Source organism: Mycobacterium sp. Soil_C_30 (genome assembly GCF_057656995.1).
The window spans coordinates 1-57,671 of sequence record NZ_JBDGJH010000016.1 but is presented as its reverse complement, the minus strand read 5'-3'; the positions used below and the strand labels follow the sequence as shown (position 1 = coordinate 57,671).

39 protein-coding genes (1 of these 39 running past the window's edge) are annotated in these 57,671 nt (G+C 67.7%); 25 read left to right on the top strand and 14 right to left on the bottom strand.

Features of this window, described 5'->3' with window-relative positions; all coding sequences use genetic code 11:
* The 7 genes from AC3A6P_RS25030 to AC3A6P_RS25000 form a co-directional block, all read right to left on the bottom strand.
* On the bottom strand, nt 1-687 hold the 5' portion of the coding sequence (locus AC3A6P_RS25030; protein ID WP_487694641.1) for a tetratricopeptide repeat protein. 399 nt of this gene lie to the left of the window's left edge; 687 of the gene's 1,086 nt are visible here — the first part of the coding sequence; the start codon lies at nt 685-687; its stop codon lies beyond the left edge, outside the window.
* 19 nt (nt 688-706) lie between these two features.
* A complete protein-coding gene (locus AC3A6P_RS25025; protein WP_487694640.1) occupies nt 707-859 on the bottom strand; it encodes a hypothetical protein in 153 nt (50 codons plus the stop codon).
* Between the two features lie 205 nt (nt 860-1,064).
* Entirely contained in the window at nt 1,065-2,138 is a 1,074-nt protein-coding gene (locus AC3A6P_RS25020) for an SAM-dependent methyltransferase (RefSeq protein WP_487694639.1), read from the bottom strand.
* 352 nt (nt 2,139-2,490) lie between these two features.
* Complete coding sequence (locus tag AC3A6P_RS25015; RefSeq protein ID WP_487694637.1) at nt 2,491-2,799, bottom strand: protealysin inhibitor emfourin; 309 nt, start codon at nt 2,797-2,799, stop codon at nt 2,491-2,493.
* A gap of 44 nt (nt 2,800-2,843) precedes the next feature.
* Nucleotides 2,844-4,025: a M4 family metallopeptidase gene (locus AC3A6P_RS25010; protein WP_487694636.1), complete on the bottom strand. Its 1,182-nt coding sequence runs from the start codon at nt 4,023-4,025 to the stop codon at nt 2,844-2,846.
* 60 nt (nt 4,026-4,085) lie between these two features.
* Nucleotides 4,086-5,663 (bottom strand): M20/M25/M40 family metallo-hydrolase, encoded by a 1,578-nt coding sequence (locus AC3A6P_RS25005; protein ID WP_487694635.1) that lies wholly within the window; start codon nt 5,661-5,663, stop codon nt 4,086-4,088.
* A gap of 16 nt (nt 5,664-5,679) precedes the next feature.
* On the bottom strand, nt 5,680-6,633 hold the full coding sequence (locus AC3A6P_RS25000; protein ID WP_487694634.1) for a zinc metalloprotease: 954 nt from the start codon (nt 6,631-6,633) through the stop codon (nt 5,680-5,682).
* Between the two features lie 399 nt (nt 6,634-7,032).
* Between AC3A6P_RS25000 and AC3A6P_RS24995 the strand changes: the two genes are divergently transcribed.
* From AC3A6P_RS24995 to AC3A6P_RS24985, 3 genes are read left to right on the top strand one after another with little or no spacing between them, the layout of a single operon-like run.
* A complete protein-coding gene (locus tag AC3A6P_RS24995; RefSeq protein WP_487694632.1) occupies nt 7,033-8,250 on the top strand; it encodes an MFS transporter in 1,218 nt (405 codons plus the stop codon).
* Nucleotides 8,251-8,275: 25 nt separating this feature from the next.
* Complete coding sequence (locus AC3A6P_RS24990) at nt 8,276-8,554, top strand: YiaA/YiaB family inner membrane protein (protein WP_487694631.1); 279 nt, start codon at nt 8,276-8,278, stop codon at nt 8,552-8,554.
* A 51-nt stretch (nt 8,555-8,605) separates the two neighbouring features.
* Nucleotides 8,606-9,310 carry a TIGR00266 family protein gene (locus tag AC3A6P_RS24985; RefSeq protein WP_487694630.1) on the top strand — a complete coding sequence of 235 codons (705 nt, stop codon included), beginning with the start codon at nt 8,606-8,608 and terminating at the stop codon, nt 9,308-9,310.
* On the opposite strand, the gene AC3A6P_RS24980 is transcribed toward AC3A6P_RS24985, so the two are convergent.
* Both AC3A6P_RS24980 and AC3A6P_RS24975 read right to left on the bottom strand, forming a co-directional pair.
* The gene (locus AC3A6P_RS24980) at nt 9,307-9,978 is read right to left on the bottom strand and encodes an SDR family oxidoreductase (protein WP_487694629.1); all 672 of its coding nucleotides are present in this window, start codon (nt 9,976-9,978) and stop codon (nt 9,307-9,309) included. The two genes, AC3A6P_RS24985 and AC3A6P_RS24980, sit on opposite strands and share 4 nt — an antisense overlap.
* A gap of 103 nt (nt 9,979-10,081) precedes the next feature.
* Nucleotides 10,082-10,525 (bottom strand): VOC family protein, encoded by a 444-nt coding sequence (locus AC3A6P_RS24975; protein WP_487694628.1) that lies wholly within the window; start codon nt 10,523-10,525, stop codon nt 10,082-10,084.
* Nucleotides 10,526-10,677: 152 nt separating this feature from the next.
* On the opposite strand from AC3A6P_RS24975, the gene AC3A6P_RS24970 reads away from it, so the two are divergent.
* The 7 genes from AC3A6P_RS24970 to AC3A6P_RS24940 all read left to right on the top strand — a co-directional run bounded on the left by AC3A6P_RS24970 (nt 10,678) and on the right by AC3A6P_RS24940 (nt 18,215).
* Nucleotides 10,678-11,511 (top strand): enoyl-CoA hydratase/isomerase family protein, encoded by an 834-nt coding sequence (locus tag AC3A6P_RS24970; RefSeq protein ID WP_487694626.1) that lies wholly within the window; start codon nt 10,678-10,680, stop codon nt 11,509-11,511.
* A complete protein-coding gene (locus tag AC3A6P_RS24965) occupies nt 11,508-12,326 on the top strand; it encodes an MBL fold metallo-hydrolase (protein WP_487694625.1) in 819 nt (272 codons plus the stop codon). The genes AC3A6P_RS24970 and AC3A6P_RS24965 overlap by 4 nt, the downstream gene beginning before the upstream one ends.
* Nucleotides 12,327-12,400: 74 nt before the next feature.
* On the top strand, nt 12,401-13,426 hold the full coding sequence (locus AC3A6P_RS24960; protein WP_487694624.1) for an NAD(P)H-dependent flavin oxidoreductase: 1,026 nt from the start codon (nt 12,401-12,403) through the stop codon (nt 13,424-13,426).
* Between the two features lie 9 nt (nt 13,427-13,435).
* Nucleotides 13,436-13,855 carry a hypothetical protein gene (locus AC3A6P_RS24955; protein WP_487694623.1) on the top strand — a complete coding sequence of 140 codons (420 nt, stop codon included), beginning with the start codon at nt 13,436-13,438 and terminating at the stop codon, nt 13,853-13,855.
* 78 nt (nt 13,856-13,933) lie between these two features.
* Complete coding sequence (glsA, locus tag AC3A6P_RS24950; RefSeq protein WP_487694622.1) at nt 13,934-14,953, top strand: glutaminase A; 1,020 nt, start codon at nt 13,934-13,936, stop codon at nt 14,951-14,953.
* Nucleotides 14,946-16,577 (top strand): MFS transporter, encoded by a 1,632-nt coding sequence (locus tag AC3A6P_RS24945; RefSeq protein WP_487694621.1) that lies wholly within the window; start codon nt 14,946-14,948, stop codon nt 16,575-16,577. Before glsA ends, AC3A6P_RS24945 begins: the two co-directional genes overlap by 8 nt.
* An 18-nt stretch (nt 16,578-16,595) precedes the next feature.
* Nucleotides 16,596-18,215, top strand: coding sequence for an alkaline phosphatase D family protein (locus AC3A6P_RS24940; protein ID WP_487694620.1), 1,620 nt, complete (start codon nt 16,596-16,598; stop codon nt 18,213-18,215).
* Between the two features lie 340 nt (nt 18,216-18,555).
* On the opposite strand, the gene AC3A6P_RS24935 is transcribed toward AC3A6P_RS24940, so the two are convergent.
* Entirely contained in the window at nt 18,556-19,503 is a 948-nt protein-coding gene (locus tag AC3A6P_RS24935) for a methionyl-tRNA formyltransferase (protein ID WP_487694619.1), read from the bottom strand.
* A 166-nt stretch (nt 19,504-19,669) separates the two neighbouring features.
* Between AC3A6P_RS24935 and AC3A6P_RS24930 the strand changes: the two genes are divergently transcribed.
* The 6 genes from AC3A6P_RS24930 to AC3A6P_RS24905 all read left to right on the top strand — a co-directional run bounded on the left by AC3A6P_RS24930 (nt 19,670) and on the right by AC3A6P_RS24905 (nt 47,985).
* Nucleotides 19,670-19,909, top strand: a complete 240-nt coding sequence (locus AC3A6P_RS24930; RefSeq protein ID WP_487694617.1) for an MbtH family protein — start codon at nt 19,670-19,672, stop codon at nt 19,907-19,909.
* The gene (locus tag AC3A6P_RS24925; protein ID WP_487694616.1) at nt 19,906-21,597 is read left to right on the top strand and encodes an ABC transporter transmembrane domain-containing protein; all 1,692 of its coding nucleotides are present in this window, start codon (nt 19,906-19,908) and stop codon (nt 21,595-21,597) included. Before AC3A6P_RS24930 ends, AC3A6P_RS24925 begins: the two co-directional genes overlap by 4 nt.
* Nucleotides 21,594-23,378 carry an ABC transporter ATP-binding protein gene (locus AC3A6P_RS24920; RefSeq protein ID WP_487694615.1) on the top strand — a complete coding sequence of 595 codons (1,785 nt, stop codon included), beginning with the start codon at nt 21,594-21,596 and terminating at the stop codon, nt 23,376-23,378. Before AC3A6P_RS24925 ends, AC3A6P_RS24920 begins: the two co-directional genes overlap by 4 nt.
* A 50-nt stretch (nt 23,379-23,428) precedes the next feature.
* Complete coding sequence (locus AC3A6P_RS24915) at nt 23,429-46,120, top strand: non-ribosomal peptide synthase/polyketide synthase (RefSeq protein WP_487694614.1); 22,692 nt, start codon at nt 23,429-23,431, stop codon at nt 46,118-46,120.
* A 147-nt stretch (nt 46,121-46,267) separates the two neighbouring features.
* Nucleotides 46,268-46,675, top strand: a complete 408-nt coding sequence (gene panD, locus AC3A6P_RS24910; protein WP_487694613.1) for an aspartate 1-decarboxylase — start codon at nt 46,268-46,270, stop codon at nt 46,673-46,675.
* Entirely contained in the window at nt 46,675-47,985 is a 1,311-nt protein-coding gene (locus AC3A6P_RS24905; RefSeq protein ID WP_487694612.1) for a lysine N(6)-hydroxylase/L-ornithine N(5)-oxygenase family protein, read from the top strand. The genes panD and AC3A6P_RS24905 overlap by 1 nt, the downstream gene beginning before the upstream one ends.
* Here AC3A6P_RS24905 and AC3A6P_RS24900 read toward each other — a convergent pair.
* Nucleotides 47,982-48,461 carry a hypothetical protein gene (locus AC3A6P_RS24900; RefSeq protein ID WP_487694611.1) on the bottom strand — a complete coding sequence of 160 codons (480 nt, stop codon included), beginning with the start codon at nt 48,459-48,461 and terminating at the stop codon, nt 47,982-47,984. The genes AC3A6P_RS24905 and AC3A6P_RS24900 overlap by 4 nt on opposite strands.
* A 266-nt stretch (nt 48,462-48,727) precedes the next feature.
* Between AC3A6P_RS24900 and AC3A6P_RS24895 the strand changes: the two genes are divergently transcribed.
* From AC3A6P_RS24895 to AC3A6P_RS24885, 3 genes are all read left to right on the top strand, one after another.
* On the top strand, nt 48,728-49,345 hold the full coding sequence (locus AC3A6P_RS24895; protein ID WP_487694610.1) for an MspA family porin: 618 nt from the start codon (nt 48,728-48,730) through the stop codon (nt 49,343-49,345).
* A gap of 7 nt (nt 49,346-49,352) precedes the next feature.
* Complete coding sequence (locus tag AC3A6P_RS24890) at nt 49,353-49,895, top strand: hypothetical protein (RefSeq protein ID WP_487694609.1); 543 nt, start codon at nt 49,353-49,355, stop codon at nt 49,893-49,895.
* Between the two features lie 64 nt (nt 49,896-49,959).
* Nucleotides 49,960-50,493, top strand: coding sequence for an HD family phosphohydrolase (locus tag AC3A6P_RS24885; RefSeq protein WP_487694770.1), 534 nt, complete (start codon nt 49,960-49,962; stop codon nt 50,491-50,493).
* Here AC3A6P_RS24885 and AC3A6P_RS24880 read toward each other — a convergent pair.
* Complete coding sequence (locus AC3A6P_RS24880; protein ID WP_487694607.1) at nt 50,487-51,569, bottom strand: aldo/keto reductase; 1,083 nt, start codon at nt 51,567-51,569, stop codon at nt 50,487-50,489. The genes AC3A6P_RS24885 and AC3A6P_RS24880 overlap by 7 nt on opposite strands.
* A gap of 152 nt (nt 51,570-51,721) precedes the next feature.
* Here AC3A6P_RS24880 and AC3A6P_RS24875 point away from each other — a divergent pair, with 152 nt between their 5' ends.
* Nucleotides 51,722-52,621, top strand: coding sequence for an AraC family transcriptional regulator (locus AC3A6P_RS24875; RefSeq protein WP_487694606.1), 900 nt, complete (start codon nt 51,722-51,724; stop codon nt 52,619-52,621).
* A 4-nt stretch (nt 52,622-52,625) separates the two neighbouring features.
* On the opposite strand, the gene AC3A6P_RS24870 is transcribed toward AC3A6P_RS24875, so the two are convergent.
* On the bottom strand, nt 52,626-53,144 hold the full coding sequence (locus tag AC3A6P_RS24870; RefSeq protein ID WP_487694605.1) for a hypothetical protein: 519 nt from the start codon (nt 53,142-53,144) through the stop codon (nt 52,626-52,628).
* 206 nt (nt 53,145-53,350) lie between these two features.
* Between AC3A6P_RS24870 and AC3A6P_RS24865 the strand changes: the two genes are divergently transcribed.
* The 5 genes from AC3A6P_RS24865 to AC3A6P_RS24845 all read left to right on the top strand — a co-directional run bounded on the left by AC3A6P_RS24865 (nt 53,351) and on the right by AC3A6P_RS24845 (nt 57,002).
* On the top strand, nt 53,351-53,617 hold the full coding sequence (locus tag AC3A6P_RS24865) for a LapA family protein (protein ID WP_487694603.1): 267 nt from the start codon (nt 53,351-53,353) through the stop codon (nt 53,615-53,617).
* 84 nt (nt 53,618-53,701) lie between these two features.
* The gene (locus AC3A6P_RS24860) at nt 53,702-54,970 is read left to right on the top strand and encodes a GTP cyclohydrolase II (protein ID WP_487694601.1); all 1,269 of its coding nucleotides are present in this window, start codon (nt 53,702-53,704) and stop codon (nt 54,968-54,970) included.
* Complete coding sequence (locus AC3A6P_RS24855) at nt 54,967-56,157, top strand: URC4/urg3 family protein (protein ID WP_487694600.1); 1,191 nt, start codon at nt 54,967-54,969, stop codon at nt 56,155-56,157. The genes AC3A6P_RS24860 and AC3A6P_RS24855 overlap by 4 nt, the downstream gene beginning before the upstream one ends.
* Before the next feature lie 4 nt (nt 56,158-56,161).
* A complete protein-coding gene (gene upp, locus AC3A6P_RS24850; protein ID WP_487694599.1) occupies nt 56,162-56,791 on the top strand; it encodes a uracil phosphoribosyltransferase in 630 nt (209 codons plus the stop codon).
* 22 nt (nt 56,792-56,813) lie between these two features.
* Entirely contained in the window at nt 56,814-57,002 is a 189-nt protein-coding gene (locus AC3A6P_RS24845) for a hypothetical protein (RefSeq protein WP_487694598.1), read from the top strand.
* Between the two features lie 25 nt (nt 57,003-57,027).
* Here the strand turns inward: AC3A6P_RS24845 and AC3A6P_RS24840 are convergent, their stop codons facing one another.
* Nucleotides 57,028-57,441, bottom strand: coding sequence for a VOC family protein (locus tag AC3A6P_RS24840; protein ID WP_487694596.1), 414 nt, complete (start codon nt 57,439-57,441; stop codon nt 57,028-57,030).
* Nucleotides 57,442-57,671: the final 230 nt, after the last annotated feature.

Genomic DNA, 57,671 nt, shown 5'->3' with positions numbered 1-57,671 from the left:
TGCGATGTCCTTCGCCACCTCCACGTGGTCGGCGCCGAGGGCGGTTTGACGGATCCACACCGCACGTCGCGCGTAGGTCTCACCGAGGTCGAAGCGCCGCCGGACGTGTTCGATGCCGGCCAGGTTGTGCCAGACTGTCGCGACGTCGACATGCTGACTTCGCTTCGCCGCAACGATGGGTAGCGCCCGCAAGTACAGGCGTTCGGCGTCATCCAGACGCGCGGCGTACTTGTACACCACCGCAAGATCATTGAGCAGCGTCGCGAGCTCGATGGTTTCAGACCCGTAGAATCGCTCAGCCAACTCGATCGTCTGAAGGTAGAGGCTTTCGGCGTCACCGAGGTTGCCCAACATCCGTTGCAGGCGCGCCACACTCGACATCACCGCAATGCGCGTCGGCGTCAGCGCTGCGTTGTTGTTGTGATGCTCCAGGATGGCCGCGGCGCATCCGTAGGCTCTACCGGCGTAGGCGAAATCGCTCATTTCTTCGCGAATCGTGCCGATGGTGTGCCAGATGACCGCCACTTCCGGCGAAGATTCTCCTCGCCGGCGTACGACCATCGTGCGGGCCTTGGTGGCCGCGGCCAGAGCTGGACCCAGCCGCCCGGCGTCACGGTTGGCGATCGCGTAGGCGTTGAGGCGCTCGGCCCCGTTCCTGCCGAACCAGGCCGGCCGCACCGCGAACACCGTGACAGCGCGCGACAATCTAGCGTGCCAGCATGACCTCATTGTGATTGCCGGCCAGTCTTGCGTTGGCTATCGCCGTGGCCGGCCCCATCAGGGCGACGGTAGCCGTGGTCGTGACAAGTCCGAACCGGGTCAGGAGCACCCGGATCTTCTTACCTCCTGTTGTGTTCATGTCTCCTCCATCTCCCCTCTTGATGTGTCGGCTGCAGAATCCGACATGGCCATCGTCCCTCCCATCCCGTGGCCAGAGGACGCGTAGTCCACTACTCGACATGGAGGTTCCGCACGATGCCGAGTCCGCAGGGGCGACGAACGGGGCATCTGATCAATCTGGCTCGTGGGGAAACAGAGTGTCCACCAGAGGCAGTCGCGGGCTGTTACGGGTCGAGCCGGTAGAACCGCAGGAAGTCATGCTCAACCGGCAGAACTGACACCGCAGAAAAGCCCGCTTCCGCTGCATAACGTTCCAGGGTCGCGCGCCTCATCACGGTGCCCGTCTCGGCTGATGGCTTCGAGGCCATTCCCGCTGGGAGACAATCCAAGACGCTGTACCCGTAGAAGAGCCGCTCGGCGGCATCCGAGGGTGCGGAGAACGCGTCCGCCACGCGCTCGTCCGCCACGATCAGCGTTCCACCCGGTGCCAGCAGTCGTCGCACCGTGCAGAGGACATCGACCGGCCGTGACATATCGTGCAGCGCCTCGACGATGACAGCGAGATCGTACTGTCCGGACAGTGTCGGGTCGGACCCGTCGCGCACGGAGAACGTCACCCTTTCGGCCACGCCCGCCTCCAAGGCATTGGTACGGGCCAAATCGATGCTGGGCTCGTCCAGATCGAAGCCGTCCACGGTCGTGGCCGGATAGGCGCGCGCGATGGCGACCGCAGCCCATCCCACGCCGCAGGCAACGTCGGCCACCCGCGCGCCCGCGAGCAGCTTCGCATGAACGTCCGGGACCAGCGGCAGGTATTCGTCGGCGAAGGAGCGGACCAGCCATGGCCGGTTGAAGTCGCCCTGCGCCTCTCTCGCGTCGGCCCCCTCGACCAGAAGACCGTCGCCTGTCCGGTACGCATCCACGAGCTTCGGCAGGACGCCGCCCAGGGCCGCGAGTGAGCGGCAGACGGCGGCCATAGCGTAAGGACTTTCCGGATCTATCAGGGTTTCGGCATGGCCGCCGGGAAGCGAGAAGCGGCGGTCCCACTCGGGTTTGGCGACGTTGTCCACCTCGAGGATCGCGCTCGCGGCCTGCTGTTCGAGCCACTCCCGTGCGTACCGGGCATTGATTCCGGCGCGCTGGGCGAGTTCACCGGCGGTCAGCGGTCCGTGGTCTGCCAACATGCGATACAGGCCCAGGCGGTCCCCCAGATACACGGTGAAGACGTCCATGGTGCCCAGCGCCGACGTGAAAAGGCGTTCAACGAACGCATCCCGTGTCTGGTCCGTGCTGGTCATTGCATCTCCTCACGGGGCGACTGGCCTGACGACGAGTTGCGCAGTGCTCGCGCTCAGAACGAGGTACGACTCCTGCCAACCGGGTAACGCGACGGACAGGACGTCGCCGCCGGCTTGGTGTTCGAGGGACCAGGTTCCGCTGTGGCTGACGCCGCGATCATCCGGGCCGGGAGTGCCGACGACCGCCCGGTGATCGGGTAACAGTGTGAAGACGGTGCGGCCACGTGCGGGAGGAAGCGGGTAGTCGGCGGGCCGGAACATCTGTCGTTGGTCACGGTCCTCTTCATGAGAGTGCTTCCAGGACCCCACAATTTGCGAATCCTCGATCACGGCGCCCACCACCCTCCTGTGATCACGGCTGTTGATGGGTGCGGACGAACCGGCGCAACTCGGCGAACTCGGTAGACACACTGCCGTCGGTGGCTTCGAGCACCTGCGAGGTGCCACCGTCTTCGACGGTGATCGCGTAGCTCATCGCGTCACGCGCCGAACCCGGATCTTCGCGCGCTGGCGCAGCCCGTTCGTACACCCGGGAAGCCGCGGCAACAAGTCGGCGCAGTTCCTCCTGACCTTCGACTCCGAGATCTGCGGAATCGAGGACGAGCGGCCGCCGATTCATGGTGGCGGCCTGCCCACCACAAGTGCTGACCGACACTTTCATGTTTCCTGCTTTCGGTGGCAGAAGGTGCATCACGCAGTATGCCCCTACTTGCGGGCCTTCACCTTGGCCTTCGCCGATCGCTTGGCGGTCGCTTCCGTACCGGCACCTCTGATGACCGCGTGGGTGAGAGCTTTCACGTCTGCCGAGAGTTTCTCGACTTGCTTCTGCAGCTCGTCGAGAGACCCATCGGTGGACGCCGCCACTGCCTCCGTTTGCACAGTGCGGATGCGGATACCCACCGCCTCCCAGGCCGCGCCAACCGCGGTGTGCTCGGCGCTTCCGGTTCCGTACAGCTGCGCGGCCTTGACCGATGTGGTCTCGGCGAACGCCTGGAAATCGGTGGTCGACGTGGATGCTCGGAGGGACTCGTACCAGATGTGGCCGGGGGCTTCCCAGGCCCGCCCACCGATGCCGGTGGCCACCAAGTAGAACGCCTTGTTCGGAATACCGGAATTGGTGTGCACTCCGCCCCAGTCACCGGGACGTGTGTCTGGCAGCGTGACGAAATCTTTCATGTGGTCGGGCTGCGGGTCCCCGTCGAAGGCGGTGCCCGGGGCCTTCATCGACCGCAGTGCGTCGCCCTGCAACGCCGGGGTGAAGATCTCCGCACCGATCAGCCAATCGGCCTCCTCAGCGGTCTCGTCGTTCGACCACTGTTTGATGAGGCATCCGAAGACGTCCGAAATCGATTCATTCAGGGCCCCCGGCTGTTTGTGATATTCCAGGTCAGCGGTGAATTGCGTGACACCGTGGGTCAGTTCGTGGCCGATGACGTCCAGAGATTTGGTGAAGTCGGTGAAGTTGACGCCGTCGCCGTCACCGAACAGCATGCGCTGCCCGTCCCACAACGCGTTTTCCATGGCGTCGCCGAAGTGGACGTAGGCATCGAGTCGCATGCCGAGCCCGTCGATCGAATCGCGTCCGAGTACGTCCTGAAAGAACGTCCGGGTGGCGCCGAGCCCATCGAAGGCCCGGTTGACCGAATCGTCGGGCGAGACGGCGGAGGTTTCGGTGCGCACCAACGTCGCGGTGTGCAAATTCTCCGAACTGTGCGCATCGAAAACTGATCGACGGCCGGCGGCGGGTGCCGCCAGAAAGCCTCGTGTCGCAGGACTCATCTCCCGCCGCCCCTTGAGTTGGGCGCTGGCGGCAATGGTGTTCAGCGCCGCTTTACGGACTTTGGGGTCGTCACTTTCCATCAGTTTGGCGAGGATGTACGGCGGCATGATGCAGTTCCGTGGACACCTGTTCGTCATCGGTCTACTCCAATCCTGTTGGCAGAAAGCTCATCCGAGAGCCGTCACCACGAAAGCGACGTTCATCCGCAGAATTTCGACGGCAAGGTCGATATCGATGAACTGCATGGTGTCGCCGGCGGTGTGAATGTTGTCGTTCGCGCCGTCGGCGCCTTCGATCGTCAGCACCGCCGGGATGCCCTCGTCGATGAACGGCACGTGATCGCTGTTGAATGGGTTGACGCTGGTCTGCACGGTCAACCCGGTGTAGGTGTGCGCGGCGTCGGCCAGCCCGTCGATCACCCGCTGCGAGAGCGCGGCCCCTTCCAGCAGGACCGTGGGGACGGGAGTGTTCACCGTTGCGATCATGTCCATGTTGACCACGGCACGTATGCGTGAACGTTCTGCCGAGCTCAGGTTGGCGACGTAGGCCAGGCTGCCGAACAAGCCCTCTTCCTCACCGCCGAAGAGAATGAATCGCACATCGAGTTCGGCTTGGTGGTGGGCGACGGCGCGAGCCATCGCCAGCAGTCCGGCGCTGCCCGAGCCGTTGTCGTCGGCGCCGGGCGCCGGTGCTGCAGGACCGCCGGCGAGGTTGATCGAATCCAGGTGCGCGGTCACCAGCACCACGTCGCGCGGTTCGGATGCGATCCCCGTTCGGTCGGCGATCACGTTTCGACTCGGCTTTCCCAGCACGGTGATGGCCTGCGTGTGGGTCTGATACCCAGCCGCATCAAGCTGGTCTTGCGCCCACCGGGCCGCCTCGTCGAATTGTGGGCTTGTCGAGTGTCTGGTGCCGAAGTCGACCAGCTTGCGCAGGTCGGCCTCGTACTGCTCTGCGGACACCATGTCGACGCATTTCTGCACCGTGGGCTCGGATTGGCGCGCGATCCGTGGGAGAGACTCGAAAATAGCGGAGCCCCAGGGTATCTCGCGAACGCTGTAGCACGGGAAGTCGTCGGCGCCGGCGGCCTCGGGGGCATCGGGGTCGATTTCGACGACGAGGTAGCGGCCTTTGTCCGCGAGCACCCGGACCTCGGGATGTGCCTGCTGGAAAGTACGCCCGTGCTGGATCACGAGGCGTAGCTGTGACTGCCGGGCACGCGCATCGGGCTCCACGGCATCCCGCCGCAACACAATGTCACCCATCCGGAACCAACCACCGTCGACGAACTGCTGCACGTGCGGCAAAAGCTCGGTCAGCGACGCGATATCCCCACCGCTCCCGCCCGGCGGACGGACCTGGACTGCTGTCAAGCCCATCTTGCGCGCGGCCGCCACATGCGACCTGTTCTCGGTCACAAAGAACACGTCGGCAAACGTCAGCCCTGGGTCGATTTTGCCGACGGCGGCCTCGAAGAACTCTCGGGCCGGTTTGTGGGCGCCGACTTCGCCGGACAGCGCGACGTGGGTGACGACCGGCTCGAAGAAATCGCGGATGCCGAGGTTATCGATGATGTCGTAATACTGCTGGGCGGGTTCATCGAAGTCCGATGCCAGCCCTAGTTGGACCGGCGTGCCATCGTCATCCCTCAAGGCCGCAATGTCCTGCAGAGTCGTCAACGCTCCCGGCAACAGGACATCCCCGTCCTCGAGCGTCTGCCCGAGGTCGAACAGGACAAGTTTCATGAGTCTTGCCGGCCCGTCACGCCTGCGCGACCAGGCTTGCCAGCTGGTCGACCAGCGAACGCAGCCGAGCTACCTCACGACGCAATTCACCCAGTTCGCCGTCCGCCGTCGACGACTTCGGGGTCTCCGCCTCGCCGTTGCCCGCAACGGCGCCGACAAGCAGCTGTGAGGGCGTGGCTTGAACGGCAGCCGCTGCACCGGCGAGGAAGGATGCTCGTGGGCCTTCCAACGCCGCCGACATCCGTACCGATTGGCCGGTGGTGAACATGAACATCCCGGCATCGTCGGTGTAGTCCATGTAGTTGACGAACATATCGCCGTCGGGTCCGTTGCTGCACGTGACGCTGGGGAATTGGGGCCGCCCGAAGTTCGGGTGCGCCTGATTGGGTGTGTCGTCGACGAGGTCGCTGCCGCTACAGCCGCTGCCGTCGTCGCCCCAGATGTGGCGCAGGCTCAACCAGTGGCCGATCTCGTGGGTTGCGGTGCGCCCCAGATCAAATGGACTGGATGCGGTACCGATGGTTCCGAAGAAGGAATGGCCGATGACCACCCCGTCGGTTTCGGGTGGTCCGCCGGGGAACTGCGCGTACCCGAGGATCTGGTCGAATCCGCTGCGCAGCTCGCCACAGACCCAGAGGTTGAGGTAGTCCCACGACGGCCACGCATCCACACCGCCGGTGGCGTTCGACTTCACGTCATCGTCGTCGGCACTGAAGAAGGTCTTGGTGGTCGCCGTGCGGGTGACGCCATCGGTGGGGTTGCCCTCGGGGTCGACGCTCGCCAGCGCGAACTCGATTTCGCAGTCGGCGATCAGGTCGGTCCACACGGTTGGGACGCCTACCCGGTCGGGGTTCGTGGCGCGGAAATCTTGATTGAGGACATCGATCTGGCTGTCGATCTGGGCCTTGCTGATGTTCTGCGACGGGGTCGCCGGATTGTGGACGACGTGGACGACGACCGGGATGGTCACGACACCCCGCCTCGCCGCGCGTAACCCTGACCCATACGCTCGTGCCCTGTTCTCGAACTGATCGCTTCTCTGGCGGTAGCTCTCGCTCGTGGACAGCAGTTTGTAGTGGACCGCCATTGTGCCGCAGAGTTGGCGCGACAGCTTCGCCGGTTGCTCGTCCATGACCGTTCCTTTCGAAGACGGGGCGTCGGTGCCCAATCGAGTATCCGCACGCGGAGCGCCCCGGGGGCGGGTAATCGACTACTCGATCCCCGGTACCGAGAAGTTCCGCGCTGCACCGTTATGCGATTGCGCCGGAGCCTCTTTGTCTTCGCGCGGTGGACACACTCGTCAACCTGGTCAGCATTACGCAAATGCTTTGATGTGTAATGTGAGCCGCATGTCGGCGAGGAAGCAGCCTTGAACTATGTTGGAGAGCTCCGGAGCAACTGGCGACCGCTGGCCGCCGCCACCGCCGGATTGAGTGCGGGCCTGAGCCTGAGCGCCTACACCAACGCCGCCATGGCGCCGCAGTTCCTGCAGGCGTTCGGCTGGAACCGCTCCGACTTCGCGCTTGCCGGCGTCATCACCTTGCTGACATTTGTGTTCCTGCCGGTGTACGGCCGCCTTGCCGACCTGTTCGGCGTCCGCCGCATCGCCTTGACCGGCGTGATCGGACTCCCGCTTTGCTGGCTCGCGTTCGCAGTCATGACCGGACCGATCTGGCAGTACTTCGTCATCAGCGTGGCGCTCATCGCACTGGGCGTCACCACCACCCCGGCGATTTACAGCCGCATCGTAGCCACCCGGTTCGTCACAGCCCGTGGCCTGGCGCTGGCGATCGCGATCTCCGGGCCGCCGCTGCTGGGCGCCGTGGGCGCACCGGCGCTGGAGGCGGTCAATCGCGCCCACGGCTGGCGGATCGGGTGTGTGGCGATCGCGGTGTGCCTCGCGGTGATCGGCACCGTCGCACTGGTTCTCATCCCGGCCGAGAACGACTCCGAACGGCAACGCGCACACCGCCGAAACACCAACGACTACCGCACCATTGCCCGCAGCGCGCTCTTCTGGATCCTGCTGGCGGGTGTGCTGCTGTGCAATCTCTACCACACGGTCACCACTACCCAACTCGGCGTCATGCTCGGCGACTCGGTGGGCATCGGCGACCGGGTGTCACTACTGATCTCGGTGTTCGCGATCGCCGTCATCGTCGGCCGATTCGTCTGCGGTGTCGCGCTGGACCGCTTCCCGCCTCATCTCGTCGCGGCCGCCGCCATGGCGCTACCAGGGCTGGGCTGTCTGCTGATCGCCACACCGTGGGACGGTGTCACTGTGCTGATGATCGCGGTCTGCTGTCTGGGCGCGGCGTGGGGCGCCGAAGGAGACGTGATCGCCTATCTGGTGGCGCGGCGGTTCGACCTCGGCGTGTACAGCACGGTGCTGAGCATTCTGTCGGCAGCCATCGGTGTCTCGTCGGCACTCGGGGCGCTCATCCTCAGCCGCACCCTGCGAATCAGTGACAGCTTCAACGGATTCCTGACCTTCGCCGGTGTGGCGGCCTTCCTGGGCGGCGCGCTGTTCCTTCTGGTGGGACGGGTCGCTTCACCGGAACTTGCGAAAATGAGTAGTCCTACGTAGGAAACCCGCTGGCAGGCTTTCCGGTATGGACAACACCAACACCACCGCGGCCTACTTCATCCAGGCGGCCATCGCATTCGGAGTCAGCTTCCTCGGAACCCTCGGCGGCATCTACTTCCTGCCCCTGGATGCCTGGCAGCGCCTGTTCCTCGGCATGTCGGTACTCTTCCTGGTCACCAGCGCCTTCACCCTGGCGAAAGTGATCCGCGATCAACAGGAGGCCGCCACCATCCGGGTCCGACTCGACGAGGCGCGCATCGAAAAGTTGATCGCCGAACACAATCCGTTCACCACAGGCGTCTGAGGCATCGCAGGTTCACTTGCGATCACGTCAGTTTTCAGTACTGTCACCGGCGTGCGGACAACGATCATCGGCACCACGATGCCGATCCTGGAACTGACTCTCGACGCCGGTGAGTCGATCATCACCGAAGGCGGAGACGTCTCCTGGTTCACCCCGGGTCTCGACATCCAGACCTCCACCAGTTTCGGTTCCGGCGGTCGCGGCGGCTTCATCAGTGGCCTCAAGCGTGCGCTCGGCGGCGGGAACCTGTTCCTCACGCAGTACACCGCACAGTCGAACGGCCGGATGGTGGCGCTGTCGACCAACCTGCCCGGTGTCATCCGCGAGATGCGCATCGATGCCGGCGACAACTACATGGTGCAGGCCGGCGCGTTCATGGCCGGCACCCCGAACGTCGAAGTGTCAGTGGCACTTCAGCAGAAGCTGGGCGCCGGCATCTTCGGCGGTGCCGGTGTGGTGTTCCAGAAGCTCAGCGGCAACGGGGTGGCGTGGGTGCAGATGGCCGGCGAGCTCGTGGAATACGAACTCGCACAGGGCCAATCGTTCCTGATCCACCCTGGCCACCTCGCGATGTTCCGCGCGGAGATGCAGCTGACGTTCGCCAGCGTGCGCGGTGTCAAGAACAAGGTCTTCGGCGACTCGCTGTTCATGGCCGAGCTGCACGGGCCGGGTCACTTCTGGCTGCAGTCGATGACGGTGGCCAAACTGGCCGCCGCCATCCAGCCCTACCTGCCCGAGCGGTCGAACGACAACTAAACCGACAACTGCGCCTTGACATCACGGGACAGCGCGTCGGCCAGAACCTCCCGGTCGCCGGCGAACAATCCGTCCAGCGCCGCCGTGGCCACGATGGCCGGATCGGTCTTCTGCTCGGCCGGGATGTAGCTCACCATATCGGTGTCCATGTACCCGACGTGCAGTGCGGTCACGCTGATTCCCTTCGGCGCCAGTTCATCTCGGACCGCATCGGTCATGGCCCAGGCTGCGGCCTTCGCCGAGGAGTAGGCACCGCTGGTGGACGGGTGCAGCCACGACAGCACCGACAGTACGTTGAGGATCGCCCCGCCGCCGTTGCGTTCGATCACCGGCGCGAACGCGCGGACCACCTGCAGGGTGCCGAAATAATGCGTTTCCATCTCCAGCCGGATGTCCTCGAGGGGGCTGTCGAGCAGCGTCGCCCGGGTCGAGACGCCGGCGTTGTTCACCAGGACGTTGACGTCGGTGGCGATCTCAGCGGCGCGGCGCACCGAGTCGGCATCGGTGATGTCGAGTTGGATGGGTACCACGCCCGGGATGTCGATGGTCTCCGGCCGGCGGGCGGCGGCGTAGACCTTGGCCCCACGGGCGACGAGTTCGAGGGCGAACCGGCGCCCGAGGCCCCGGTTGGCTCCGGTGACCAACGCGGTGATGTGTTCTGTGTTCATGATGTGCCTCCTGTTGATGGCGTGCCCGTCTGGGGCTGTGGGCTGGAACGCCCCAGGCGGGCCGATCAGTCCCGGCAGATTCCGAGATTGCAGCTAGCAGGTATCAGCGACCGGGCGCCCGCTCGGTGATCTCCTGCAGCACCCACCCGTTGCCGTCGGGATCGGTGAACGAGGCGAACGAGCTGTAGCTGCGGCGTTCGGGGTCGGGCCCGGGCACCCGGGCGTCCGATCCGGCATGGTTGAAAACGCCGGTGGCGTCGTGGAACACCTCGCTGACCTCTACTCCCCTGTCCACCAACTCGGCTCGGGCTGCCTCGACATCGCTGACCACCAGATAGAGCCCCTGGGTGCTGCCGGGCGTGGCAGAGCTGACGCCGGTGCCGAGAATGATCGAACTCGGCGAACCGGGCGGGGTCAGCTGCACCACCCGATAGTCCTCGCTCACAACAAAATCCGCGTCCAGTCGCCAACCCAGCGACTGGTAGAAGTCCCTTGCCCTGTCGACATCGGAGACGGGCACCACGACGACTTCGAGTTTCATGTCCATGACAGCTCCATCAATTGGGCGTTCGAGCCGTGGCGCGGATGTCGCGGTTCGGACGGCTGGTCGACCGGCAGATGCCGGAGTGCACCGAGGAACGGTTGCAGCGCTACCCGAATTCCCGACGCACTGGTCGCCGCCCTCGGTACTCTCACCGCATGGCAGACTCGAGCCAGATCTCGGTGACGGTACGCTCACCGGCCTATTGGCGCGTCACATTCGACAACCCGCCGCTGAACATCTTCGGACCGGAAACACTTCCAGAACTCGATGCCGTTGTGACGGCGCTGGAATCCGATGACGCCGTCAAAGTGGTGGTGTTCGACAGCGCGGTCGAGGGATTCTTCCTCACCCACTACAACTTCGTGTCAGAGCTGGAGGAGTCCACGCGTTATCCGGCGGGAGCGACGGGCTTACAAGCTCTGCCGGACATGCTGGCCCGGCTCAGCCGCGCCCCGGTGGTGTCGATCGCCTCCATCCGGGGCCGCGCGACGGGTGTCGGCAGTGAACTCGCACTCGCCAGCGATATGCGCTTCGCGAGCCGGGAGAAAGCCATCCTGTCGCAGTGGGAGGTCGGCGCGGGGTTGGTGCCCGGTGGTGGCCCGATGGCGCGGCTGCCGCGGCTGATCGGACGCGGACGGGCACTGGAGGTCCTGTTGGGCGCCGATGACATCGACGGCGACCTGGCGCAGCTGTACGGCTACGTGAACCGTTCGTTTCCGGATGCCGAGCTCGACGGTTTCGTCGACGCCCTGGCCACCCGCATCTCCACGTTCGACAAGCAGGCGATCGCCGAGACCAAGCGGCTGGTCAACGTCAACAGCCTGCCCACCGACGAGGAGATCGCACCGGAGTGGGACGCATTCCTGGCAGCGCTGGCACGGCCGGCGGCGCAGAGCCGCATCCAGAAGCTGTTCGAGCGCGGTTTCCACCAGCCCGGTGATGTCGAGACCCGGCTCGGCCATCACGTGGGCCGGCTGGGCGACGCGTGAGCCCCATCGACGCGACCCGTCACCCCTTCGCGATCGGGGTCGTCGGGGGTCCCACCGTCGTCATCGATTACGGCCGAACACGTTTCGTCACCGATCCCACCTTCGACGATCCGCGTGACTACGGCACCATGGCCAAGCTGACACCGCCGGCGGTGGCTGCCGCCGACCTCGGCGCCGTCGACGCCGTCCTGCTGAGCCACGATGACCACAACGACAATCTGGACATCGCGGGCCGGCAGTGGGCCACCACGGTGCCCCGGCTCTACACCGGGCCCGGAGCCGCCGGACGGCTGGGTTCCCCCGCCGTCGGATTGGCCACCTGGGAGCGCGCGGAACTCGGCCGCGCCGACGGCGCCGGGCACCTCACGGTCACCGCGGTGCCCGCCGTCCACGGCCCGCTGGACGGCACCCGCGACGACTCCGGGCACGTCAACGCAGAAGTCACCGGGTTCGTGATCGAGAGTGCCGGTCTGCCCACGGTGTATGTCAGCGGGGACAACGCCTCCCTGCAACCGATCGGCCAGATCGCGGCGCGGTTCCCCGCCATCGACATCGCGGTGCTGTTCTGCGGGGCTTCACGCCTGGCCACCAAGAACCAGGGCCGCCCGCTCACGCTGACCGGACCGCGGGCCGCGGATGTGGCGGTGATCCTGGGCGCGCCGCGGGTGGTGATCGCCCACATCTCGGGGTGGTCGATATACAGCGAGAACATCAACACCGTACGAACGGCGTTTGACGAGGCCGGGATCGCCGATCGACTGGTGCCCGCCGACGCCGGAGTCTGGGCGCTGGAAGGCGAAACCTCTCAGCACTGAGGAAACCGGTCCCACCCGGATGAATGCTCGTCGGCCCCGGTGCGTTTCACTGGGTACAAAACCTAGGAGGAGCGATGACCTCACCACTGACGAATCTGGGCGTGAACCTCCCGGTGATCGCCGCACCGATGGCCGGTGGCGCCACCACACCCGCCATGGTGATCGCGGCAGCCGGCGCGGGCAGTCTGGGACTGCTGGCCGCCGGCTACAAGACCCCGGAGAATCTCCAGGAGCAGATCGCCGCCGTACGTGCTGCGTCGGTCCCGTTCGGAGTCAACATCTTTGCGCCCAATCCGGTGCCGATTTCACCGGCCGACTACCGGCAGTACGCCGACGCGGTACAACGCGAAGCCGACCGCTTCGGGCTCACTCTGCCTGCGGACCCCATCGATGAAGACGACCACTTCAACGCCAAGATCGACCTGCTGCTGGCCGAGCCGGTGCCGCTGGTGAGCTTCACCTTCGGCCTACCCGAAACCGAGGTCATCGCGGCCCTGCAGAAGGCTGGTACCACGGTGGTGCAGACCGTGACCTCACCCGAGGAGGCAGCGCTGGCAGCGGCGGCCGGAGTGGACATGCTGGCGGTGCAGGCCAGCGCCGCGGGTGGTCACTCGGGCACCCTCACTCCCGACCGACTCCCCCAGCCGCTGCCCATCGGTGAGCTGATCGAGCGGGTGTCCGCGCGGGTGCGGTTGCCGCTCATCGCCGCCGGCGGGCTGTCTACCGCCGAAGAGATCTCGGCGGTCCTGAAGGCCGGCGCCACGGCGGTCGCTGTCGGTACGGTGCTGCTGCGCGCCGACGAGAGCGGTGCGTCAGCCACTCACCAAGCGGCACTGACGGATCCGGCCCGCACCGAAACCGTCATAACCCGCGCCTTCACCGGTCGTCCCGCCCGCGGATTGCGCAACCGCTTCATCGACGAGTTCGAAGCGTCAGCGCCGTTGGGGTATCCCGCAATTCATCATCTGACCAGTCCGCTCCGCAAGGCGGCGGCCGCGGCAGGCGAAGCCGATCTGGTTCACCTGTGGGCCGGCACCGGATTCCGAAACGCCCACAACGAGCCGACGGCAACGATCCTGACCGGGCTGGCGACACCGTAGCCTGAAAGTATGCGTCCTCACGTGACCCTGGCCGCGATCGCACTCTGGGCAGCCGGGCAACTCGTCGGCATGCCCACCGCCGCGGCCGAGCCGATCATCACCACCATCCCGGAACAGCCGGCCCCGCCGGGACAGACGACGTTCGTCGACAACCCGGCGATCGTCAACGGCCAACCGGCGACCATCCAATCCTGGAGCCGGCTACCTGATTCCGACACGCTGGCCGTGCATTTCAGCAGCGGCACTCCGGAATGCTTCGGTGTCCACGCCGAGGTGCAGGAGACTCCCGACATCGTCGCGGTGAAGCTGCGTTCCGGAACCCTGCCCGAGGCCGTGGACAAGGCGTGCATCGCCCTCGCGGTATTCGGCACGCTGACGGTCACACTCGAGGCTCCCGTGGGCAACCGGGCGGTCGTCAGCATCACCTGATCGTTGAATCGGCGATAATCCATCGCCGATCACCGATGTCCGCGATAATCCCTGCAGACGCGCCGGCAGGGGGAATCGGTGGATATCGACGTCGAGGGAATCACCCAGGAAGTCTTCACCGGTCCGCTGCCGGAGTGGAGTGAAGTCGAGTCCCTGGTCGAGGCGGCGCACCGGCGCTACCGTGCGGATGCCGACGGCACGGTCGCCGATTACATACCGGTTCTCGCGCAAGCCGACCCGAATCTGTTCGGGGTGTGCGTCGCCGAAACCGATGGCGGACTGCACCTGGCGGGCGATACCGACATCGAATTCTCCATCCAGTCGATCTCCAAGGCGTTCGTGTACGCGCTGGTGTGCGAGGAGTTCGGCCATGGTGTGGTCCGCGACCGCATCGGCGTCAACAACACCGGCCTTCCGTTCAACTCCGTCGTCGCCATCGAACTCAACAACGGCCACCCGATGAACCCGATGGTGAACGCCGGCGCCATCGCCGCCACCGCACTCATGCCGGGTGACACCCACGCCGACCAGTGGCACAACATTCAAGCCGGACTCTCTCGATTCGCCGGGCGCACACTGGAACTCGATGACACGGTGTACGAGTCCGAGTCGCGGACCAACCAGCGCAACCGCGCGATCGCCCGCCTGCTGGAGAGCTACGGTCGTATCGACCTCGATCCCCTTGCGGTGGTCGATGTCTACACCAAACAATGCGCGTTACGAGTGAGCGCCACCGATCTGGCCATCATGGGTGCCACCCTGGCCGACGGTGGTGTCAACCCCCGCACCGGTGAGCGCGTGGTCTCCGCCGGCGTCTGCCGGGACACGCTGGCCATCCTCGCGGCCAACGGGCTCTACGAGCGGTCAGGCGAATGGCTGTTCGAGATCGGATTGCCCGGCAAGTCCGGTGTGTCGGGAGGCATCGTCACCGTGGCGCCGGGCAAAGCCGGGATCGGCGTGTTCGCGCCACCGCTCGATTCCGCCGGAAACAGTGTCCGCGGACTGCGCGCGACGGCGTATCTCTCACGTGTCCTCGGACTCAACATCTTCGCGTCCAGCGCGCGTGCACCGACCTCGAGAGGCGCCCACCATGGCTGAACACCGCATTGTCGCCGAGCCGGAGGTCCGCAACTCCTGGGTGCCGATGATCGGGTTGTTCCTGGCCCAGGTGCTGATGTCGTTCAACGTCGCGGCGCTACCGGTGTCGATGGGCGGCATCGTCGCCGATTTCGGGGTCCCCCCGACCACCGTCGCGACCGCGGTGGTGATGTACGGCCTGGCGGTCGCGGCGCTGGTCATGACCGGAGCCAAACTCGGCCAGCGGGTGGGCTGGGTGGTGGTCTTCCGCGTCGTGGTGGTCACATTCGCCGGCTCGGCCTTGATGATGGTGTTCGCGCCCTCGGTCCTCTGGGTGATCGCCGCGCAGGCTCTGGCCGGCGCGTCGGCTGCCATCATCGTGCCGTCATTGGTGGCGCTGATCGCCGAAAATTACCGTGGCGCTCAGCAGGCCACCGCCATCGGCTCGCTCGGATCGGCACGCGCGATCTCCGGGGTGAGTGCCTTCCTGATCGGCGGCGCGCTCGGAACCCTGGTGGGCTGGCGGCCGGTGTTCGCGATCGTCCTCGTCATCGCGGTGGCTGTCTTCGCGCTGAGTTTCCGGCTGCGCGCCGACGCCGGCAACCCGGGCATCGAGATCGATGTCGTCGCGGCCGTGATCATCGGTACCGCCATCGCGGCACTGACCATCGGTTTCAACAACCTCAACGGGTGGGGTCTGCTGCTGGCGGGCCCGGGGGCACCGTTCGACGTACTCGGCGTCTCCCCGGCGCCACTGCTGGTCATCATCGGAATCATCGGCGGCCAAGGGTTTCTCGTGTGGACCCGGCGGCGTACCGCTGCAGGCAAGGTGCCGTTGGTCAGTCTGTCGGTACTGGGCTCGTCCCGGGAACGGGCGGCCGTCTTCGCCATGTTCATCGTCGTCTCGCTCGAAGCCGCCCTGAATTTCACTGTGCCGCTCTACATCCAGATCGTGCAGGGCCGCACACCGTTCGACACGTCACTGGCGATGATGCCGTTCAACTTGACGGTGTTCTTCACCGCGATGCTCGTGGTCCGGCTCTACGGACGTTTCAGCCCGCGCGCGATCGGCATGTTCTCCTTCACGCTCACCACCGTGGCGCTACTGTGGCTCGGATTCGTGGTGACCAACAACTGGGAGACGGTGCCCACGATCGCCGGCCTGATCGTGTTCGGCATCGGCCAGGGCGCACTGGTCACCTTGGTGTTCAACGTGCTCGTCACCGCGGCCCCGAAAGAACTCGCCGGCGACGTGGGCTCCATCCGCGGAACCACTCAGAACCTCGCCTCGGCCGTCGGCACCGCGGTGGCCGGCGCGATGCTGGTCGGCCTGCTGTCGCTCAACGTGAGCCAGGCGGTGATCAACAACGTGGAACTGTCTCCTGCGCTCGTCGAACAGGTCGATCTCGATGAGGTGAACTTCGTCAGCAACGATCAGTTGCGGGAAGTGCTCGCCGACACCGACGCCACCGACGCCGAGGTGGACGCCGCGGTGCAGATCAACACCGATGCGCGGCTGCGGGCGCTCAAGCTGGGGCTGCTGATCCTGGCCGGGGTCAGCGCGGTGGCGATCCTGCCGGCATCCCGGTTGCCGTCTTATACACCACATGAGATTCCGGACCCGCAGGAAGACGGAACCCGGTGATGACCCTAGGCTTGATCGGTGACTCTATTGCTCGGTCCGGTGCTGCGCCACGTCGGGGAAACCACCGCTATGGTCTGGGTGCAGACCGAGAAGTCTGCGGAGGTCGAGATCCTGGGGTGTTCGGCGCGCACATTCGAAGTGCAAGACCGCCACTTCGCCCTGGTAGCGGTCGAGGGACTGGAGCCTGACTCCACCACCGAATACGAAGTCCGCATCGACGGTGCGAAGGTGTGGCCCGAGGCTGACTCCGACTTCCCGCCGAGCGTGATCCGGACCCGCGGCCCGAAATCGGCGGACCGGTTGCGGATGATCTTCGGCTCATGCCGGTATCCCAAGACCGGTGACAAGAAGATCGACGACAAACTCGGCGACGACGCGCTCGATTGTTATGCCGAGCGGCTCACGACACTGCCGGTCGACGAGTGGCCCGACGTGTTGCTCCTGCTGGGTGACCAGGTGTACGCCGACGAACTGACACCCGAAACACGGCAGAAGCTCGCAGGAAAGCGCACCAACAAGAAGAGGCCGCCCGACGAGGTGGTCAGCTTCGCCGAATACGAAGGCCTCTACCGGCACACCTGGGGCGATCCCGAGATCCGCTGGGTGATGTCCACTCTGCCCACCGCGATGATCTTCGACGATCACGACATCCGCGACGACTGGAACACCTCCGCGGCATGGCGCACCGAGGTGAACAAGAAGCCGTGGTGGCGCGACCGGATCCGCGCGGGCCTGGCGTCCTACTGGGTCTACCAGCACATCGGCAATCTCAGCCCCACCCAGCTCGCCAAAGACGAGGATTACCAGAAGGTGCTCGCCACCGAGGGTGACTGCTGGCCGCAGCTCGTCGAACTGGCCGACCGCGCCGACAGGGAAGTCGACGGAGAGAAAGGCCTGCGCTTCAGCTTCCGCTGGGATCTGGGCCGCAGCAGGCTGATCATGGTCGACTCGCGTAACTCCCGGATTCTCGAGGACGGGAACCGGAAGATGCTGGGCGACAAAGAGTTCGGTTGGCTCGAAGCGCAGGTCGAGGAGGGGATCGGTGAGCTCGACCACCTGATCCTGGCGACCTCACTGCCCTGGCTGCTCCCCCCGGCCATCGGCGACCTCCAGACGATCAACGAAATCTCCGCCAACCGCCCCGGGTTGCGCGGCACCGTGGCCGAAAAGGTCCGTCAGGCAGCCGATCTGGAACATTGGCCGGCCTTCCTGCAGTCGTTCCTGCGACTCAGTGACCTCATCATCAGGGCGGCCACCCGCACCGACGGACCGGCGACGGTGACGGTGCTCTCCGGCGACGTGCACCACAGTTACGCCGCACGCGCCGATTTCCCCGGCGCGTCCGCGACGCGCGTGCACCAGCTGGTGTGTTCGCCCGTGCACAACTACGTGCCGATCGTCGTCCAACCGCTGTTCAAGTTCGGTTGGTCGCCGCGGGTGGGTCGGTTGACCCGGCGCTGGGCCCGCCATCACGGGTCGCCCCCGTTGCCCATGTCGTGGCGCAATCTCAGCGGCCCCCTGTTCGGCAACACGATCGCCACGCTGGAAGCCTCGCGACGCAAGGCCGAGGTGGTGTTCGAACAGCCCCGTGACAACTGCGAGTTGGGTGTGGCGGCCACCATCGCGCTGACCGACTGAGCCACCACGGCGGCCGGGCCGCGAACTGCTCTGCCCGGACGGCTGGATCCCTCCTGTGGGTGCCATGTGTTGTGACGCTAGGGCATACACCGGCGCGTGTGGGGGCTACGAATCGGCCGGCTGCCGTAACGCAAGCATTCAGCAAAATTGCCTCATTGGTCAATACGGCAACGCCTTTGGTCCGGGCCCCGACGGTGATCCTGGCCGCCCTCCGGTGGCAGAGCCGCTGTTGGGAGGAGTTCGGGTGCATGCTCGGATCCGTCGCCCGCGACGCGCAACGCACTCGGTGTTTGTGCCGCCGGGTCAGATGTCGCAAAGAGCGCAGGGCCGGGAAAGTTGCTTACGACGGGGCCGATTCGAGGTACCCACCGCCCTGTTTGAAGAACGCCATGGCGTTGTGGTCGACCCCGTCGTCGGTGCGCACCACGTCCAGCACGAGTCCGGGCGACTGACCCCGATAGGCATCCGCTCCGGCCACGATGACCATTCCCCCGTCCTCCTCGATGAACACCCGGCCCGGGGTCCCGCCGTAGGCACAGCGCGACACGTGCGCGGAGATCAGGCGCAACCGCTCACCACGAAAGTAGGTGTAAGCGTTCGGATACGGATCCGACAAGGCCCTGACGAGGCGTTCGATGTCTGCGGCGGGCCACGTCCAGTCGACCAGACTGTCCCGGTCGGACCGCTTGTGGAAGAAGGTGCGCCGGCTCAGATCCTGCGGAGTCGGCTTGGCGGTACCGAACTCCAGCTGGTCCAACGCCTCGTTGAGCACATCGGGCACCAGGTCCAAAGTGGCCAGCACCAAACTGGTTCCGGTGCTGGCCGGGGTGATCTCGACGGAATGCTGCACCAGGATGTCGCCGGTGTCGAGTTCGCCGTCCATCAGGTGCGCGGTCAGCCCGGTGTGGCTGGCGCCGCTGATCAGTGACCAGATGACCGGCGAGAAGCCGGTGAACTCGGGCAACAACGAATCATGCAGATTCAAAGTCCCGTGTGCCGGAATGTCGAAGAGTTCCTGCGGCAACCGGGTACGCCAGTTGTTGGCGACCATGACGTCGGGCGCAACGGCGTGCACCCGCTCGATGAGCTCAGGTGTCGGCCGCTTGGCCAGGAAGACTTCGATGTTCTCGCTGCGTGCGAGGTCCTCGACCGAGTCCGCCCAAATGGACTCATAGGCATGGTCACTCGCGGGATGGGTGACCACCAGAACTACTTCGTGGCGGGATTTCAACAGCGCCTGCAGAGTACGGTGCCCCCAGGTCTGATATCCGAACATCACTACACGCACAGCAACCTCCCAGCTTTTCCGCCCTGATTTATGGTTAGGCTTACCTTTGATAGCACGCCCCACCGGGGTGCACCATCACACGCCCGGAAGGGCCCTGACAGGCGAAGCGGCCGACCGTGTTTCGGCTGCCATCAGGCTGTGTCAGTCGAAGTTACGGAGGAAAGCGTTGTCTAGCAACCCTTTTGATGACCAAGACGGACGATTCTTCGTCCTCGTCAATGACGAGGAGCAGTATTCGCTGTGGCCGACGTTCGCAGACATCCCCGCCGGTTGGACGGTGGTCTTCGGGGGCGACGACGGTAGCGACCGGGAAAGCGCGCTGCGCTACGTCGACGAGAAGTGGACCGACATGCGTCCCCGCTCGCTACGTGAGAGCATGGCCGCCGACACCACCTCCCCGGCTTGAGCGCGACTGAACCGATCCGCTGGACCGGCGCAAAGGTCCTGCGCCGCACGGTGTCCCGTAATCTGCGCTGGCTTGCTCCTGGCTCAGGGCTGATCGCGGCACATCAGTTGTGCGAGGTGTCGGTGCCCGTGCTGATCGGCGTCATCGTCGACCGCGCGGTTGCCACCGGCAGTGTCGGCGCGATCACCGTCTGGATTGCCGTGCTGGCGGCCCTTTTTGTGCTGCTCACCGTCGTGTACCGGTTCGGAGCCCGATTGCTGATGTTCGCGATCGCACGCGAAGCGCACCTTCTCCGCATCGAACTGAGCCGAAAAATCCTGCATCCGCAGGGAATCCGTACGGATTTCCAGACCGGTGAGCTGCTGTCGATCTCCTCGACAGACGCCGACGAGACGTCGTATGTCCTGGACTACGTGCCCCGCGTGACCGGAGCGGTGGTCGCGACGATCGCCTGCGGTGTGGTGCTGCTGACCGTCGATCTCGAGCTCGGTCTCATGGTGCTGATCGGGGTGCCGATCGTGGTGGCCGGCCTGCAGTTGACCGCTCCGTTGATAGCCCGCAGAGTCGAGGATCAACAAGCGGCGGTCGGACGTGCGACCGCACTGGCAACAGATCTCATCAGTGGGCATCGCCCACTGGCGGGAATCGGCGCTCAGGGCAACGCCGCAGCACGCTACCGCGCAGCCAGCCGACGCTCGCTCGCGGCGGCGTTGCGGGCGGCACGCATTCAGAGTGTGCACGCCGGTGCCGCGGCGGCCGCCGGTGCACTGGCCGCCATGGCGGTGGCGGTCGCGGCCGCGTACTTCGCCATCCAGGGCAGCTTGTCGGTGGGGCAGCTGATCACCGTGATCGGGTTGGCGCAGTTCCTCATCGAACCCTTCTCGCTGCTGGCCATCGTGCCGAGTTGGGTGGCCGAGGCCCGTGCCTCGGCCAACCGGGTTGCCACCGTCTTGTCCTCGAGCACCCGGCACGGACCGCCGTCGGCCACCGCCGCGGCCACACCCGCGCCGCCGGGAACGCTCACCGTCGACGGCGCGCTGCCGATGTCGGTGCGGCCCGGTGAGTTCGTCGCGGTGCTGGCCTACGACCCGCGGGACGCGAACGCACTGATCGAGGTGCTGTCCGGACAGGTCCGGGATACCGGTACCGTCCGGGTCGGCGGGCAGGCCATCGACGCGCTGGCACCCGGTAAACGCCACCCGCATCTGCTGGTCGAACACCACCACAGCGACTTGTTCAGCGGCACACTGGAATCGAACCTGCACACCGGCGCGGTTCCCGATGCGCAGGTGGTCGCCGCCGCCCTCGAGGCGTCCTGCGCCGTCGACGTGGTGCACCTGCACCCCGACGGTCTGGCCCATCCGGTGGTGGAACGCGGCGCCAGCCTGTCCGGCGGCCAACGACAGCGATGGACGCTGGCGCGCGCCTTGGTTGCCGACCCCGACGTGCTGGTGCTCCACGACCCCACCACGGCGGTGGACGCCGTCACCGAACACGCCATCGCGGACGGGTTGCGCCGATTGCGCGGCCACACGGGCCGCACCACCGTGGTCTTCACCAGCAGCCCGGCCCTGCTCGCTGCCGCCGACCGGGTGGTGTTGATCGTCGACGGCCAGGTGCGTGCCGAAGGTGCCCACCACGAACTCGTGGACCGGCATGCCGATTACCGGGAGTTGGTGGTCCGGTGAGCGTGGGCGAATCCGTCACCGCGCCGGTGCTTCCGGTGGCCACTGCCGGTCGCACCGGCCGCTGGTTGGCCTCGGATCTGCGCGACCGCCGCGTCGGTGTCGCCACCGCGGCGCTGATCGGCCTGGGCGCGGCGGCCGCGTCGACCGTGCCGATCTACCTGCTGGGGTCGCTGGTCGACCGGGTGCGTGACGGAGACACGGCGGGCAGCCTCGTCGGCTTGGCGACGGTGATCGGTGTGACGGCCCTTCTCGGCGGGCTGGGTACCGGCCTGTCCACCTATCTCATCACCCGGCTCGGCGAGCAGACCGTGGCCGACCTGCGCGAGGACGTCCTGGACCGGGCCCTGCATCTGCCGGCGACGACGATCGAGGAGAGCGGTCGCGGTGACCTGCTGTCCCGGGTGGGCGCCGACGTGTCCACCGTGGCGAAGTCCGCCTCCGAGGTGTTACCGACGATTCTCAACGCGTTCTTCCTGGGCGTCGTGACACTCGTGGGTATGTCGAGCCTCGACTGGCGGCTGGGATTGGCCGGGGCACTGTGCATTCCGGCCTACGCCGCCGGCCTGTGGTGGTACCTGCCGCGGTCGGCACCGATGTACGCCGACGAACGGGTGGCCATCGCCGCTCGCGCACAGGTGACCGTCGAGTCCATCCAGGGCGCCAGGACCATCGACGCCTATGAGACCCACGAGCGGCACTACGGTGACATCGAACGGGCCTCGGGCCGGGCCCGCGATATCTCCATCGCGGTGTTCACCCTGTTCACCCGGCTCGTCGGGCGGGTCAACCGCGCCGAATTCATCGGTCTGGCAGCCACTCTGGTGGTGGGTTTCCTGTTGGTGAAATCCGGCAGTGTCACCGTCGGTCAGACCACGGCGGCCGCGCTGATGTTCCACCGGTTGTTCAATCCCATCGGCATGCTGATGTACACCTTCGACGAGGCGCAGGAGGCCGCCGCCAGCCTGGCCCGGCTGGTCGGTGTCCTCGACATGCACGCCGACGACCTGCGGATCACTGAGCCGCGCGCCGGCGGTACCGCGATCCCCACCGGTGCCGACGTGCGCGTCGACGGCGTGTCCTTCGCTTACGGCACCGGACCCGAGATCCTGCACGACGTTTCGCTGCACATCCCCGACGGCACCCGGTGTGCTCTGGTGGGTGCCACCGGCGCCGGAAAAACCACGTTGGCGGCGGTCATCGCCGGCCTGCTGACCCCGACCGCCGGACAGACCCGCATCGGTGGCGTCCCCATCGCCGAGATCGCCCCCGCCGAACTGCGCCGCTGGGTCGCCAGCATCACCCAGGAGGTCCACGTCTTCTCGGGGCCGCTGATCGACGACCTGCGACTGATCGCCCCCCAGGCCGACCGCGACGAGATCTGGTCGGCGCTGCATCGGGTCGGCGCCGGCGCATGGGTGCAAGCCCTCGACGACGGACTCGACACTCTGGTCGGCGAGCACGGCGTCACCCTGACCGCCGCACAGGCGCAGCACATCGCGATGGCCCGCCTGGTGCTGGCCGACCCCAGGGTCGTGGTGCTCGACGAGGCCACCGCCGAGGCGGGCAGCGCCCACGCCGGGGAGCTCGAAGCCGCCGCGGCCGCGGCCACCGAAGGCCGTACCACGTTGATCGTCGCGCACCGGCTCACTCAGGCCGCGACCGCCGATCAGATCGCCGTGATGGACGACGGACGGATCGTCGAGAACGGCACCCACACCGAACTGATCGCCCTCAACGGCCGCTACGCGCGGCTGTGGCGGGCCTGGAGCACGCCGACCTGAGGCGAGCTCCGCGCCCCCGAACCGAACATCGACCGAGAGGTTGCCCGAACGTGACCGCGAATTCGCTGGACATCGCCGAACTGCTCGAGGAATGGAACAACCACTCGACACCCGAGTGGACCTCGACGGTGCCCGAACTGTTCGCCGCCCAAGCCGCCGCCACCCCGGAAGCGGTGGCGGTGGCGCACGGGGCACGCAGTCTGACCTACCGCGAATTGAACCGGCGCGTAACACAACTGGCGCATGCGATCCGGACGGCCGACAGCAGGCAGGAAGCCGTGGTTGCCGTCGGCGTGCCGCGTTCGGCCGAGATGGTGGTGTGCGTGCTGGCCGCCATGGTGGCCGGCGCGGCGTTCGTGCCGCTGGATCCCGGCTGGCCCCAGCATCGCCGGGAACAGGTGCTGGCGGACTCAGGCGCAGTCGCAGCCCTGGTGGTCCCCGGCGACGACACCCACTGGGGGGTGCCGACGCTACCGGTGGACCTCGACGACTGGCGCCACGACGAGCACCCCGCCGAGGCGCCCGCGGTGATGGTGCAATCAGCACAACTCGCCTACGTCATCTTCACGTCGGGCTCCACCGGCAAGCCCAAGGGTGCGATGATCCGGCACGACGCCATCGCCGAACGTCTTGTCTGGCAACGTGATCAGATCCTGATGTTCGGCCGCGACGACGCGTCGCTGTTCAAGGCCCCGCTGTCGTTCGACATCTCGGTCAACGAGATCCTGCTGCCGCTGACCAGCGGCGGTCGCGTCGTCGTCGCCGACCCCGACGGTGAGAAGGACCCCGAGTACCTCCTCGAGCTGATCCGCGCCCAGCGGGTCACGTTCGTGTACCTGGTGTCATCGATGCTGGACACTCTGCTGGAACTCGACCGCCTGACCGTCAGCGGCGGCGCCCCCAGCGCGCTCGCGTCGCTGCGGCACGTCTGGTGCGGCGGTGAGGTGCTGACCCCCGGACTGTTCGGCCGGTTCCGCCGGCAGCTGACCACCACGCTGTATCACGGGTACGGACCGGCTGAGGCGACCATCGGTGTCTCACACGTGATCTACCGCGACAGCGCCGAGCGGATCGCGACGTCCATCGGCAGACCGAATCCGCACACCCAGCTCTACGTACTGGACGACGCACTGCGTCCCGTGCCACCCGGGGTGGGCGGTGAACTGTATGCCGCCGGGTTCCTGCTGGGTCGTGGCTACGTCAACGCACCCTCGTTGACCGCCTCCCGCTTCGTGGCCAACCCGTTCGATTCCCGCGGGTCACGTATGTATCGCACCGGTGACCTGGCCCGCTGGACCGAGGACGGCTCACTGGAGTTCCTGGGTCGCGCCGACAACCAGGTCAAGATCCGCGGCCGCCGGATCGAGCTGGAGGAAATCGAATCGCAGCTCGCCGACCACCCGTCGGTGCGCCAGGCCGTGGTGAACGTACACCGACACGGCGGCGCCGATCACCTGGTCGGCTACGTGGTGGCCGCCGACGGGGTGACCAACGATGCCGCGCTGCAACGGAACATCACCGACTGGGCCCGTTCCCGGCTGCCCGAGTACATGGTGCCCACCTGGCTGGTGGGCCTCGACCGGGTGCCGCTGACCGCCAACGGCAAGACCGACCGGCGGGCACTTCCCGCCCCCGAGGTGGCGCCGCGTTCGGCGGCGACCCCGCCGCGCACGCCGCGGGAGGCAGTACTGTGCCAGGCGTTCGCCGAGGCGCTGGACTCCGAAGCCGTCGGTGTCGACGACGACTTCTTCGCACTGGGCGGCGACAGCATCGTTGCCATCCGGGTGGTCAGCAAGCTGCGGGCGCACGGTTACACACTGCGGCCGCGGGACATGTTCACCCACCGCACCGCAGCAGCGCTGGCGCCGCTGCTCCACGACACCAGCGTCGCCTCCTCCGACACCCCCGCCGTCGAACCCACCGGGCCCGTCACCGCAACCCCGATCCTGCGATGGCTCGACGAGATCGCGGCCTCGGCATCCGGTTCCGTGCTCGACGGTTTCTATCAGGGCATGGCGCTTCTGACCCCGGCGGAGCTGGACGAGGAGGCACTGCGGACCGCGCTGGCCGCCGCACTGGCGCGCCACCCGCTGCTGTGGGCGTCAGCGCACGGGGACGCATCGGCACTGACCATCGCCTCCGCGCCGCCGGAGGTTGCGCTCACCGTCGTCGACGTGGCCACCGATCAGGACCTGGTGACCGCGCAGAGCGCGCTGCGCGACCGGGTGGTCGCGGCCCTGGATCCGGCAACAGGCGTCATGATCGGCTTCGGCTGGCTACGGCGCGGTTCGGCGCCGGGCCGGTTGGTGGTGATGGCACATCACATCGTCATGGACGGGGTGTCACTGCGCATCCTCGCCGACGACATCGCCCAGGCACATGACCGGGTGAGCGCGGGCCAGAGCGCAGCACTGCGGCCCGAGGAGACGTCGTGGCGGGCCTGGACACAGGGGCTCACCCAGGCGACGGCAGCGGGAGTGTTCGACGACGATCACGCCTACTGGCAGCAGACCTGCGCGGTGACCGAGACGCCTTGGGGCGACCGACCGCTCGATCCGGAGATCGACACCGTCGCCACCGAATCGAGGCTCACGGTCGAGGTGCCCCCGGCGGTCAGTGAGACCATCCTGACCGACATCCCGGACCGGATCCACGGGCACGTCAATGACGCCCTGGTGGCGGCGCTGTATCTCGCGCTGCGGCAGTGGCACGCCGACCGCGATCTCGAAGGTGCAGAGGTGCTGATCGAGATGGAGGGCCACGGCCGCGAGCCCCAGTACGCGGGAGACCCCGACCTGTCGTCGACCGTCGGCTGGTTCACCACGCTCTATCCGGTTGCCCTCCACGACGCCGATTTCGATTGGCGGGCTGCGCTTTCCGGAGACCACCAGCTCGGCGCTGCGGTCCGTTCGGTGAAAGACCAGCTGCGCCGGGTGCCTTCACACGGCCTGAGCTACGGTGCACTGCGCTATCTGCGGGGCCAGGACCTGACGGCCACCCCGCAGGTGCTGTTCAACTATCTCGGCCGTTTCGACACCACCGAGCGGCCGTGGGCGTTCGCCGGCGACGCCGTCCTCGAAGACCGCGACCCGAGCATGCCGTTGCCCCGCCTGCTCGAGGTGAACGCCGAAGCCGTCACCTCCACCGAGGGCGTCGTCCTGCGCGCAACGTTCAGCTGGCCCTGCGGTGTGCTCCCCGAGGCCGAGATCACCCGCCTGGCGAAGTTGTGGACCGAGGTGCTGACCGCGATCGCCCACAGCGATACCGTCGCCGGCCACAGCGTCACCGACTTCTCCCGGGTCTGCCTCACCACCGGCGACGTCACCGACTTGCAGCGGCGCTACCGCGGCCTACAGGACGTCACACCGCTCACCTCGACCCAGCAGGGCATCTACTTCCACTCCGGCTTCACCCGCAGCCACGATCCCTACGTGGTGCAGCAGATCGTCGACATCACCGGCCCGCTCGACCTCGCACGCTTCCAGCGCGCCACCGAGACCGTCGTGCACCGGCACCGCGCGCTGTCGGCGGCGTTCACCACACTGGGCGACGGCACCCCGGTGGCCGTGTACGCCGCGCCGGAACCCCCGGACTTCGACGTGGTGGATGCCCGCGGCCACACCGACCCGGATACCGTTGTGGCACAGCGTGCCTCGTATGAGCGTGACCGCCGGTTCGACCTGGCCCGTCCCCCGCTGACGCGGTACACCCTGGTCCGGCGCAGCGACGACGTCCACACCATGATCCAGACGGTGCATCACATCGTCGCGGACGGATGGTCGGTGCCGCTGGTGCTGGATGACCTGTTGACCGCCTACTCCGGCGCCGATTTCGCCGGCCCGGCCCCGCAGTTCATCCGCTTCACCGACTGGCAGAACGGCCGCAGCGAGGTCGACCGCGCCGCCGACCGGGCCGCTTGGACCCTGGCCTTGACCGGCTTCGACGGCCCCACCCGCCTGGCCGCCGCCGACGGGACTCGCGACAGCCGCTCCCCCGCACGAGGTTTCGGCCGCCGACGGGCCTCCGCCGGCGCCCGCCACACCGTGGCCGGAGCGGCGGCACGGGCTTCGGTGAGTGTCGGCACCTGGCTGCACACCGCATGGGGGCTCACCCTGGGGCGCCTGACGGGCAGCCACGACGTGGTGTTCGGCACCGTGGTCTCCGGCCGCGGCGCAGACCTACCCGGCATCGAATCGATGGTGGGCCTACTGGTCAACACCGTCCCCGTCCGCGTCCGGTGGTCCGCCGGCAACACCGCCGCAGAGGTCGCCGCGCGGCTGGCAGCCCTCGAGTCCGGCGTCGTGGAACACCACCACCTGCCGCTGGTGGAGGCACATCACATCGCCGGTGTCGACGAATTGTTCGATTCGCTGGTGGTCATCGAGAACCTCGGCGCCACAACGCACGTCGTCGCCGACCTCGCCCTCGGTGAGATCGACGTCATCGAAGCACCGCACTATCCGCTCACCATCATGATCGCCGTCCACGACACCGTCACCGTCACGGTGACCAACAACCGCGCGCAGATCAGCGACGACTTCGCGGATGCGGTGACGGCAGCATTCGTCCACCTGCTGACCACGGTGACCGAGGACCCGTCGGCCCGGTGCGCCGACCTGACGCTGACCAGTGCCGGCCGGGCAGCTCTGCCGCCGGTCGCCGCCGACGCCACGGTGACCGAACTGCTGGCCCGGGCCGCCGCCGCGCACTCCGAGGAGCCTGCCCTGGTGTGCGGGGACACCTCGATGACGTTCGCCGAATTGCGATCCCGCGCCGCCGCACTGGCCGCCCGGCTCATCGACGCCGGGGTGCAGCGCGGCGACATCGTCGCGCTGGCCCTGCCACGCACCGGCGACGCCGTGGCCGCCCTGTGGGCGACCATCATCACCGGCGCCGCCTACCTGCCCGTGGACCTTTCCTACCCGCGCGCCCGCATCGACTACATGCTTGCGCACGCGCGGCCCCGGGCCGTCGTCGTCGATGGGCAAGCTCTCGACCAAGGCCCCGTCGAACTGCCCGACCGGCTCCTCGGGCGGGCCGCGGTGGTCGACGTCCGTGACGTCGGCCGGGCCACGGACGCGATGCCCGAGGTCGAGCTCAGCCCCTGCGATGCGGTATCGGTGCTCTACACCTCCGGCTCCACCGGGGAGCCCAAAGCGGTGGTGGGAACCCATGGCGCCCTGGCCAACCGGTTGTCCTGGGCGGCGGCGCAGTGGCCGGCGGCCATCCGCCTGGCCAAGAGTTCGTTGGCCTTCATCGACGGCACCACAGAACTGCTGGGCGGTCTCATCGCCGGCGCGTGCACCGTACTTGCCGGGGACACCGAAGCCCGCGACGGCGGCTCGCTGGCTCAGCTGGTCCGCGACCATCAGGTGACCCAACTGCTGGCGGTGCCGTCACTGGCTGCGGTGTTGGCGCAGGAACGACCCGACGATGTGCGCAGCCTGGCCCGCTGGATCGTCAGCGGGGAGGCACTCGAGCCCGACCAACTGGCCCTGCTGCACCAGAGCTGCCCCCACGCCACGGTGGTGAATTCCTATGGCTCATCCGAGGTTACCGGGGACGTGCTCAGCGGTGAGCAGACCGGTGGTGTCACTCTGGGCACCGAGGTTCCCGGCGCAGGTGTGCACATCCTCGACCACACCCTGCGGGATCTTCCGGACGGGGTGATCGGCGAGATCTACGTGTCCGGGCACCAACTGGCGCGCGGTTATCTGGGCGCGCCCGGCCAGACCGCCGCCCGGTTCGTCGCGGCCCCCGGCGGCGGCCGGATGTACCGCACGGGCGATCTGGGTGCCCGGCTGCCCGACGGGCGGGTGGTCTTCGCCGGCCGCGCCGACAGCCAGGTGAAGGTGAACGGCCACCGCGTCGAGCCCGGTGAGATCGAGCGGGCGCTGACCCGCCGCGGTGACATCCGGGAAGCGGCGGTGGTGGGCACCGACACGGCGGTGGCCGCGTTCGTCGTCACCGACGCCGCCGAGCTCGACAGCGCACAGGTACGCAACGCACTGGCCGATGAGCTCCCCCGGCATCTGGTGCCCGCGGTGATCCACGTGGTCGAGTCGATTCCGCTGTTGCCCAACGGGAAACGCGATATCGCCGGGCTGCGAGCCCGGGCCGGTCAGGCGACGGTCACCACCGGCGAGGTGGTGGCGCCCGCCGACGACCTGCAACGGGTGATCGTCGAAGTGATGGCCGGTGTGCTGGACCGCGAGACCATCAGCGTCGACGCCGACTTCTTCGCCGCCGGCGGTGACAGCATCTCGGCTATCCGGGTGACCAGCAGGCTGGCCAGGGCGGGCGTGCGGGTCACCACCGAAGACGTGTTCCGGCGCCGCACCCCGGCCGGGCTGGCCGCCCTCATCGCCGCCACGCCGGCCGCCGGGGTGGCGGCCACAGACTCGGTGCCGCGGTTCGGAACAGCCCCGTTGTCGGCGAACACCCTGACGCGTCTGGCCGCCGACTCGGCAGTGGAAGACATCTGGGCCATGTCGCCCCTCCAACAGGGTGTCTACTACCAGAGCACACTGGCGGGTACCGCCGGCACCTATATCGCACAGAACACCTTCCACTTCGACCGGCGCATCGACATCGAGGCGATGCAGCGGGCCTTTGTGGCGCTGCTGCGACGCCACCCACAGCTGCGCGCCGGATTCCACACCGTCGACGACGGCGACTCCACCGCGTTGGTGCAGGTGATCCGCAGCCTCGACGACACCGACCCCGCCGTGCAGATCCGGGTGGTCGACGGCGACCACGGCACCGGTGCCGAAGACCGGGTGCGGCCTTTCGATCTGGAGCACCCGCCGCTGATGCGGGTGACGGTGATCCGGCTGCCCGACGGGCGGGACCGGATGCTGTTCACCTACCACTTCCTGCTCTTCGATGGCTGGTCACGGGAGCTGGTGCTGCGAGAACTGTTCGCGCTGTACAGCTCTGGGGGAACCGACGGTGCCGTGGCCCCACACGGAGATCTGGTGGTGGAGTACCTGGCCTGGCTGGGCGACGACCGGGGAGCCAAGGCCGTCGAAGCCACCGAGGCGTGGCGGGACCTGTTGTCCGGGCTGAGCGGCCCCTCGCTGGCCAGCGGAGTGGAACCGGGGCACCCCGACGCGGCTGCCGAGTCCGAGCCGGGCCGCGTCATCGTGCAGGTACCACGCGCGGTGACCGAGCGGCTGTACCGCTGCGCCAACGACCTCGGGGTGACCCTCAACGCCGTTGTCACCACCGCCGTCTCGCTCATCACCGGGTACCACGCCGGAACCACCGACGTCGTCATCGGCGCCACCGTCGCGGGCCGCCCCGGCGAACTGGCCGGGATCGACGAAACCATCGGGTTGTTCCTGAACACCGTGCCGGTGCGGCTGGCGCTCTCGCCCGCCGTCACCGCCGCGGAAGCCATGCGCGCCGTCAACGAACAACGCCTGACCATGATGCGCCACGACCATCTGGGCCTCGGCCAGATCCAGCGCGCCGCAGGCGAATCCGGGCGCGGCCTGTTCGACTCCCTGCTGGTGTTGCAGAACTTCCTCGACGACGACACGTTCACCGACCTGGAGGCCGAGCACGGCATCGTCGACGTCGACTACCACGACACCACACACTTCCCGCTGACGTGGGTGCTCACCCCCGGCGCCGAACTCACCGTCAAACTCGAATACCGGGTGATCGGTGCCGAACGCGCCCACGAGATGGTCGATCAGCTCCTGACCGTCCTGCAGACCATCGCCGAGGCACCGGCCACCGCGGCCGGGGCCGTCGATCTGCTCGGTGCTGCGCGCCGCGCCGAACTGGACACCCGTTGGGGCGCCACGACCCGGCCGGTCGAGCCGGTGACCATCGCCGAACTCCTCGCCAGGCAGGCGCAGCGCGAACCCGACGACATCGCCCTGGTGTTCGGCTCCCAGGAGCTGACCTACCGTGAGTTCGACCACCGGGTCACCCGATTCGCCAGGCATCTGCTGGCCAACGGCGCGGCACCGGAGACCTTTGTCGCCCTGGCACTGCCGCGCTCCCTGGACATGGTGGTGGCACTGTTCGCGGTCCTGCGCAGTGGCGCGGCGTACCTGCCGCTGGAACTCGACCTGCCGATGGACCGGCTACGCACCATCCTGGACGACGCGCGCCCCGTCCTGCTGGTCACCACCTCGGAGCAGACCGCACTGATCGACAGCGCGGGCCAATGCGGCGCCGCCGTGATCACCACCGACACCGCGGAGACCCGGACAACCGTCGCGGCGCTGCCGGACACCCCGCTCGCCGCCGGCGAACTCGGCACCTTTGCCACCAGCCGGCACCGGTCGCAACACCCCGCCTACCTGATCTACACCTCCGGGTCCACCGGCCGCCCCAAGGGAGTGCTCACCCCCTATGCGGGGCTGACGAACATGTACTTCAACCACCGGGAGGCGATCTTCGCCCCGGCCATCGCGAAGGCCGGTGGCCGCCGGTTGCGCATCGCGCACACGGTGTCGTTCTCCTTCGACATGTCCTGGGAGGAACTGTTCTGGCTCGTCGAAGGCCACCGCGTGCACATCTGCGACGAGGAACTGCGCCGCGACGCGCCCGCACTGGTCGAGTACTGCCACCGGCACCGGATCGACGTCATCAACGTGACGCCCAGCTACGCGCATCATCTGCTGGAGGCCGGCCTCCTGGATGAGACCGCCGACAGGCATCCGCCGGTTCTGGTGCTCCTGGGTGGTGAAGCCGTCAGCGAGCTGGTCTGGAGAACTCTGCGGGACCACCCGTCGTCGGCGGGCTACAACCTCTACGGCCCCACGGAGTACACCATCAACACCCTGGGCGGCGGCACCGCGGACAGTGCCACACCCACGGTGGGACAGCCGATCTGGAACACCCGGGGCTACATCCTCGACGCCGCCCTGCGACCTGTCCCCGACGGCGCCACCGGCGAGCTCTACATCGCCGGAACGGGTCTGGCCCGCGGTTATCACCACCGGCCTGGGCAGACCGCCACCGCGATGGTGGCCGACCCGTACGTGCCCGGCGGCCGGATGTACCGCACCGGCGACCTGGTGTGCTTGCGTGACGACGGGCAGCTGGACTTCCTGGGCCGCGCCGACGACCAGGTGAAGATCCGCGGTTACCGGATCGAACTCGGGGAGATCGAGTCGGTGCTGAGCACCGCACCGGGGGTGGCCCGGTGTGCGGTCGTGGTGCGAAGCACGGGCGCCACCCCACCGGTGAAAACGCTGGCCGCCTACGTCATTGCCTCCACCGAGCCCGCAGATCACCGCGAGTTCATTCTGGGACTGCGAGACCACCTGGCAGCGGCACTGCCGGGATACATGGTTCCGGCCCGGTTCGGTGTGGTCGACGCGTTGCCGCTGACCATCAACGGCAAGCTCGACGTCGCTGCGCTGCCCGAGCCTGTGGCGGCCAACCGCGGTGAAACCCGGGCCGCGCGTAACCCTCGGGAAGAGATCCTGCTCGAGGTGGTTGCCGGAGTCCTCGGTCTGAACCGTGCCGATATCGGCGTCGACGACGACTTCTTCGCACTCGGTGGTGACAGCATCTCGTCGATCTCGGTGTGCGGGCGCGCCCGCAAGGCGGGCCTGCACCTGACACCTCGCGAGGTGTTCCGCCGCCGGAGCATCGCGGCGCTGGCGTCGGTCGCCGGTGTGGCGGTAGAGGCCGGCACCCGGCAAGACACCGGCGTCGGGGCCATCACCACCACCCCGATGCTCGCCGAAACCGAGCAGGCCGGAACACCGCTGTCGAACTTCTACCAGGCGATGGTGCTCACGACGCCACGCGGAATCACCACCGATCAGCTGCAACTCGTGCTCCGGTCCGTCGTCGCCACGCACGGCATGCTGCGCGCCCGGCTGGATCGCAGCGCCGACCGCTGGACGCTGACCGTGCCTGAACCCGGCCAAACGTCCCCGCTGCTGACCCGTCACCACGGTGTGCCGGCAGCCGGCGACATCGACGCCGCGACCGCTGCCGCAGCCGCCGAACTGGTCCCGGAGCACGGCGTGATGGTGCGCGCGGTCTGGTACGACAGCCCGGGTTCGACCGGGCAGCTTCTGCTGGTGGTCCACCACCTGGTAGTCGACGGTGTGTCATGGCGGATTCTCGGTGAAGACCTGGCCCGCGCCTGGGCGGCCGTCGCCGCCGGCCGGCCCGTCCAGCTCGATGATGTCCCGACGTCGTTTCGCACCTGGTCACACGCGCTCGCCCAGCTCGATTTCAGCGAGGAAGCGGCGTACTGGAACTCGATCCTGTCCACTGAAGACCCCGACCTGGGCCGGCGCCCGCTCGATCCTGCGGTCGACCTCGCCGAAACCGTACGCACTCACCGCTTTTCGCTACCCGCCGATGTCAGCTCGGCGCTGCTGTCGGCGGTACCCGCCGCGCTGCACGGCGGTGTCAACGACGTGCTGCTGACCGCCTTCTCGCTGGCCCTGGCACAGTGGCGGGCCGATCGCGGGTACCCGCAGGCCCGGGCGGCGCTGCTCAACCTCGAAGGCCACGGCCGCGAAGCCGACCTGCTCCCCGGCGACCTGGATCTGTCCCGCACCATCGGCTGGTTCACCTCGATCTACCCGGTTCGCCTCGATCCGGGACAGCTGAGCTGGCCGCAGGTACTCGCAGGCGGCGAGCCGCTGGCTGCGGCGGCGAAGGCGGTCAAGGAACAGCTGCGGGCCACGCCGCGTCGCGGGCTTGGTTTCGGGGCGCTGCGTCACCTCGATGGGTCGGTGCACGGCACTGCACCGCAGATCCTCTTCAACTACCTGGGCCGGTTCGCCGGCGGCGGCGGTGCCGACTGGGAGCCGGTGGCGCACACCGGGGCGCTGCGTGAAGGGGTGGACCCGGCGAATCCCGCTGTGGCACTGGAGATCAACGCGCTGGCCGAGGACCGTCCCGAAGGCACCGTGCTGAGCGCCACCCTGGCCTGGCCCGGCGGGCTGCTCGAGGCCACCGACATCACCGCGCTGGCCCAGCTGTGGGCCGAAGCGCTGACCGCGTTGACCCGCTGCACGGCACTGCGCGGGCACACCCCATCGGATTTCCCGCTGATCGAGCTCACCCAGGCCGATCTGGACGACTGGGAACAGACCGACACCGTCGAGGAGATACTGCCGCTGCTGCCGCTGCAGGAGGGCATGTACTTCCACAATGTGCTGGGCGCCGGGGTCGAGGGCTACCAGGACACCTACCGGGTTCAGCAGATCGCCGAGCTCACCGGGACCGTCGACGCCCTCCGGCTGCGCGACAGTGTTCAAGCGGTGCTGCACCGGCACCAGGGGTTGCGCGCCGGGTTCCTCGAACGCCGTGACGGCCGGCTGGCGCAGGTGATCTGGGCACAGGTCCCCGTCGACGTCGACGTGATCGACATCAGCGCCCGTCCTCAGGATCTGAACGTGATTGCCCAGAGGGAACTCTCGCGTCCCTTCGAGCTGTCCCGGCCGCCGCTGCTGCGGTACACCCTGGTGACCCTGTCCCCCGGCCGGCACCGGCTGATCCAGACCATGCACCATATCGTCGCCGACGGCTGGTCCTACCCGGTGATTTTTGGCGACATCGTGGCGCACTACAACGCGGCGGTGACGGGCAGCAGCGGACCGGCACCGCTGACGGTCACCCTGCGCGACCACATCGAGTCGGTGACCTCCGCCGACCCCGACATCGCGCACCAGGTGTGGTCGAGCGCACTGGCCGGCGTCGAGCCCACCAAGCTCTTCCCCGCCGGGTCCGCGGCGGTGGGCGAACACCGCAGCTGCGTGAAGCGGTTGTCCCCCGAGCTGACGGGTGCCCTCACCGACACCGCACGCGAGCACGGGCTGACGGTGAGCAATGTCCTGCACGGGGCGTGGGGACTGTTGCTGGGGCGGATGACCGGGCGCCGCAAGGTGGTGTTCGGGTCGACGGTCTCCGGGCGCGGCGGTGACCTCGCCGGTACCGAGACGCTGGTGGGGCTGCTGATCAACACCATTCCGGTGCCGATGTCGTGGGACACGCACACGCCCCTCGTGACGGCGTTCACCGACCTGCAGGATCAGCAGTCCACCCTGCTCGATGCCCAGCACGTGGGCCTGGCCGAATTGGCGCGGCTCACCGGTGTGCGTGACCTCTTCGACACGATGGTGGTGGTGGAGAACTTCCCCACCCGGCCCGGCGAGACCCACGCCCACCCGGATCTGCTGAGCTATCACGGCTTCACCGGTACCGACTCTCCGCACTACCCGGTGTCTTTCGTGGCTTATCTCGATGACCGGCTGACCGTGGAGATCAAGTACAACGCCGCCGTGGTCACCGACGGCGAGGCGGAGTTGTTCACCCAGCGCATCGAGCAGGTGCTCCACGCGTTCGTCGAGCAGCCGGGACAGCCGGTGGGCGGTCTCGACATCCGCACCCCCGGAGAGCGGGCGCAGCAGGGGGCCGCGACATCGCGGCCGGGCCCCGAGCGCACCCTCGCCGAGGCCTTCACCGCGTCGGTGCGTCAGTGGCCCGATGCGGTGGCGGTGCGCTGCGGTGCCGACCAGCTGACCTACGTCGAACTCGAGGACCGGGCCACGGCCGTGGCCGCCGAACTGATCCGCCGCGGGGTCGGCCCGGAGACACGTGTCGCGGTGGCGATCCCACGCTCGGTCGACCTCATCGTCGGATTGCTCGCGGTGATCAAAGCCGGTGGTACCTATGTGCCCATCGACGTGGACTCACCGGCGGCCCGGCTGCAGCACATCCTCGCCGACTCGGCACCGGTGTGTGTGCTGGTGGACAAGCCGGGTTGGCGCGCCGGCCAGACATCGGAAGTGGTGCTGTCCGAGGTTCTTCCGGCCACCGGCCCGCTGCCCGAGACCGCGTTGACCGCCGACCACGGTGCCTACGTCATCTACACCTCCGGCTCCACCGGTGTGCCCAAGGGGGTGACGGTGACACACCGCGATGTGGCCGCCCTGTTCCGCGGGGTCACCGAGAGCCCGGACCCGTTGTTCTCCTTCGGGGCCGGTGATGTGTGGACGATGTTCCACTCGGCCGCGTTCGATTTCTCCGTGTGGGAACTGTGGGGTCCGCTGTTGCACGGTGGACGGCTGGTGGTGGTGGAACAGTCCGTCGCCCGCGACCCGGAACGCTTCCTGGACCTCCTGGCCCGCGAACACGTGACCGTGCTGAGCCAGACCCCGTCGGCGTTCTACCCACTGATCGAAGCCGACCGCAGCCGGCAACCGGATCTGGCGCTGCGCTACGTCGTGTTCGGCGGCGAAGCACTCGACACCACCCGACTGGCGCGCTGGTACGAGCGGCACACCGCGCAGGCGCCGGTGCTGGTGAACATGTACGGCATCACCGAGACCTGTGTGCACGTGTCCCACCGGCCGATCGCAGTCCAGGACACCGCCCGCACCGACAGCGTGATCGGCGCACCTATCCCCGGTCTGCGGATCCACCTGCTCGATGACACCCTGCACCCGGTGCCCGTCGGCGTGGTCGGCGAAATCTACGTCGCCGGAGGGCAGCTCGCCCGCGGGTATCTGCACAAACCCGCTCTGACGGCGACCCGGTTCGTGGCCAACCCGTTCGACGCCGCCGGCGAGCGGCTCTACCGCAGCGGTGACACGGCGATGTGGACCCACACCGGTGACCTCGTCTACGTCGGGCGTTCCGACGACCAGGTCAAAGTGCGCGGGTACCGCATCGAACTCGGTGAGGTGGAATCCGCGCTGGCCGCGGCGCCCGGTGTCACCAATGCGGCCGCCGCGGTCCGTCAGGACCCCACCGGCCGGGCCCGGTTGATCGGCTACCTGGTGGGAACCGTCGACATCGCCGCTGTGCGTGCCCATCTCGCGCAGCGCCTACCCGATTACATGGCACCCGCGGCATTCGTCGTGATGGACCAGTTGCCGTTGACACTCAATGGCAAGCTGGACCGCTCCGCGCTGCCCGAACCGGTGGAGACGCCGCAGGCCACCCCGGCGACGGACCAGGGTGCGGCAGCACAACTGGCCGCACTGTGCAGCGAGATCCTGCGCACCGATGTCGGGGTCGACGACGATTTCTTCGGCGCCGGCGGTGACAGCATCGTCGCCATCCAGCTCGTCAACCGGGCTCGACGCCTCGGCATACAGATCACACCGCAGGACGTCTTCACCCACCGGACACCGGCCGCGCTGGCTCTCCTGTCCGCGGCGGGTGCGACCGTGCCGGGGGAACCCTCCAACGACACCGGGCAGGACAACGGCGAGGTGATGCTCACCCCGATCGTGCACCGGCTGTCCGAACTCGGGGGGACCGTCACGCGGCTCAACCAGTCCGAACTGTTGCGCACCCCGGCGGGTGCCAGCCTGGAGCACCTCGAGGCGGCGCTGACCGCCGTGGTGCACCGCCACGACGGGTTACGGCTACAACTGCACCGCCCCGCGCCGATGTTGTGGTCACTGGAAATCACTGCCGCACAACCATTGTCGATGGTGCGGGTAGACGCCTTGGCGGCCGACGACAACCGACTGCGAGAACTCATCGGCGTGCATTCGGAGCAGGCCGTCGCACGGCTGGACCCCGACACCGGGGCCATGGTCCAGGCGGTCTGGTTCGACCGCGGTGCCCACCAACAGGGCCGGCTCCTGCTGGTGGTGCACCACCTCGCCGTGGACGCCGTCTCCTGGCAGATCCTGGCTGACGATCTGCACGAGGCCTACACCCAGGTCGCGGCCGGCCGCCCACCGGTATTGGCCGCGGTGCCGACCTCCCTGCGTGCCCATGCCAGGGCGGTCCACGAGAACGCCCAGCAGGCAACGCGTCTGGCGGAGTTCGAACACTGGACCTCGACGCTGGCACCGGGCGCAGAACTGATTCCGGAGGCGATGCCGGTCGGACTGACCGTCGGCGCCACCCGTGACCACGAGGTACGGCTGACCGTCGCCGAAACCCGGCCGCTGCTGACAGCGGTTCCGGCGATGGCGAACGCCGACGTGACCGAGGTGCTGGTGACCGCGGTGCAGCTGGCGGTGCGGCGCTGGCGGCTCGGTCGAGGCGCACCGGCCGAGGCGCTGGTGCTGGACCTCGAGCGGCACGGCCGCGATGGCTGGCCGGATCTGGAATTGTCCCGCACCGTTGGATGGTTCACCGCGATCGCGCCGGTGCGACTGTCTGCCAATCACACCGATGACCACCTCGGCGCGCTGAAATCCGTCAAGGAGACGCTGCGCGCCGTACCCGACGGGGGTCTCGGCTTCGGCCAGCTTCGGTACTGCAATCCCCGCACCGCCGCGGCCCTGGGCCGGATGCCCGCGCCCCAACTGCTGTTCAACTACCTGGGTCGGTCGCAGGTCGACTCCGGCCGGGACTGGGCCGCCGCTCCCGAGGTCACGGCGCTGCGGGTGGCACCCGACCCCGACCTGGGCACCCCCTACCTGCTGGAGATCAACGCCTACACCGCGGACACCGCAGCCGGGCCTCGGCTGCACGCCACGTTCACCTACGCCGACGGGGAGCTCTCCGGTGACGACATCGCGGCGTTGGCCGACACCTGGACCGAGGTGCTCCGAGAACTCGGCCGACACGCCGCTGACACCACCACATCGGCGGCCGCGCTGACGCCCTCGGACCTGCCGCTGGTGAACCTGACCCAGGATCAGATCGACACGGTGTGCGCGTCGACCGAACACGCCGTCTCGACCATCTGGCCGCTGTCACCGCTGCAGGAAGGGGTGTACTTCCAAGCGCGGTACTCCGACGCGGCGGTGTACATCGTGCAGAACGTCTTCGATTTCGCCGACCCGCTCGACGTGGCCGCGCTGCGCAGTGCCTACCGCACCGTGATGGCACGAAACCCGGTGTTGCGCGCCGGCTTCCACGCCGACGACCTGGCCGCACCGGTGGCCGTCATCGCCGCCGACCCGGTCTGCGAACCCGAGGTCGTCGACCTGACCGGTCTCGACGATGACGAGTTGGCCCGCCGGGTCGAGGAACTGACCGCCGAGGACCGGCTGCGCACTTTCGACCTCGACCGGCCTCCGCTGGCCCGTTTCACGGTGCTGCGCACTGCCGGCCATGACCGGCTGATCTTCAGCTACCACTTCCTGTTGCTCGACGGCTGGTCCCGAGAGCAGCTGCTGCGTGAATTGTTCACCGAGTACACCGCGGCTCGCACCGGCCGAAGCGCCGAATCAGTGCCTCCTGGTGCGGGTTTCGATGATTATCTGCGGTGGCTGGCGATCCGGGACCGGGAGGCGTCGGCACGTGTGTGGGCCCGGCACCTCGGCGATCTGGACGCCCCGACGCTGCTGGTTCCCGAGGCGGTGGGCACCGCGCCGACGCTGGCGCGGCGGCTGGAGTTCACCTTGACCGCCGAGCAGACCACGCAGCTGGGCCACCAGGCACGCACTGCCGGTGTGACGCTCAACGCGGTGATCAGCACCGCGCTGGCGCTGGTGCTGGGGTACGAGACCGGCCGCGACGACGTGGTGTTCGGTTCCACGGTTGCCGGGCGGCCCACCGAGATCGACGGGATCGACGCCGTGATCGGGCTGTTCCTCAACACCGTGCCCACCCGGGTTCGTCTGGCGGCGAACCGGTCACTGCCCGACACCATGCGCGGTGTGCAGGAGCAGCGGCTCGAGTTGATGGACCACGAGTATCTCGGGTTGGGCGACATTCAGCGGGCGCTGGCCGCCGACCACCGTGACAACGGCGCGCTTTCCGGGGGCGGGCCACTGTTCGACAGCCTGTACGTGCTGCAGAACTTCCTCGATGACGACACCTTCACCGATATGGAAGCCGAGCACGGCATCCTCGGCCACGATTCCATCGACGCGTCGCACTACCCGTTGACCTGGGTGGCGTCGCCCGGCCGACGGCTGTGGGTCAAGTTGGAGTACCGGCCCGATGTGGTGCAGCAAGCCCACGCCGCGCGGCTGCTGGACCGGCTGAAGCAGGTGCTGCTGTACATCGGCGGCACACACGAGTGCAGCGACCCGCTGGCGGCGGTGCCCCTTGCGCTCGTCGACGAGGAAGCCCAACTGGTGGTGCGCGGCGAATCGACCCGACACCACCTGCCCGACGCGACGGTCATGGACCTGCTCGCCGAGCGCGCCGCGGAATCGGCGGCCCAGACGGCACTGGTCTGCGGTGGCGACAGCGTGGACTACGCCGAGCTGGACCGCCGCACCAATCGGCTGGCCTGGCTGTTGCGCGAATGCGGTCGCACCGCGGAAACCACCGTGGCGCTGGCCGTTCCACGCTCTATCACCGCTGTGGTGGCGCTGTTCGCCACGCTGCGGGCCGGCGCGGCGTACCTACCCCTGGAGCTGGACTACCCCGACGAGCGGCTGGCGGTGATGCTGGCCGACGCCGGGCCGTCGTACCTGCTGACCACCGCGGCGGTGGCCGAGCGCATCGCAGGCCTGGTCCCCGAGGGGTGCACACTGCTGGTGCTCGACAGTCCCGAGGTGACCGTGCGGCTGCGGGCCGCGCGGTCGGACTGGGACGGGTTCTCGGCGCGGCTCGACGATCCGGCATACGTGATCTACACGTCGGGATCGACCGGCCGACCGAAGGGTGTGGTGACCGCCCACCGCGGGCTCACCAACATGCACCTCAACCACCGCGAGGCCATCTTCGGCCCGGCGATCGCGAAAGCCGGCGGACGCCGGCTGCGCATCGCACACACCGTGTCGTTCTCGTTCGACATGTCCTGGGAAGAACTGCTGTGGCTCATCGAGGGCCATGAGGTGCACATCTGTGACGAGAACCTGCGCCGCGACGGCACCGCGCTGGTCGCGTACTGCCACCGGCACCAGATCGACGTCATCAACGTCACCCCCACCTACGCCGCCCTGCTGTTCGAGCAGGGACTGCTCGCATCCGGAGACCACGCGCCGGTGCTGGTCCTGCTCGGCGGTGAAGCGGTGTCGAACACGGTGTGGGAACGGCTGCGCGACAGCCGGACCAGCTACGGCTACAACCTGTACGGCCCGACCGAGTACACCATCAACACCCTCGGCGGCGGCACCGACGACAGCAGCTCCCCCACTGTGGGACAACCGATCTGGAACACCGAGGCCCACATTCTCGACGGCTGGCTGCGGCCGGTGCCCGACGGTGTGCCCGGCGAGCTGTACATCGCCGGAGCCGGTCTGGCCCGCGGCTACCTGGGTCAGGCCGGCCTCACCGCCGGCCGTTTCGTGGCCAACCCGTTCAGCGCCGAGCACCGGATGTACCGCACCGGTGACCTGGTGCTGCGGCGGCCCGATGGCAACCTGGACTTCCTGGGCCGCACCGACGACCAGGTGAAGATCCGCGGCTACCGCGTCGAACCGGGTGATGTGGAAACAGTGCTCGCCGAGCACCCGGACGTGGCCCAGGCCGCGGTGATCGCGCGACCCGACCCCAGCACGCCGGGCTCGCACCGACTGGTCGGCTACGTCGTGGCCGCCACAGACGCCGCAGAAGCCGCCGACCTGCTCACCGACATCCGGGGCCATCTGACGGCGAACCTGCCCGCATACATGGTGCCCTCGGCCCTCGCGGTGCTCGACGCGCTGCCGTTGACCGACAACGGCAAACTCGACGTGCGAGCACTACCCGAGGTCGACGCGGCGCGGCGGCAACACAGCCGGGCACCACGCACGCCCGAGGAGGAGACGCTGTGTGAGCTGTTCACGGAAATTCTCGGCGTCCCCGCGGTCGGGGCCGAGGATGACTTCTTCGACCTGGGCGGGCACTCCCTGGCGACGATCCGGCTGATCAACCGTATCCGCGCGGTGCTGGGCGTCGAGCTGTCCCTGCGCGACGTCTTCGACGCCCGGACGGTGGCCGAACTCGCGACCCTGATGCAGTCGCACGCCGGGACCGGGCAGCCGCCCCGCCCGGAATTGGTGGCCATGCCACGGCCCGGGCTGATCCCGGCCGCACCGGCGCAGGCGCGGCTGCTGGTCCTGGACCGTCTCGGCCAAACCGGTGTGGCGTACAACTATCCGCTGGCGTTCCGCGTGACGGGCGGTCTGGATGTCGCGGCGCTGACGACCGCGCTGACGGATGTGGCGGACCGGCACGAGGTTCTGCGCACGGTGTTCACCGAATGTGACGGTGCGCTGTTCCAGCACATCCTGCCGCCCGGCACCCGGCCCGATGTGCAGTTCGCCGAGTGCGCGGCGCACCAGCTCGACGAACGGATCGCCGCGGCCGCGGCCCACCGGTTCGATCTCAGCGCCGAGATCCCGCTTCGGGCACACATATTCGAGACGGCCCCGCAGGATCACACGGTGCTGCTGGTGCTGCACCACATCGCCACCGACGAGTGGTCCGACGGCCCCTTCCTGGCCGACCTCGACCGCACATACCGTGCGCGCAGTGCGGGGGCCGACCCGGCGTTGGCCCCGCTGGACGTCCAGTACGCCGACTACACGCTGTGGCAGCAGGAGCTGCTCGGGGTGGTCGGTGACGCGCATCTGCAATTCTGGCGCGACACCCTGGCCGGTGCGCCTGACGAGGTGACGCTGCCCGCCGACCGGCCCCGGCCGGCCCGTCCCAGCGGTGCGGGCGGCGCGGTGCACATCGAGGTGCCCGCCGAGGTCGCCGACGGGGTGCGCAGGTTGGCGGCGCAGCGGCAGATCAGCTCGCTGATGGTGCTGCACGCCGCCGTCGCGGTGCTGCTGCACAGGCTGGGCGCCGGGGACGACATCGTGGTGGGCACACCGGTTGCCGGACGTGACGAAAGCGCGTTGAACGAGGTCGTCGGCTTCTTCGTCAACACGGTGGTGCTGCGAATCGACCTGTCCGGCAACCCATCTGTCGAGGAACTACTGGGCCGGGTCCGCGCCACGGATCTGGCGGCTTTCGCTCATCAGGATCTGCCGTTCGAGCATGTGGTCGAGGCGCTCAACCCACCTCGGGTCGCCGGACGCAACCCTCTGTTCAACGTCTTCGTCGGCTCGCACCGCCGCGACGGCACGCCAACCCAGATGTTCGGCCTGCCCACACAGTGGCTGGAACCACCCGTCGAGGCGGCGATGTTCGATCTGGGCTTCACGCTGATCGAGGGGCCTGCGGGCAGCACCGCCTCGGTGATGGCTGAGTTCAGCAGCGACCTGTTCGACGAATCCACGGTGGCGACACTGGCGCGACGGTTGGTGTCCACGCTGAGGCAGCTCGCCGCCGCGCCCGGCCAACACATCGCAGCCGTCGACCTCCTGCTCGACGACGAACCCGCCACGCCGGCAGACAAACCCACTGACCATGACGTCGAGCACACCGACTTGGCCTCGGGTGTCACGGGACAGGCCGGCCGGACGCCGGACGCCACCGCGGTGCTCTTCGAGGATCAACACCTCACCTATGCGGAATTGGATCGCTGGTCGGATCAGTTGGCGGCTCGGCTGGCCGCCCTGGGTGCGGCAGCCGGCGATGTGGTCGGGGTGTCCTTGCCGCGGTCGGTGGAACTCGTGGTCGCCTTGGTGGCGGTCGCCAAGACCGGGGCAGCGTTCCTGCCGCTGGATCCGGAGTATCCGCCGGAGCGGCTGTCCTACATGGTCGAGGACACCCGGCCCGTCATGGTGCTCGATGACATGGCTGCGGTGCGTGCGTTACGGGACGGCACCGCACCGCCGTTGGACCGGCCTGTCGACCCGGCGGGTTGGGCCTATGTGCTCTACACCTCCGGTTCCACCGGTCGTCCCAAAGGGGTGGCGGTACCGCACACCGGTATCACCAACCGGATCGCGTGGTTGCAGCACGCCTATCCGTTGACCGGCGAGGACCGGATGTTGGTCAAGACCCCGATCAGCTTCGACACCTCGGTGTGGGAGGTGTTCTGGCCGCTCGGGGTGGGCGCGACGCTGGTGGTGGCCCGGCCCGGCGGCCATCGCGATCCCCGTTATCTGGCGGATGTGATTGCGGCACACCGGGTCACCGCGGTGGATTTTGTGCCGTCGATGCTGGAGCTGTTCCTCGAGGAGGCAGCGACGGAGCAGTGCGCGTCGCTGACCCGGGTGACCGTTGGCGGCGAAGCGCTGTCCACCGAGTTGGCCACCCGCTTCGCCGCCGCCTTCGGTTCCGCGGTGCCGCTGCACAACCTGTACGGCCCCACCGAGGCGTCGGTGGACGTGCTCGGCTGGACGGCCGACGGTGGCCCGGTCGCACTCGGCGAGCCCGGCTGGAATGTCGCTGTCCATGTGCTCGATCAGTACCTGCGGCCGGTGCCGGTCGGTGCGCCCGGGGAGCTCTATCTCGGCGGTGTCCAGCTGGCGCACGGGTATCTCAACCGCGCCGGTCTGACCGCGGAGCGATTTGTCGCCAGCCCATTCGATGCCGGGGCGCGGCTGTACCGGACCGGCGATGTGGTGCGGTGGCGGACCGACGGGCAGCTGGAATACCGGGGTCGGTCCGATGATCAGATCAAGCTGCGCGGCGTGCGTATCGAACCCGCGGAGATCGAGGCGGTGCTGGCCGCACATCCCGCGGTGGCCTCGGCCCGGGTGGTGGCCCGCGCGGGCCGGTTGGTGGCGTACTACGTTGCGGCCGAGCGGTCGCAGCCTGACCCGGCTGCGGAGTTGCGCCGGCACGCCGGGGCGGCTCTGCCGAGCCACATGGTGCCGTCGGGGTATGTCCTGGTCTCGGAGTTTCCCCTGACCCCCAGCGGCAAGCTGGACCGCAACGCCCTTCCCGCACCCGAATCCGGCGGTGCCACCGGAACACCTCCCACGACGGAGCGGCAACGGCAGTTGTGTGCGCTGTTCTCCTCGGTGCTCGGGGTGGAGGTCACCGGCATCGATGCCGACTTCTTTACACTCGGCGGGCACTCGTTGCTGCTGGTGCGCCTGGCGGCAGCGCTGCGGCGGGAATTCGGTATCGACGTGGCGGTGGCGGATCTGATGGTGGCCTCGACGGTGCGCGATGTCGACCGCCGGATGGCCGCCGGTGGAGAGCACAGCGGCGCCAGCCTGGCACCGGTACTGCCGTTGCGCGACAGCGGCACCGAGGCGCCGCTGTTCTGTGTCCACCCGGCCAGTGGACTCAGCTGGCAGTTCGCCGGGCTCAAACGCTTTCTGCCGGCGAATGTTCCGCTGTACGGGCTGCAATCGCCGGTGTTCAGCGGAGCGGCGCTGCCGGACACCATCGGCGAGCTGGCGGCCGACTACGCCGACCGGGTGGGCGAGACGGCGCCGACGGGTCCGGTCCGGCTGCTCGGTTGGTCCTTCGGTGGGGCGCTGGCCGTACTGATCGCCCAGGAACTCACCAGGCGCGGCCGCGACGTCAGCTGGGTCGGCATGCTGGACGCCCGGACCGACGTCGCCGACGATCCCGGAGCCGCGTTCGATCCCGACGCGGTGCTGGCCGGCCTGCTGCGGGAGATGGGTTTCGCCGTCGACGTCGGGGACCGGATCTCGGTGGCCGAGGCGGTGGCGCTGGTGCGCGCCGACGATGACGCGATCGGCGTACTCGACGACCGGCAGATCGCTCAGGTGATCGAGAATTACGTTTCGGCGGAACGCTTCACGGCGTCGGCTCGATACGGACGCTACGGCGGCGACGTCTTCTTCGTCGACGCCACCGTGCTCGAGATGGACTTGCACGGCGTCGCGTCACAGTGCTGGCAGGACCACCTCACGGGCCGGGTGCGGGTGGTTCCGCTGGACTGCCGGCATTCCGAGTTGATGGATCAGACCACCCTCGAATCACTCGGACCGCTGATCGCCGAGGAACTGGCGGGCGGACACCAGAACCAAGGAGGATCGCCCGATCGGCTCACAGCAAGTTCGCAGGAAACTGACTGAGCCGCAACGTATTCGACAATCCGCGCAGGCGAGAACGGAACGTCTTGCGGGAAAGCGGAAATAGGTTAGCCTTCGCTTAAACAGGCTCAGCCGGTGCACTTTTCAACATCGAGGCGCTACCTTCGGGCGGCGCGAGAGGGGCGCGATATGCAACGAACACTATTGGCGGGCAAAATTCACCGGGCGACGGTCACCCAGGCCGATCTGCACTACGTCGGTTCCATCACCATCGACCGGGACCTGATGAGCTCAGCCGACATCGTCGAGGGTGAGCAGGTCCACGTCGTCGACGTCACCACCGGAGCGCGTCTGGTCACCTACGCCATCACGGGGCCGGCCGGCAGCGGCGTCATCGGGATCAACGGTGCCGCAGCCCACCTGATCTCCCCGGGAAACCTGGTGATCATCATGTCGTTCCTCCAGGTCGATGAAGTCGAACGGACCACACACACGGCGCGGGTAGTGCATGTCGACTCCGACAACCGCATCGTGGCGGTGGGATCAGATCCTTCCCAGCCCGTTCCCGGCGCACTCGACCAGATGGCAGGTGCGTGATGGTGCGGGAATCAAACGGCCACCGTCCGATCCTCGACTTCGTGGGTGTCGGATTCGGCCCCTCCAACCTGGCGCTGGCGATCGCGGTCATGGAGCACAACAGCGACCCGGCGGTCACCCGGCGGATCCACGCGCAGTTCGTCGAAGCCAAGGACGAATTCGGCTGGCACACCGGGATGCTGATCCCGGGTGCCACCATGCAGATCTCGTTCCTCAAGGACCTGGTGACACAACGGAACCCGAAGAGCGACTTCACCTTCTTGAACTACCTGACCGAGCGCGGCCGCCTCACCGAGTTCATCAACTACAAGACCTTCTTCCCGACGCGGCTGGAATTCCACGACTACCTGGCGTGGTCGGCAGCCAAGGTCGACGCAGAAGTCCATTACGGCTCCCGCGTAACCGCCGTCGATGAGGTCGACGGCGTATTCGAGGTCGAGGTCAGCGGAACTCACCCACGGCGACTCCGAGCACACCACGTGGTGATCGCCGGTGGCCTGAATCCGCAACTGCCGCCCGGCGTCACCGCCTCGGCACGCCAGGTTCACAATCACGGTTTCCTCCACGATCTCGAGAGGCTGCCGAGCCGCAAGCACAACCGGTACGTGGTGGTGGGTGCCGGGCAGAGCGCCGCCGAGGTGGCGGCATACCTACACGATCTGTCCCCGGAGAACGAAGTGCACGGGGTGTTCGCCAAATACGGTTACAGCCCCGCCGACGACAGTCCGTTCGCCAACCGGGTTTTCGACCCGGATGCGGTGGACGACTTCTACACCGCCGACCCCGGAGTCCGCCGCCAGCTGATCGACTACCACCGCAGCACCAATTACTCGGCTGTCGATCTGCCCTTGATCGAGGAGTTGTACGCCCGCGAATACGCCGAGCGCGTGGCCGGCCAGCGCCGCCTGTTCCTGCGTGGCGCCTCCAGTGTGAACAAGACCGAGGAGGGCGAAGACGGTGTGCGGGTGCACATCCTGCACCACCCCACAGGTTCGGTCGACGTGCTCGACTGTGACGCCGTGGTGTATGCCACCGGATTCTCACCGGCATCACTGCGCGGAATCCTCGGCGATCTGTACCAAAACGTCGTGCTGGTCGACGGCCAGCCCGCGGTATCGCGCGACTACCGTTTGGCCACCGAGCCACCGACCCTGGGCAACCTCTACATCCAAGGCAACACCGAACACACCCACGGACTCACGTCGTCGTTGCTGTCCAACATCGCGGTGCGCAGCGGGGAGATCCTTCAGTCGATCCTGCAGTCCGTACCCGCGGGTGAACTGGCCGCGGTGACCGGCGCCGCGCGTTAGAGCTCCCGGGGACTTGACGCCCCGCGTTCCCGGCGGGGCGCACGATCCAGCCACCGGGCGATGCGGGGCTCCGCAACCGCGAGCAGAAACGCGACGAAGGGCCACAGCACCGCGATCACCAGGGTGGTGTTGTAGGCGCCGTCGATGTGAAACCCCTCCTCGTCGAAGGTGGGGTAATACGGCTCGATGATGCCGAATTGGATTGCCGGGGCGATCGCGATGCAGAACGCCAACCCGGTGGTGGCGCCGAACGCCGCACGCAGGAAGTAGGAACGCGGCGTGTGCACCGCCGGCGCCGCCCGGTGGTGAGCCATCAGGATGACGAGCAGCATCGACCCGATGACGCACGCCAGAGCGTCCCAGTCACCGCCGCCGAAGATGAACGCGACGGCGCCGGCCACCGTTGCCAGCGCCAGCGCGCCCGGGTCGACACGCTGTTCGTAATCTCCGGGTGACGCTTCGCGCTCGGTCCCCATGGCGCCACAGTAAGGCGCACCGCGGGCCCTGCGGCGGTGACTCGCCGGAAAACCGAGGTTGCTCAGCAACCGGACGAACCGCCTATTTCCGTCGGTTTCCGGTTAAATTCAATCTCGGCGTCAATTTCCCTCCGTGCTCTACACTGCGGTGGCCGTGCGCCGGGATCGCCGACAACGCTGTCGACTCGAGGACCGTCGAGCAATTCAGGAGTTGGGGGTACGCGTTGACCAGCGTTGCCGGAAGCATCAGGGCGGTAGGGACCGCCATGTCGATCGCAGCGGTGCTCGGCGGGGTCTGCGGGATCACTGCGGCCTCGGCCGCGCCGGTCGACATGGCACCGAAGGTCTACTCCAAGGTTTCCCGCGACGGGTGGACGCTCAACATCCAGCTGGACCGGGAAGTGGTCAACTCGGTGCCCAACCTGGCCAACGCCGCCGACTCACGTGAGGGCTTCGTCACCTTGTCGGGCACCGCCACGGCCAGCGGCGGCGCCGGCCACATCACCGACAGCCTGTTCATCGTCGGCTACCAGCTGGGCTGCCAGCGCGATGTGTCGACGGGCCTGCAGTACGGCGGCACAGCCGGTGTCGCGCCCCAGGGCTCGGTCGGGCTCCCGTTCAGCGATGGCGCCAACATCGGGATCAGCGGCGGCGGAGCAGGATTCGTGCAGACCGTGGTGCAGCCGGGTGTCATCGTCGACCTCCCGTTGTCCAACATGGCCCTCAGCGAAGGTGGCCAGGCGATGATCGACATCGACAACATCCATGTCAAAGCAGACGCGTGCGGAGGCGATGTGACCATCCGGTCGTATGGTTATCTGCGTGTTTCGACCTCAGCGGCACACACCCAGTTCGCCGTCTACGGCGACCCCATCAAGATCTGAGTCGGACATGGCCACGCACTGGATGATCCCCGCGGCAGCATTCGCCGGACTGTTGGCTGCGATCGGCGCGCCCACCGCTGCGGCGGAGCCGCCGGACCTGCCGCCGGCTCCCCCGTACATTCCCGGCGACGTGTCGCCGCAACCGGGGAGTTTCTCCTACCCCTACAACATCATCGTGGTGGGCCCACCGGCCACCACTGACGCCCGAGGTGTGCGCATCACCACCAACGCCGCTGCGGGACAACAGCTCAGCGGTCTGCCGGGAAGCCAGCTCGGCAACACCGGACAGGCGCCGGGCAGCCTGACGAACTCCAGTGCCCTCAACGGCATCTCGGTCGGCAACTCTCATCCCGTGCCGCCCAACCCGGGAATCAACATCACCGCCGGGCCACAGACCAGTGTGCAGCTCGAGAACGCCGACGGGCAGTCGCCGCAATCGGTGCTGGGTATCGAGTCGGCGCTGCCCACCACGGACCCCACCATGCCGCAGATGGCTCTGGAGGACCCGCACGGTGCCCGTCCCGCGCTGCAAGCCCCCGCCGGTAACTGACCGCGGCGCCATCTGTTAGCGGGATGTTCACATGAGCGTGTATCCCCGGCCTCCCGGCACTGACATGGTCTACGGCGTGGACAGCGTCGGGGATGTCGAGGCGCTGCTGCTGTCGTTGCGCGGCGTCTGGGACGAGGAAGCCGTCGACGAACTGGACCATGCCCTGCAGTCGGCCGCCCGCGCGTTGGACGATGACGCCGACGATCAGCTGGTTCTCGCCGCCGCCCTGCACGACGTGGCGCACAGCCCGCTGTTCGGTGAGGTCACCGACGCCCGCCACGACCGCGTGGCCCAGGAGTGGCTGACGCCGCGCTTCGGGCACCGTGTCGGCTGGCTCGCCGGTGCGCACGTGGCGGCCAAACGCTATCTGGCCGCCACCGACACCCGCTACGCCGCCGGCCTGTCCGGGGTGTCCCTCGCATCCCTGCGTGCGCAAGGCGGCGCAGGCGTCGACCCCGAGTTCGTCGACCATCCGTGGTGGGGCGACGCAGTTCGGTTGCGCCGCTACGACGACGCCGCCAAGATCCCCGGCGCCGCGCGGATCGAGATCGCCGATGTGCTCGCCGTGGCGGAACGCGTTGCCGCGCAGCGTCAGTAACGTTCCCGGCTCTGCGCCAGCGGTGGATACACCGTCGACGTCTCCCCATCGACCGTGGCGCCGGCGAACTGCAACATCGCCCGTACGTGGCCGTTTTGCGGTGCCGGTTCGCTCAGCTGAGGTTCGGAGACCTCGTCCAGCCGCCGCAGGTGTTCCGGTTCGAGGCTCAGGTCAAGCCCTGCGACGTTGTCCTCGAGGTGACCCAGCCGGCGGGCCCCGAGGATCGGGACGACACTTCCCGGCCTGGCCCGCAGCCAGGCCAGGGACACCGCGGCGGGGCTGGCGCCGATCTCGGCGGCCACCGCGGTCACGACATCGATCACCCGGAACTGGGCCTCGTCGGGCACACCCACGTGGTGGGCGCGCGCGGAATCCATGACATCGCCTGTGCGCCGGTACTTTCCGGAGAGGAAGCCGTTCTTCAGCGGACTCCACGGCACCAGCGTCATACCTTGATCGCGCGCCAGCGGCGCGATCTCCCCTTCGATGGTCCGGGCCAGCAGCGAGTACTCCACCTGGAGGGCGATCAGCGGTGTCCACCCCTGGAGTACCGCCAACGTCTGCGCCTGTGCCGCCACCCACGCTGGATTGTTGGAGAAACCGATGTAGCGGATCTTGCCGGCGCGCACCAGATCGTCGAGTGCGCGCATGGTTTCTTCGATCGGGGTGTTGCGGTCCCAGTTGTGCAGCCAGTACACGTCCAGATAGTCGGTGCGCATCCGGCGCAAGGTCTCGTCGAGTTGAGCGATGATCGACGACCGGCCGGCGCCGCCGGCATTGGGGTCACCGGGAAACAGATTGGTGAAGAACTTCGATGCCAGCACGACACGTTCCCGGCGGCCCGGGCGGTTGGCGAAGTAGTCACCGAGGATCGCCTCGGAGTGGCCGTTGGTGTAGAAGTTGGCGGTGTCGATGAAATTGCCGCCCAGGTCGAGGTAGGTCGACAGGATGCGTTCGGATTCCTCCACCGTACTGCCGGCACCGCCGACATCGGTTCCGAATGTCATGGCACCCAAGGCGAACGGACTCACCCGCAATCCTGACCGGCCGAGGGTGACGTAGTGATCGAGTGGCATGAGATGTGCTCCTTGGAGGCAAATGAATGATGTACCCATCCAATGCCGCCGGCGCGTGCGGCGGTAGCTCGATCCGAGCCCGCTCTTGCACGATACTGCTCGATGTGCGCGGAACAGATCTGCGCCGACAAGAACGATGATGGAGTGAAGGCATGGGCTCCTCGGATGATGTGCTGAGGTCGATCCGCCACCGGATTGCCGCACACGCGCGCCCTGACCTCCACACCCCCATCGACGGCCTGCTGCTGTCGGCGGTGACGAAACCCGATCAGGTGCCGGAGTATTCACTCACCGAGCCACTCCTGGTGGTGATGGCCCAGGCAGGAAAGCGGCTGCTGCTCGGCGAGCGGGTGTACGAGTACCGCGCCGGCGACTGCTTGGTGGTGACCGCGGAGCTACCCGTCACCGGCCACTACCTCGACATCTCCCCCGGCGTCCCGTCCTTGTCGATGGGTATGGTGCTGCGGCCGGCCGTCGTGGCCGCCCTGTCGTTGCGCCTGCCGACCACCCGCCGTCACGCGGAGGCCGATCCCGCCGCCATCGCAACCGGACGCGCGGATCCCGACCTGCTCGACGCCGTCGACCGGATGCTGCGGCTACTCGACCGACCCGGCGACGCCCCGGTGCTGTTCCCGCTGATCGAGCAGGAGATCCTGTGGCGGGCATTGACCGGACCGCTGGGCGGGGTGGTTCGTCAGATCGGGTTGCCGGACAGCGACGTGACACACATCAACCGCGTCATCGCCTGGCTTCGTGACCACTACGCGGAACCGATGACCATCGACCACCTCGCCGATCTGGCGGGCATGAGCAGTTCGACGCTGCACCGGCGGTTCCGCGCGGTCACCGCGCTGAGCCCGTTGCAGTTCCAGAAGCGGATTCGGCTGCAGCACGCGCAGAGCCTTCTGCTGGCGCACCCCGGAGACGTCGCGGCCGTAGGTCATGCGGTGGGATACGACAGCGCTTCGCAGTTCACCCGCGAATACCGACGGATGTTCGGCGCGCCGCCCGGGCAGCACACCGCCGCCCTGCGGGTGCGCTCCGGCGGCTGAGTCCTCAGGTCAGAGAGTCCATCGGCATGCCGTGCTGGCCGATGACGGCACGGTCGGCGATCGCGGTCGCGGTGGCCGTGCCCGAGGTGACGGTCGCCGCAATGGCGACCTGATCGTTGACGGCGAAAGGTGTTGCGGCGGTGAATGATTGACCGCCGGCGCTGGTGACCGCCGTGGTGTTCGGGGTGACCAGATACGTCTGGGTGAATCCGTTGTCACTGCGGGCGGTGATGGAATCGGCCGATACAGCCACCACCGTGCCCTGCTGGCTGGTGGTCTGGGGCTGCGCGGTCTGAGGCTGCGCGGCCTCGGGCTGGGCCACGGTGTACGCGCTGGCGGTGGGCTGCTCACGGACGGTCTCCGGCTCAGAATGCGCGACCACCACGGCAGCGGAGAACCCAGCAAACGCGACGGCAATCGACGCCGGAAACCAGATGGCTCCAGCGGACCGCTTCACCACGCCGGCACGGGCCGCTTTAGGCGACCGGTCGGTTTCCGGTGCCGTTCGGTGCTTACCCGACATCTCGAAATCGCCTCCTAACGTGCCGCGGCGATGTCTTCTGACCTCGGCACTGCGATTGGCTGACGTGTGAATCTCTACCCCAGTACCCAAGTGGATAAACCGAGTCAGCTATTCCCGAGCTGCCGTTTTGGCCCCGGCGGTACTCGGGTACCACCTAATTGCGGAACGAAGTCGGGGCACGAGGACCACGTGGAGGGGAGACACACGTGACTGACCGAACCCCGGAACCGGCAAATGACGTCGTACGGGTGGGCAAACCAGGAATCGCCTTGATCATGATCGGTGTGCTCGCCTTTGTGGTCTGTGTGGTGGCGTTCGCCCTCGCCTGGGTGTCCGTGGGCACGTGGGCGGGCATCATCGCCCTGCTGTCCTCGGCCGCCGGTCTTGCCTGGCTCACCGACGAAGGCCGCCGCCAGCGCGGCAACCGTCCACTGGTGCCGGTGCGGAGGGCTCGTCCCGCCGGTACCGACTAGCTGCGACGACGGGCAGCGAATCCGGCGAGGAGTTATCCTGGCCCATTCCGGCTGCTACGCCGGGCCGCGCTGACAAGGATGGTCATGTCTGCTGGAACCGGCGCACCGCCACCCCGCATCGCCAGCCACATTCGGCTGACCTCACACAGCGGCGGGCCCGACGCACCCCTGCTCCGGTGGGGCGCACCGACCCCTGCAGAGCGGGGCCCGGTCATCGGCACCACCGGCTCGCGCGCCCACCGCAATGTCATCGGCACCCATTCCGGGTCCTACAGCGTCTACCGGGCCCTGGCCGTCGCCTCGGGGGCGCTGTCGCGCGAACACCGCGCCGACCTGACCAACACCGCACCCACCGACGTGGTGGGCCCGTACCGGCAGTGGAGTGATCCCGCCACGATCGTCAGCCTGGATCCCTGGGGTGCCGCGGTGGCGGACGTGTTCGCCGCCGACATCGCACGCGGAATGGACATCCGGCCCACCATCGCGGTCACCAAGGCACACGTTCAGCTTCCGGAGATCGCCGAGGCGATCAGCAGGGGCCGGCTGCACCCAGATGGGCGCCTACTGCTGCCCAGCGGGGCGGCCGTGGTCACGAAGGCCGCCATCGAACCGGTCTGGTGGCTGCCGGGAGTCGCCGCCCGTTTCGGCTGCACCGAGGCCGACCTGCGCCGGGTGCTGTTCGAAGAGACCGGGGGGATGTATCCGGAACTGGTGACTCGCGGAGACCTGGAAGTGTTCCTGCCGCCGATCGGTGGGCAGACGGTGTACATCTTCGGCGATCCGCGCGACCTGGCCGACCCGGCCGTCGAGCTGACTGCCCGCGTGCACGATGAGTGCAACGGCTCGGATGTGTTCGGCTCCGACATCTGCACCTGCCGGCCCTATTTGACCCACGCCATCGAGGAATGCATCGCCGGCACCCAACGCGGCGGCGTCGGACTGGTGGCGTACTCCCGCAAGGAGGGCCGGGCACTGGGTGAGGTGACCAAGTTCCTGGTGTACAACGCCCGTAAACGTCAGGTCGGCGGGGACACCGCCGATCAATACTTCGCCCGCACCGAATGTGTTGCGGGAGTGCAGGATATGCGGTTCCAGGAACTCATGCCCGACGTGCTGCACTGGCTCGGCATCACCAAGATCCACCGCCTGGTGTCGATGAGCAACATGAAGTACGACGCCATCACCGGATCCGGTATCGAGGTCGGTGAGCGGGTCAACATCCCCGACGAGCTGGTCCCCGCCGATGCCCGCGTGGAGATCGACGCGAAGATGGCCGCGGGATACTTCACCCCCGGCCGCGCACCGGACGCCGAAGACCTGAAGAACACCGTCGGCCGGAGCCTGCACGGGTGAGCGCGCCGGCGGCGGTGGCCGAACTTCGCACCACCGCGGCGATCCGCACCCGCGCGCAACTCCTGCTCGAGCGCGCGCGAGCGGGCGAATCGCCCTGGTTCCGCGTTCACGACGACGCGCTGCCCACCGCGGCTGCCGTGGTCGCCGATCTGACGGTGCAACGCTTCCCTGACCTCCATATCCCTTTTCACAGTCGCTGGCGGCATTTCGAAGCCGGAGGCCTGGACCGGACCGCTGCGCTCCGGGAAGCCACGGGGTCAGGTGCCGACCTGGCCCGCACGACGATCGACCTGGCGGTGGTCAGCGTGCTGCTCGACGCCGGCTCGGGTCCCGACTGGCAGTACCGGGAAGCCGACACCGGGCAGACCCTGACACGTTCCGAAGGCCTCGGCGTCGCCAGCTGGCATGCCTTCGCGGCGGGACTGTTCTCCAGCGACCAGGCTCAGCCGCTGCGGGCCGACGCCGACGGGTTGCTGGGGCTCGACGCCGAGAAGCTGAGCAACGCGTTCCAGGTCTGCGCCACCAACCCCCTCATCGGATTCGACGGGCGGGTCGCGCTGCTTCGCCGCCTTGGTACGGCTCTGCAACAGGCGCCCCAGGTTTTCGGCCCCGCCGGGCGACCAGGCGGCCTCTACGACGCTCTGGTGTCCGACGCCGGTGTCGTCGCCGCCCACGACATCCTGTCGCTGCTGTTGGACTCTCTGTCGGGAATCTGGTTGGCGGACAACATGATCGATGGTCAGCCCGTCGGGGACTGCTGGCCGCACCCGGCGGTGGGCTGGATGCCGTTCCACAAGTTGTCCCAGTGGCTGACGTATTCGCTGCTGGAACCGTTCGGTTGGGCGGGCATACAAGTGCAGGGCCTCGACGCGCTCACCGGCCTTCCGGAGTACCGCAACGGCGGATTGTTCCTGGACACCGGGGTGCTCGCCCTGCGCGACACCGACTGGGCCACCCACAGGTGGTCTGTCTCCGATGAATTGGTCGTCGAGTGGCGGGCGCTGACTGTGGCGCTGATCGATGAACTGGCGCCACTGGTACGGGACCGGCTCGACGTCGATGCCACCCAGATGCCGTTGGCCTGCATCCTCGAGGGTGGCACCTGGGCGGCCGGGCGCGCGCTGGCACGCCGCCACCGAGATGGCCTGCCCCCTCTGACCATCACCAGCGACGGGACGGTTTTCTGACAACATGAGCAACGTCGAGCTGATCGACCATCCTCTGGTGCAGCACAAGCTGACCCTGCTGCGGCAGAAAGAGGTGTCCACCAACAACTTTCGACGCCTGGTCAACGAGCTGTCGGCGTTGCTGACCTACGAGGTGCTGCGTGACATCCCGCTGCATGACGTCGAGATAGAGACGCCGCTGGAGACGATGACGGGCAAGGTGATCGACGGCAAGAAGCTGGTTTTCGTCTCGATCCTGCGCGCGGGAACCGGCATCCTGGACGGCATGTTGTCGGTGGTTCCCGGAGCCAGGGTGGGCCACATCGGTCTTTACCGGGACCCCAAGACCCTGATTGCCGTGGAGTACTACTTCAAGATGCCTCACGACATGCAGGAACGCGATGTCGTGGTGGTCGACCCGCTGTTGGCCACCGGGCACTCGGCCGTGGCCGCGGTGGACCGGCTCAAGGAATGCCACCCCAAGTCCATCAAGTTCGTCTGCCTGCTCACCTGCCCCGAGGGGCTTGCCACGCTGCACGATGCGCACCCTGACGTCCCGGTGTACACCGCCTCCGTCGACCGCGGACTCGACGAGCACGGTTACATCGTGCCCGGCCTCGGCGACGCGGGTGACCGGATGTTCGGTACCAAATAGCCGCTGGCCGTACAGTCGAATGATGCGAAGCGCCTTCCTGGTCCTGTTCGGCGTCATCATCGCGTTGTTCGGGCTGCTGTTCACGTTGCAGGGCTTCGGCGTGGTGCAGGGCAGCCCGATGAGCAACACCACCACCTGGTCGGTGCTCGGCCCGGTGGTGATCCTGATCGGCGCGGGGTTGATCTATCTGGGCCGGCGGCTGCGGCGCTAGGTCGCCTGCAGCGCACGGCTTTCCGTCACAGCGTGCCGAAGAACTCGATCCAGTTGCCGTCGGGATCGGCGACGAACAGCCACCCCATTCCCGGCACCGGCTCGAACTCGGTCAGCGGCTCCACCAGGTCATACTGCGAGGCCGCGACGCGCTCGGCCAGCTCGGTCAGATTCTTGACCGCGAACGAGAAATACTTGATTCCCGCTTCGGCGCGGCCACCGCCTTGTGCGGTCGGCTTCCCCGGGGGCAGGTCGTAGGTGACCAGCTTGACGACATTGCTGCCCAACGCGTACCGGCGCTGCGTCCCACCCGGAAATTCGAGCTCGGACTGGAATTCCAGCCCGAGGAAGTTTTCGTAGAACTCGATCATCGCCTCGAGGTTGGTGGTCACCACGGCCACCTCGAGATTCGGGCTGAGCAGATCCAGTTTGGCGGTCACGGGGTCATCGTGCCACGGCGGTCATGCACTCAGACCCCGAACTCGCCCAGTCTGGCTCCTCCGTCGCCAGCCTCGGACTCAGACCCCACCCCCAGTCTGAGCTCCCTCGACTGGCTCCTCCGTCGCCAGCCTCGGACTCAGACCCCAACACCCGTCTGAGCTCCCTCGACTGGCTCCTCCGTCGCCAGCCTCGGACTCAGACCCCAACACCCGTCTGAGCTCCCTCGACT

Excerpts from the sequence above, each read along its gene's own strand:
- AC3A6P_RS25025 (WP_487694640.1), bottom strand. The coding sequence starts at position 859 with ATGAACACAACAGGAGGTAAGAAGATCCGGGTGCTCCTGACCCGGTTC.
- AC3A6P_RS25020 (WP_487694639.1), bottom strand. The coding sequence starts at position 2,138 with ATGACCAGCACGGACCAGACACGGGATGCGTTCGTTGAACGCCTTTTC.
- AC3A6P_RS25015 (WP_487694637.1), bottom strand. The coding sequence starts at position 2,799 with ATGAAAGTGTCGGTCAGCACTTGTGGTGGGCAGGCCGCCACCATGAAT.
- AC3A6P_RS25010 (WP_487694636.1), bottom strand. The coding sequence starts at position 4,025 with ATGCCGCCGTACATCCTCGCCAAACTGATGGAAAGTGACGACCCCAAA.
- AC3A6P_RS25005 (WP_487694635.1), bottom strand. The coding sequence starts at position 5,663 with ATGAAACTTGTCCTGTTCGACCTCGGGCAGACGCTCGAGGACGGGGAT.
- AC3A6P_RS24990 (WP_487694631.1), top strand. The coding sequence starts at position 8,276 with ATGGACAACACCAACACCACCGCGGCCTACTTCATCCAGGCGGCCATC.
- AC3A6P_RS24980 (WP_487694629.1), bottom strand. The coding sequence starts at position 9,978 with ATGAACACAGAACACATCACCGCGTTGGTCACCGGAGCCAACCGGGGC.
- AC3A6P_RS24975 (WP_487694628.1), bottom strand. The coding sequence starts at position 10,525 with ATGGACATGAAACTCGAAGTCGTCGTGGTGCCCGTCTCCGATGTCGAC.
- AC3A6P_RS24970 (WP_487694626.1), top strand. The coding sequence starts at position 10,678 with ATGGCAGACTCGAGCCAGATCTCGGTGACGGTACGCTCACCGGCCTAT.
- AC3A6P_RS24960 (WP_487694624.1), top strand. The coding sequence starts at position 12,401 with ATGACCTCACCACTGACGAATCTGGGCGTGAACCTCCCGGTGATCGCC.
- AC3A6P_RS24955 (WP_487694623.1), top strand. The coding sequence starts at position 13,436 with ATGCGTCCTCACGTGACCCTGGCCGCGATCGCACTCTGGGCAGCCGGG.
- AC3A6P_RS24945 (WP_487694621.1), top strand. The coding sequence starts at position 14,946 with ATGGCTGAACACCGCATTGTCGCCGAGCCGGAGGTCCGCAACTCCTGG.
- panD (WP_487694613.1), top strand. The coding sequence starts at position 46,268 with ATGCAACGAACACTATTGGCGGGCAAAATTCACCGGGCGACGGTCACC.
- AC3A6P_RS24905 (WP_487694612.1), top strand. The coding sequence starts at position 46,675 with ATGGTGCGGGAATCAAACGGCCACCGTCCGATCCTCGACTTCGTGGGT.
- AC3A6P_RS24900 (WP_487694611.1), bottom strand. The coding sequence starts at position 48,461 with ATGGGGACCGAGCGCGAAGCGTCACCCGGAGATTACGAACAGCGTGTC.
- AC3A6P_RS24895 (WP_487694610.1), top strand. The coding sequence starts at position 48,728 with ATGTCGATCGCAGCGGTGCTCGGCGGGGTCTGCGGGATCACTGCGGCC.
- AC3A6P_RS24890 (WP_487694609.1), top strand. The coding sequence starts at position 49,353 with ATGGCCACGCACTGGATGATCCCCGCGGCAGCATTCGCCGGACTGTTG.
- AC3A6P_RS24885 (WP_487694770.1), top strand. The coding sequence starts at position 49,960 with ATGGTCTACGGCGTGGACAGCGTCGGGGATGTCGAGGCGCTGCTGCTG.
- AC3A6P_RS24880 (WP_487694607.1), bottom strand. The coding sequence starts at position 51,569 with ATGCCACTCGATCACTACGTCACCCTCGGCCGGTCAGGATTGCGGGTG.
- AC3A6P_RS24875 (WP_487694606.1), top strand. The coding sequence starts at position 51,722 with ATGGGCTCCTCGGATGATGTGCTGAGGTCGATCCGCCACCGGATTGCC.
- AC3A6P_RS24870 (WP_487694605.1), bottom strand. The coding sequence starts at position 53,144 with ATGTCGGGTAAGCACCGAACGGCACCGGAAACCGACCGGTCGCCTAAA.
- AC3A6P_RS24860 (WP_487694601.1), top strand. The coding sequence starts at position 53,702 with ATGTCTGCTGGAACCGGCGCACCGCCACCCCGCATCGCCAGCCACATT.
- upp (WP_487694599.1), top strand. The coding sequence starts at position 56,162 with ATGAGCAACGTCGAGCTGATCGACCATCCTCTGGTGCAGCACAAGCTG.
- AC3A6P_RS24845 (WP_487694598.1), top strand. The coding sequence starts at position 56,814 with ATGCGAAGCGCCTTCCTGGTCCTGTTCGGCGTCATCATCGCGTTGTTC.